This window comes from Pseudomonadota bacterium, from assembly GCA_016195085.1.
Classification (GTDB): Bacteria; Pseudomonadota; Alphaproteobacteria; order SHVZ01; family SHVZ01; genus JACQAG01.
Genome location: JACQAG010000048.1, coordinates 1 through 57,037, shown reverse-complemented (window position 1 = coordinate 57,037; position 57,037 = coordinate 1). Strand labels below are relative to the sequence as shown.

The window sequence follows — 57,037 nt, the reverse complement described above, 5'->3', positions numbered from 1 at the left end:
CGGATTGAATGGCCACGTCCCTCCGATACATTGAGCCCATACCGAGCGCATCGACCGCGCACAGAGCATTTAGGCGCACCCCGTTGAGCTCGACGCGATGACCCGTATCACGCTGAGCGAGGGGATAAGCGTGCACGATCGCGCTTTGGTTCTCGTCGACCCCGATGAGGTCGCGGCCGTGCAGCTGGTGGAGCACGGCTGCGAGCTTCTCCTCGGGCATATCCAGCTCCGAAGCTATTTCTTTCAGTCGGGGAGCCCGTCCGAGGCGGGCAAATAGCTCCAGCACCGTCCGCCACGCCAAATCCTGGCCGGGCTCCAGCTCGGTCGACCACTTTGCCATGAGGCCCGACCGCGCGACGGCACGACGCAAGAGGGCTTCCTGCGCCGCAGGCTTAGTAATCGCCGACCAATCCGGGCGCCGAACGCCCGGCCTCAGCTCAACGGATGGCAGATCCTGCAAGTGCATTTTTTGGCCTCTCCACCGGCCGTGCCGGCCGTTTTGAACGAGTTGACCATTGGCTAAAGCATGTAGCCGATATCCGAGGCGCCCGTCGGATAGGCAAACATCGTCGACTTCAGATCTTTGCTCGTCAGACCGTGGCGTATTGCGAGACCGAAGAGATTGATGACGTCTTCGGCATGCGGGCCTACGACATGGGCGCCCAAGACGTGGTCGGTATCCTCCTCGACCAGCGTCTTGAAGCCGTATACCGATTCATTTAGCCGTCGCGCCGTGTACCATTCGGATACCATCTCCGAGTTAACACGGAATTTCAGCCCCTTCGACTGCGCCTCCGCCTCGCTCAGGCCCACAGCCGCTATCGCCGGAATCGTGAACGCGACGCTAGGCACGCCTCGGTAGTCGGGCTTGTGTCGATTGCCGTCGAGCAGGTTTCGGGCGACGATCTTGCCATCATGGCTCGATACCGGCGTCAGCGGCGGACCGCTGTTTGCCGCATCGCCGGCCGCGTAGACCTTGGGGTTGGAGACGCTCTGGAGGTACTCATTGAGCTTCAGCCGGCCTTTTTCGGCAGCGATTCCGGCGGCAGCGAGATCGAGCGCGTCGAGATCGGGCGCGCGGCCGGCGGCATGTATGACCAGATCGGCGGCCACCATCTGTGTTTGGCCATCGGTCGAGGCATGCACGAGAAAGCCATCGGCCGTCTTGTCGATGCGTTGCACCGACGAGCGCGTGCGCACTTCGATGCCGAGCTCGTCGAATCTCGCCATGAGCCAGCCGACCAGATCCGGGTCGAAGGCGGGGAGCATCCGCTCGGCGCGCTGGAACACGGTTACCCGCGCGCCGGCTCGCGCGGCGAGATGGGAGAATTCCGCGGCGATGTAGCCGCCGCCCACCAGGGCGATGCGCTCGGGCAGCGCATCGAGTTCGAGGAAGCGATCGCTCGTCACGACATGCTCCTCGCCGGGCATGTCGAGCGGGACCGGACGCGCGCCGGCTGCGATTAGAATGTAACGGGATTTGAGTTCCTGGCCCTCGACGGCGACAGCATCGGTACCGCTGAACCGGGCAAGCCCGTGGAAGGTGTCGATTCCATTCTCGGCGTAGCGTTCTTCCTGCTTGTGCGGAACCGGGTCGGTGAAGCTGCGTTTGAACGCCATCAGCTGGCGCCAGTCGAGCCGCGGTTCACCCGCCACACCGTGCCCGCGCATGCGCTTGACGGCGTCGATGGCCTCGGCGCCGCTGATCAGCATCCTCTTCGGATCGCAACCCCGCAGCGCGCAGGTGCCGCCGAACGGACGGTGATCGATTACAGCAACCTTCCATCCGGCGGCGCGGATCCGCGCGCTTGCCACTTGCGCCGCCGTGCCGGAGCCGACAATCACAAGGTCGTACGTTTTGGCCATCTAGCCACCATCTAAACGAGATTTGCAGGCTGACGGAAACCGCGATCAAGGTCGACCTCGGTCCCGCCAGAAGGGTGGTGACGCCTTGGCATCATCCGGCTCGCAACTGGCGTGTCCTGAGCCAGACATTCAGAAGGCTGGCGACCACCAGGCCGGCTATGCCGACGCCGGCAAGGGCACCATTCGGCGCGATCCCGATGAACCCGAAGGTCACGGCCGCGCTAACCCCGCCCAGGATCAGAGCCCAGGGCTCATGGTGGTGGCGAATTCCGAGATACAGCCCGTAAAGGGTAACGGCCAGGAACACCAGCAACAGCGGGATCAGGACCGCATCCCTCAGGATGAACGCCAGTCCGATCGCCGATAGAACGGAGATAAGGGCCGGAAAGCCAAGGCAGCAGAGCGCCGCGAAGACTGATCCACCGACCCCGATTTTGTCGAGATTCCGCTTCGAAAATCCGCTAGTCGGATGCTCGGTCGTGCTCGCGATCATGATGCCTCTCCGTTGATGATTGCTCGCAAGCGGTACACTCCCGACTTTCCGGAGCAAGGTTGGGTTAACCGCGAACGTCCCCATCGACAGCAACCTCGGGCCCCCGGCACATAACGATGACTGACGCCAGAGCACCGAGACGCAATGGCTCAGCACGCCCAATCACCGGCGGGCGTGAACATCTCGACCGGTTGCGGAATACCCCTCAGTATCCGGTGACCCGAGAATGTCAGGCCCACCGCGCCAAAGCGCTCCACGTAAGCGCCCGTGAAGAGGTACTCGACGCCGAGCTCCTTCGCTGCCTCGACGCCACGCGCCGTAAGGTTAACCGCTTCCCCGATGATTGTGAAGTCGAGCCGCTCGGTCGAACCTATATTGCCGTACAGCACCTGACCGTAATGAACGCAGAGAGCGTGCCGAAGCAGCCTTTGTCCTGCGCTTGAGCGAACGGTGTTCAGCGCGGCAAGGCGCCGGCGAATCGCACCGACGGCGGCCAGCGGGTCGGGCGCCGCTTCGGCCGCCAGGGCAGGGAAGAATGCGAGAACCGCATCGCCCATGAACTTGAGGACGTGGCCGGCGTGCTCCCGGATTGGGCTTACGAGGCAGTCGAAATACCGGTTGAGCAGCGCTACCGTGGCTGCCGGGTCAAGGTGCGCCGCATGCTGGGTGAAGTCGTGCAGATCGGCGATCAGGATCGCGGCGTCGATCAGCTCGCCATCGCCGGCATGGATCTTCCCGCGCAGGATCTGCTCGCCGACGCCGCGTCCGAGATACGCCTCCAAGACGGCATCCAGCGCCTCGAGCGCGGTGTGACGCTCGAGGATGACGGTGAACAACGGAGCGCTTTCGCGGAGCCAATCGAGGTCGTGGTCCCGAAAGCCGGCCGGCTCTCTCGTGGCAATCGACAGGGTGTTGATCGTGCCGTCGCCTAGGAGAAGCGGGACGATCAGGTAGTCGGTGTAGCCCTGTGCTCGCAACGTCCCGTAAAGGTCGCATGTGTGTTCACCGCTCATGCCCGGACGGCGGACACGGAGCTCCGAGCCAGTCCGATGAACCAGGTGATCAGGCGAATCGTAATAGCCTGGGCGATTTTCAAGACCGTGTGGCCATTCCACCGTGCGGACGTATCCGGTGTCCTGCTCCCAGAGGTAAGTGCGGGCGCGGAAGGCCGGGTGGAGCGCGCGCATGCTGACGAACAATCGTGCCGCCCGAAGAGGCGAATCGGACAACGTGCGTCCCGCCGCGCTAACAAAGGCTTCCGTCTGCTGTGACTTGAGGGCGGCTTGCGTAAGCGCCAGCGCGAGGTCGGCCGAGCCGCAGGTTTCCCGATAGCTATCGAAACCAGCGCTGGATACCTCTGCTCCCAGAGGCACACTCATAGCGCCGGCCCACGAGACCGGACGAGCGCGATGTCCAAGGGCGGTATTTGCGCCATGTTGGCCATCGGCCCTGCAGCGACGGCGATTGAGCACAGCGCGATCGCGATGAGAAGAGCCCCAACCGCGGCACCGATCCATACGTGGCCGCTTCCGGTCAGCCAAGCGCCGAAGCCGGAAAGTGTCCCGGTCGCGGCGAGGCAGAGACCACCACAGCAGACGACCTTGGCGGCGATCATGGGGGCCAGTCCGATTCCGGAGCCTCGCGCCATAACGCTGCCCTTTCAGGCGCAGCAGGACAGCTTGGTGACATCCTTGTTGAAGGTCTGAGCCGCAAGCTTCAGTCCTTCGACCGTCGTTAGGTAGGGGAATATCGTCTCCGCGAGCTGCCCGACCGTGAGCCCGCATTTGATCGCAAGCGCCGCCGTCTGGATGCTGTCGGCGCCTTCGGGCGCCAGGATGTGGGCACCGAGCAGCTTGCCGCTCTTGGCCTCGGCGACGAGCTTGATGAGGCCGCGCGTGTCGCGCGCGGCGAGCGCCCGAGGGACGTATTCAAGCGGCAGCGCGGAGGTCTTCACCTCAAAGCCTTGTCGGCGCGCCTTGGCTTCCGTCAGGCCGACGCTGGCAACCTGCGGGTCGGTGAACACGACCGCCGGCATGGCCGCGGCGTCGTAGCGCTGGCTGTCGCCATTGAGCGCGTTCGCTGCCGCGATCCTGGCGCCATAGGCCGCCATGTAGACGAACTGATCGCGCCCCGTGACATCGCCGGCGGCGTAGACGCCGGGCTTGGAGGTTCGCATCCGGTCGTCCACCTTGATGCCGCCGTTCGCCAGAAGCTCCACGCCGGCCGCCGCGAGACCCAGGCTCTTCGTGTTGGGCTGGCGTCCGGTCGTGACAAGGACCTGCTCGGCCTCGATGCTTTCCGCAGCGCCGCCCGCCAGAACGGAAAGCGTCACCCCGTCCGGCCCCTGCCGGATGTCCCGATAGGTGAGCCCACCGCGGACGACGATGCTCTCATCCCGAAAGTAGCGGGTCAGCGCTTCGCCGATTTCCGGCTCGGCTTCGGGCAGCAGACGCGTGCGGAACGCGATGGTCACCTTCACGCCCGCACGGGCAAACATCTGGCCGAGCTCGCAACCGATGTAGCCGCCGCCGATGACGAGCAGGGACTTCGGCAACCGCTCGAGCTCGAGCGCCGTGGTGCTGGTCAGATAAGGTACTGCCTCGATGCCTGGGATGGGCGGAAGCGCGGGCGCAGCACCGGTCGCCACAACAATCTTCGCGGCCTTGACCAAGCGACCGTCAATGGCAACGCCGCCATCCACCAGGCGCGCCTGACCCTCCAGATAGGCGAGGGTGTTGTAGCTGGGCAGCAGGTCGACGTACTTCGCCTGGCGGAGCGAGGATACCAGCTCGTCCTTCTGCCGGACCACGGCGCGCCAGTCCGCGATCCGGCCCTCCGCCCGGATGCCCGCGAAGCGCGCGGCCGTCTCCGCATGGTGGAGCGTCTCCGTCGCCCGGATCAGGGTCTTCGACGGCACGCACCCGATATTGACGCAGGTGCCGCCAATGGTGCCGTGCCCGATGAGGGCGACATGGGCGCCAAGCTCGGCCGCCGTAATGGCCGCCGAGAAGCCGGCCGAGCCCGCGCCGATGACGGCCAGATCGTATCGGCCGTTCGGCTTATTGGTTTCGATTGCGCAACAGTCGTGCATGGTCATGTAAAGTCCCATTCCCTCAAATTCAGAGCGCTCCGTCCGACGCTTCCAGTGGCTTGAGGTGGGTTACTGCGTCGCCAAGTTCGCCGGGCGCGACGGATAGCCGGCTTTGGTCGTCGCGGCGATGAGAGCGGCCACGGTGGTGACCGTATCCTCGAAGGTGACCGTCGCTACGGCACCCGAGCTGAACCATCCCTCGTTCAATTCGACCGCCTTGACGCCAGACACCCGCGAGAGCGTCTTCTTCACGATCGGCCCGCAGAGTCCGCAGGTCGCATTGTCGACATTCAGGACGACGATCTTTTCGGCCGCCTGGGCCGCCAAGGGCGAAAGTATCACGGCAAGGGCAGCAGCAGCGGCGATGTGTCGAAGCATGGGGTCTCTCCTTCGGGCTAGAAGATCGATCAGAGGAACAGCGGTGCGAGCTTAGGGAAGCCGAGGGCGACGATGACGAGGAGCGCCGCCGTCCACAGCCCGATCTTCGCGATGCGGCCTGAGCTCGGCTTGGCGCAGTGGGAGCCCTCGACGCAGGCGGCCTTGGGTTTGAGGTAGACGAGGTAAAATCCATAGCCGAGGAAGCCAAGCGTGACGGCGGCGAAGATCGGCTGATAGGGCTCGAGGGCCGTCAGGTTGCTGATCCAGGCGCCGCTGATCCCGAGCGTGAACAGCGCGAAAGGCACCACGCAGCACGAAGCTGCGCCAAGGGCCGCCAGAATGCCGCCCAACGACATCAATCCCGCCTTGTGGGTCGAGGAATCGGCCTGGCTTCGGTCACGCAATGCCGAGGTCGTGCCCCCCAGTGTGTGCTGCACGGTGCTGTCCATCGCGTTTCGGTTCCTGGCAACGGCTGAGAACGATATAGGTCCTGTAGGAGCTACAGGTTCAACAAGAAAATTCGTGACGGCGAACACAGATTTGTGAGGAGGGTTTGCTGCCAGCCTCGTCACCTGCCGCAAATGGCTCAGGGCCGCGCGACGTTATCGCTTCGGGCCGAGCGTCGGGAGCGCATGCCGGCCCTGCCCGGACGTATGTGTTTGCGCACCATCTTGCCGGAGCCGCGCCCTTCGCCAACGGAGAATCCCGTAAGCGACAAGGCCGACCGCGAGAGCGCCGGCTGCCGCCTCGGCGAGTCCCCACCCGGCAAACCAGGTGACTGCACCGCCAAGAACGGAAACGAGGACAACCGGACCCAGGCAGCATAAAACAACGAGCGGCGCGACCACTGCGGCGGTCGCAAAACCGGCGACAGGTTTATCGTTCATGGCGACCTCATCATGCTTGTGGCGATCACGTCCCGGTGGCCGCGTCGCCGCAACCGCCGCTTAGCAGCTGAATAGCAGGGTCATGCCAAGCGCACGGCCACCCGACAGTGACGCATGCTTAGGAAGCACGGCTCAGATATGCCCAGCCTACGGCGCCGAGGGTCGCACCGAAGGCGGCGTGACCTGCAGCCTCCCACACGAAGCTGGCGGTCGTGTCCGCTCCCATGGCAAAGACCATTCCCGGATAAATGAAGAGAACCATATATGGGATCGGCATCCACCAGTGGCGCGCGCTGAACAGAATGAGGAAGGCCAAACTGAACATCACGCCAGCCCAAATGTGCCATGCATAGCCGATCAAAATGGTCTTTACCGAATTAGGTTGGCCGGCGGACTTTCCTTCATGATCCATACTGTCGGTTGCGTGCTCGCCGCCTGACCCCTGCATCGCCTGTGATCCGCCTGGCTCGCTCTGGGCATGCATGCCGGCGCCGGCATGCTGAGTTGCCGTGTCATGAGCCGCCTCTGAGGGCCCCGGACCGCTTCCGACATGAGTACTCTTGCCCATGTGATCACTGCCGCTTCCATGATGCATTGGCCCGGGTGCGATCTGCCCTGTCAGTCGGCCGCCGAAATCGCCAGCCTCGTCCATCGCGATAACACCCCCGCTGAAGCCGGAGAATCGGAAGGTGTCATAGGTGTTGGTGGCAAGCGTGCCGCCCAACAGGGCGACAAAAAGCGTACGCAACAGTCCGCGGTCGTTGTTGCGGTGCGCGAGCAACCCGGCTGCGACGACCAGAGCGACAGAGAGGGCCCACAGGACCGGCCCTGTGCTTGCCATTGAGACGTTCCACCGTAAATCGAGGACAAGCGGCAGTGGGCCAATGGCCGTCGCCAACAACGCACAGCACCGCGGCAGCCAGAAGTCGATAGAAGGTGGAGCGCCACGCAGCGCTTGGAAGACGGATGGCGGCGCCATGCTGTTACCCATTTTGCTATTCCTCCCTTGCAGATGAGTTTCATGCGGTCCTTCCGACCTGACTCATCAGCCAACGGTCGGCTCGATCCGACCATTCAATGCGCATCGGCGAACCCAGACCTTCCGCCAGCGAATGATCGCGTAGACGGCAACTCCAATGGCGAGAGCACTCGCGACGGCGGCTGCCGGATTGAGCCCGCCCAGCAAGCTCACTATTCCACCAATAACCGAGCCAAGGACGACCGGCCCGAGGCAGCACAGGAGGAGCGGCACAGAGGCGATGACGGTGAAAAGACCGGCAACAGGCTTCTCATTCATGGCGGCCTCCCGTTGAACTTATTGAGCGCCTTCCAGCGAGGATCGCTCCGGATTTCTTGGGAACGGCAGGATCGCAAGCACGGGGAGCGCAAGGTACGTAAGCGCGAGATACCCCAGATGTACGTTCGGCACGCCGGGAATCATGGCGCTGGCGTATGACGGGTCATGCATGAAATGCCCGGCATGAATGACGCCGTGATTGAGCCACTCAAGAAATACGAAGCTCAGCGCCATCATCACCAGCCCCATAAAGCCGCTCCATAGCGCGGCGCGGCGCAAGCTGCTGCAATCACAGTTCGCGTGCCCGGCCAGAAGGCTCACGGCTCTATGTCGGTAATAAAGCCAGTTCAAAAGCAGGATCAGGACAGCACTGCCGGCCAGCGCCTCGGGTATGTACCGCGCTATCTGGAGCGCGCTGTAGAAAGCGCCCAACCCGATCGCTCCGAAAACCAAACCACCGCCGCAACACAAGGAGCCGAGGAATCCCACGAACAGACTGCCGATAACCGGGGTCTTGTCGGGGGCAGAAGCTGCCGCATTTGGCATCGAATTACCGAGGAAGCTGAGCCCACCGTTCACATTCATGGTTCACTCCTCCGTTTACCGGTGTCATTGCCTCGGCAGACCGAAGACCGGTCACGCCGGTCTTGTTCGTACCAGCATTTCCGCACGATGATGCCGCCCAACGCCTGCAACATGGGTTCTGTAGTAGGTACAGGTTCAAGGAGAATTTTCGGTGCGGAACGCACATGTTTGTGAGTTTGATCGAACCTTCTGCGAAGGGGAGGGCGAGGCAAGGTTGATCGGACGCCAATGCGATCCGGGTGGCCGCACGGCGACGTCGGCCCGGTCGTTGCGGGGCCAGCGCCAGGAGACTATGGTCTGTATCGACTACAGGATTTCGGAGCGAGAAGAATGGCGAGCAGCAAGGCCGAGGCCGAGAAACTTCTAACCAGGGGCGCGCTCGCCGTCCGGACCGGCTGCAATATCGAGACGATCCGGTACTACGAGCAAATCGGCATTCTGCCTCCGCCACCCCGCAGCCAGAGCGGCCATCGCCTCTACGACCAAGCTCTTCTCAAGCGGCTGAACTTCGTCCGGCGGAGCCGGGACCTAGGGTTCACGCTCGAGGAAATTCGTGAGCTGCTCCGCCTCGTCGACGGCGGCAAGTACACCTGCGCGCAGGTCGAAGCCCTGGTGCTCGAGCACGTGCGCGAGATCCAGCGGAAGATTTCGGACCTAAGAAAGCTCAAGAACGTGCTCGAGACGATGGCGTCGCATTGCAGCAGAGGCAAGGTGCCTGAATGCCCGATCATCGACGTATTGTTCGATCCGCGGACGCGCCTGCCGTTGCCGAACGCCTCTCCGCGTTCGGCTGCATCGTCGCGCGCACGCTGAGGAGTCCCTAGTCCATCCCGGGGACCCAGTCTGCCGAGTATGACGTCGGCCATATGTGGAACGCCGGGGAAACATCAGCCAACCGACGACGGATGATGCGGCGCCGACCGCTCCCATCCGCATTCAGGCCTTAACGTCGAGCGCGGTCTTCAGCACCTGGTCTCCGGCGCGGATGGTGATCAGGTTCGCCTGGAGCTGGCGGACAGCATCGAGCTGGTCGACCGCCGTGCGCGCCGGATCGATGTTGGGCCGGTTGACCAGGCCGTTCGGGCCCGCATCGGCCCCATCTGGGTTGAACTCCGGCACCGATGGCGGCACGACCGGAGCAGCGAAGGCGCTGACACCGCCGGTCGCGAGGTTGGTCTGCACGGTCTGGGCCGGCCTGAACAGCCGGGCGGTGTTGGCCGGCGATGCCACTTGCGGTGCTAGCGGCTGGTTCGGCACCGAGGGCGTGCGGATGTTGGCCACGTTGCTTGCCGTCGTCTCCAACCGCTGTCCCGCGGCGACGGCGCCGCTGAGCCCGATCTGAATACTGTTCACCATCCCCTCCATCTAGGCCGAAGACCTGCCTTCGTCCATTCGTGGCGTCACCGTCGCCAGCCTCGCATCACGGGCTCCCGCCCAGCCGCCAGTACGGCAAACGTGGTTGCCTTACACGCCCACCCGCGCGGCAACTCAACTATGGTGCCGGGCGCCAGATGGTCCACCCCGCCGAGTCGCACGGCTCGTGCCGCCGTTGCGATTCCTCGATTGCATCATGGCGCTCTGCTCTTGGCTCTTGCCTCTAAGAGAGATATCACCTGTAGCCCCTACAGGAACAAGAAGTAGAATTATCGCAGAAAACAGCGGTGCGCTGTTCTGATGGCACGCCGCACGATTGCCAAATGATCGAGGCTTCTACTACCCCACCATCGGTCGGTTGCGGCACGCGGCCCAGCCCGAGGGGCAAGCCCCGGGGACGCGCAAGGTCGGCTCGGGTCGCGGAGGCCGACTCAAGGTTTCAGCTGCCAGCCGATCATGATCAGGTGCCTCGAGGCGCCGGCGAGCGCGATGTTGGCGACGATCATCACCATAAGACCGATCGCAAGCGGACCGTCCGCGTGACCGGCGATGCCGTAGCGGAAACCATCGACCATGTAGAAGAACGGATCGAGGTAGGCCACGGCCCGGAACGCCGACGGGAGGTCGCCGATCGAATAGAAGGTGCCGGAGAGGAAGGTCAGCGGCGCGATGACGAAGTTCGTCACCGCGGCAAGCTGGTCCATCTTCTGCGACCAGAGACCAGCCAGAATGCCGAGCAGCGCCAGGAGAAGCGACGCGGCGAGGGCGTGGAACATGAGATAGCCCGGATGCGTGAAGCCGAACCGCACGAAGGGCCACGTGGCGAGGCCGACGACGATGCCGACCAAGAGACCGCGGGTGACCCCGCCGAGAGCGAACCCGCAGACGAGCTCGCCTGCGCTCAGCGGCGCCATCAAGAGGTCGCCGATGGTGCCCTGCACCTTGGCGATGAGAAGCGACGAGGACGTATTGGCGAAGGCGTTCTGCGCCATCGTCATCATGATCAGGCCGGGTGCCAGGAACTCCAGGTAGGCGATGCCGTCGGCGGGTGCGGCTCTGCGGCCCAGCGCCACGGAGAACACCACGAGGAACAACAAAGTCGTCACCACCGGCCCGATGACGGTCTGGGCGGCAACCTTGAGGAAGCGCCTCACCTCGCGCTCGGATAACGTCCGCAGGCCGATCCAGTTGACGCCACCAAAACTGCGCGGGCCGGGGTGCATCGCCATTGCCGGTGCGACCGTACCCGTCTGGCTAAGCGACGGTCATGGCGAGGCGGGGAAAGCGACCGCGCGTCGCTCGCGTACCGCCCGTGCGACGGCGACCTCTTCATTTCCGGCAATGCGTTGTCGTGGCATCGAATTCCTCGAAGATCGCGCATTTCGCCCGCTCGGCGCTTCGGCACTCACAAATTTCATTCACAAGATCGTGAATGTAGTATCAAAATACGGGGCCGGCACGAAGTGCTGGCAACAAGGACAGAATACTTCATAGGGGCACAGTCAGCATGAAATCCGTTCGAACATGACCGCCCCGGCTCCTATTGTTTCACGCCAAGGCGCTGTTGCCGCGGCCATCGCCGCCGGCTTCCTTGCCACTCTGGTGTTCACCCTTCTCATGCATTACGGGGCGCCTCTCCTCACGGGCTTCCCGATGGACGTCACCGAGCTCCTGACCGCTTTCTTTGGCGACAACGCCGTGCTCGGCACCATGGCCCACTACGTCACCGGCTCGATCGCTTATCCCGTTGCCTATCTATTGGTCCGGCCGTACCTGCCGGCGAGCCCGATAGTGCGCGGACTCTTGTGCGGCGCGGTCCTCTGGCTCGCCGCCAATTTGCTGCTGCTGCCGATCATCGGCGCCGGAGTGTTCATGAGTCACCTGTTCCAGGGGAACGAAGCCGTGATGCCGGAGGCTGCCTCCCTGATCGGACACGTTGCATTCGGCCTCGTGCTCGCGAACCTGGTCGAATGGGCTCTATCCGAGAGGGGCGGTACCTGACGATCGAGCGGCTGGCTAAACCCAACCTGCACCGCCTCGGCATTCCAACTTTTGATCCGTACGACTGTACCCGCGGTCGCCCGAGCGAACCTCAGTACGACGCCGGCCGGCAATGGCCGGCAAGGTCGAGCAGGAACCAAGCAAGGAAAAAACCCCGTTCGCAGGCCGTATTGGGAATCCGACCGCTCGCTTCCGCCAAGCTGCCGACGATCGGTAAGAGGTGTTGCATGTCCATCGACGACGTCAGTAGCCGAAGGTCTGCATCGAAGTCCGCGTCAGGCGACCGTGCATTGCAATTGTGACGGCCGGCGGGCCTCATGGGTCTGAATTCTGGCCGCAGGTGTTGTCAACATTATCGGGGAGGAAAAGATGCGGTTGAGATGGATCGCCGTAGCGGCCTTGATCGTGATGGCCTGGATCGCGGCGCCGGTCGGAGCGCAGGCGCAGACCGCGCCTGTCAAGTTGGAGTGGTTCTCCTGGTCGATCTTCCGTCTGACCTCACCGACCGGGAAGGTCGTCCTCATCAACCCCTTCGTCACCAACCCGGACAGCCCGGTCAAGGTTGATGATTTCCCGAAGGTCGACGTCATCGTGGTAGCCGACGGGCATGGCGACGAGGTCGGCTCGACAGATGAGATTGCGATCAAGACCGGCGCGAAAATTGTCACCAGCTTCGAGATGTATTCGGTCTATTTCGAGCCGCGCAAAGTACCGCTCTCCCAGGTCCTGCGCTCGAGCCCCGGCGATTGGAACAAAATCGACGGCATCACCATCCGCAATGTCGGATCGGTACATGGCTCGGGCACGCCAGACAAGCTCTACGGCGGCGCGGCGATGGGCTTCGTTATGACGTTCGAGAACGGCACGACGGTATATTTCGGCGGCAGCACGGCGCTCACCCTCGACATGCAGCTCTGGGGCCGACTCTACAAGCCGGATGTCGCCATCCTCCACATGTCGGCGAACAAGGACCCGCAGGAACTCGTCGAGGTCGTCCGATTGCTGCGAACCGACAACCCGAACCTAAAAACCATCATCCCCCATCACCACCGACTGGTCGTGCCGCCGGGCGGTACGACCATCGCCGACTACGAAAAGGCGATCAAGGATTCCGGCCTGCCTGTGACCTTGCTCAATCCCGAACTTAAGAAGGTCTATGACCTGACGAGATAGCAGGCGCTCGGCGTTGCGGCCGTGACAAACCGCCGGCGAGCATAGCGACCTCGACGCCATGCGCGCTGAGCGCCTCGATCACGGACGACCGCGCGATCAGCAGGGCTGTGAAAGGCAGGCGTGACTGCACCATTGCACAAGCTGGCGTAGCTCCATCGGCATCTGCACGGCTGATCCGCAATATTGGGATCAGCCGGCCGGACTGGTCCGTTCCGGGTTTTCGCGTCCCCGGTTTTCGAGCTTTATGCCTTCAGGTCCGTGATCCGCATGATAGCGACCACGTTCCCGACGTTGGACGCCTGCTCCTTTGTGCCCTTGTCGCAGGTCCAAACGAAATTCTTTTTGGCCGTAAAAGTCTTGTCATCTTGCTCCACCCGAAGCTCACCTTCGGTGACGTGGCAGACCATGGCATTCGCCATGGGCGGACCCATGGTTTTCGCACCTGGCTGCACGATTACGTCACGCATCGAAACGGTCTTAAAACCGGGGATCATGGCCGGGCTGTCGCCATAGGTCCGAACCACAACTCCTGGATATGGCGCGGAGTCCTTGCCGGCGAGCGGGTCCGTGGTTTGCGAAGCGGCGGGCTGCATCACGGCAGCAGAAGCAGCTGCCAATCCGATCGCCAATGCTGACCTTCGGCTAACCTTTTCCATCGACCTTCTCCTCGTGTTTGGGAGCGGGGGCAGGCTACACTTTTCTCGCGCTGAGGTCGATGGAGCCTGCACAGACGCTGCCCCGCGCGGGCCGGTCGGCTCCGGACTCTAGCGAGCCTTGCCGCAATGCCATGATTGCGGCAATGTGACCTTCTCCTGAGCCTGATCGGTTTCGCGTCGTCAGCCTTGGAGAACGACGATGGCCGCAAGACGATGCACCTTGGCCGACGACGTATCCGCTGCGTTCGCCAGGGCATGCCGTGAGCGGGACCTCGGGGTAGCCGATCATCTGCTCCGCGCCCTGGAAATCATGGCGTGCCGTGGCGATGACCCCACCCAGATCGAGCGCGCCTATCTGCAGATTCCCCAGGCCAAGCCGGATCGGCGTGAGACTTCGCGGTCCGATCGTCATCACCGTTCCGATTGACGATTCTGCGAAATTTACCCACGAGCGCCGACATATCGGCGATGTTCCGCTCTCACGTCTTGGCACTACGGCCGATCGGCGCTATATGTTAGCGTGATGACGTTCCCCCTGCTCGCTCGCATCGTGCGGATTTCCCTGGTCGCGGTCCTTGTGCTTGGGCCGGCGCTGGCGTTTGCAGCACCCATGGCGGCAGGGATGCAGGATGCATCCGGGAAGACGGGGACGGTCGTCAGCATCGGTCATGCCAGCGAGTCTGGTTGCGCGGGTTGCCCAACGGACAGCAAGGGCAACGGCATGGCGGTCGCCGGTTGCGATGCGACGTGTCCGTCGTTCGTCGCTCTTCCGGCCGTCCTTGCTGCCGTCGAGCGGCAAGGCGTGGTGATTTGGACGGCACAATCCGTTCCTCAGGATCTCGGCGTCCCGCGCCAGGTCGACCCCCACCCTCCCAAAGCGTCCTCACGGGCCTAAGACCCTGATCCGCCTGTCGGCGGATCGCGGTCTCGTTCGTCGCCTGAGACGCCTGACGGCGCCTGTCGTCTTGCGTCGACATCCTACGCGCATCTGGACCCGATACGCCGTGCGCGAGGTCGTGAGGACTACCGATGACCACGACTCCAGCTCTGTGCCGCAGAGATTTCATCATCGCGGCGGGTAGTGTCGCGCTCGCGGCCGCCGTGCCGCACCCGGCGATCGCCGCTGCCGATCCGATCGGCTTGCGCCTCATCGCCAAGCCCGGACGCGTGCCCATCGTCGGATCGCCCCATCCCGAGACCGCGGTGTGGGGCTATGGCGGCACCGTTCCGGGGCCCGAGATCCGCCTCAGCCAGGGCGAGCGGCTGCGCGCCGTCGTCGAGAACCGTCTCAAGGAGGGCACGACCGTTCATTGGCACGGCATCCGCGTGCCCAACGCCATGGACGGCGTGCCCCGTTTGACCCAGGACACGATCCAGCCCGGCGCCAGCTTCACCTACGAATTCGACCTGCCGGACGCCGGCACCTACTGGTACCACACGCACGACAACAGCCCCGAGCAGATCGGACGCGGCCTCTACGGCCCGCTCATCGTCGAGGAGCCGGAGCCGCCGAAGGTCGACCGCGACGTGGTCTGGGTGCTCGGCGATTTTCGTCTCTTGCGCGACGCCTCCATCGCCGGCGGTTTCGAGAACCGGATGGAGATGGCGATGGCCGGCCGGATCGGCAACACCGTCACCGTCAACGGCAAAGTCGCGAAGGATTTCACCGTGCGTGCCGGCGAGCGGATCCGGCTCAGGCTGATCAACGCCGCGGCGGCCCGCGTCTTCGCTCTGGAGTTCCGCGGGCATCGGCCGTTTGTCATCGCCTATGACGGACAGCCGGTCGAGCCGCACGAGCCCGAAGACGAGCAAGTCGTGCTCGGCCCCGCGATGCGGACGGATTTGATCCTGGATTTGACCGGGAAGCCGAGGGACCGATTGCCGATCATCGACCCGTTTTATGACAACCTCACCTATCGGCTCGTCACCATTGCGTACAGCGACGAGACGCCGCTGCCGCGCCGCACGGCGGAGGATATTGCGCGCCTCCCGCCGAACACCATGCCGGAACCGGATCTTGCGGCCGCGGAACGGCACGAGATCGTGCTGGAAGGCGGAATGATGGGCGGCGGCTCCCAGGGTGGAATGATGGGGGGCGGCATGATGGGCATGATGCGGGGCAGCGCCATGTGGTCGATCAACGGTGTCGCCGCCATGGCCCACGACCTCATGCCCTCGATCAAGCTCCGGCGCGGCGCCACGGCGCTCCTCGCCATCCGCAACGAGACTGCCTGGTATCACCCGGTCCATCTGCATGGCCATTCCTTCCGCGTGGTCACCCGGAACGGCAAGCCGACCCGGTACCGGGAGTGGCGCGACACCGTGCTGGTGCCGCCGCGCGAGCAGGCCGAGATCGCCTTCGTCGCCGACAATCCCGGCGACTGGATGATCCACTGCCACATCCCGGACCACCAGGAGGGCGGGATGATGACGGTCATCCGCGTGGCTTGAGCGCGCATCCGAGACGACATTGAAAGGAGAGAAACCATGAGAACGCTCATCGTCGCAGCGCTGCTGGCGGGATTGCTGGCGCCGCTGCAGGCGTTGGCCCAAGCGACGCCGGCAGCGGCGCCGGCAAGCTCGAAGGACGTGACGCTCTACAAAAATCCGCAATGCACCTGCTGCGAGGACTACGCCACCTATCTCAGGCAAAACGGCTTCAAGGTGAAGGTTGTCTACACCCAGGATCTGTCGCTCATCAGCAAGGAGCGCGGCGTGCCTACGAGCCTCGAAGGCTGCCATCTGTCGATGATCGACGGCTATGTGGTCGAGGGCCACGTGACCGTCGACCTCATCCACCGGCTGCTCCGTGAACGCCCGAAGATCACCGGCATCTCGCTCCCCGGCATGCCCATGGGCACGCCCGGCATGGACGGTCCCAAGAGCGGCCCGCTCACGGTCTATCAGATCGCGCCGGGTGCGCCGGCGTTCGGGACGCAATGACCGTGGCGACGGAGCTGCATCGAGACCGGCCGATGGTCGATGCGTCTTTGGGCGCGACGGAGCGAGGCTCCAGCCGGCTTTGGCTCGCCCTGCCGCTGGTCGCGTTCGCCGGGATCGCCGTCGTGCTCGCTGTCGGCCTCACCGGGAATCCGCAAGACCTGCCCTCGGCCCTCATCGGCAAGCCGGCGCCGACATTCAAGCTGCCGCCGGTGCAGGGACGATCTCTCGGATTGTCCAGCGACGATCTCAAGGGCCGGGTCTCGCTCGTCAACGTCTTCGCCTCCTGGTGCGTCGCCTGCCGTGAGGAGCATCCGCTGCTGATGCGGCTCGCCCATGATGGACCGGTCCCCGTCTATGGCATCGACTACAAGGATCCGCCGGCCGACGCCGCGCGCTGGCTCGACACCATGGGCGATCCCTATGCCCGGACCGGAGCCGACCGCGACGGTCGCGTCGCCATCGATTGGGGCGTCTACGGCGTGCCCGAGACCTATGTCATCGACCGGGACGGGCGCATCGCCTTCAAGCAGATCGGCGCGCTGACGCCGCGGGACCTCCGGGAGAAAATCCTGCCGCTCATTGCGAGGCTGCAGCAATGACCCATCTTCGGCCGAACGATCTCTTGGCCTCTCCTTGGGCGGCCATCGCCGTGCTGATGCTGGCGCTCGTGCTGTCGACGGGTGCGAGGATGGCTGAGGCACGGAGCCTCGTCTTGCAGCTGCACGAGATCCCACAGCCGGTCCCGGCCATTCGCTTCACCGATGGCGAGGGACACGGCCTCGGCCTCGAGGACTTCCGGGGCAAGGTGGTCCTCCTGAACCTATGGGCCACCTGGTGCGTCCCCTGCCGCCAGGAGATGCCGACGCTCGACCGGCTGCAGACGAAGCTCGGCGGGCCGGATTTCGAGGTGGTGGCACTCTCCATCGACCGCGCCGGCATGGACCCGGTGCGCCGGTTCTATGCGGAGATCGGCATCGTCAAGCTTGCCCTCTATCTCGACAGCTCGGGCAAGGCGGCGCGGGATCTCGGCGTCTACGGGTTGCCGACGTCGCTGCTCATCGGCCGCGACGGCACCGAGCTCGGACGTCTCATCGGCCAGTCGGAATGGGACAGCGCCGAAATCGTCGCGCTGATCGCCCGCGCCATCGCTGCCCCCGCAACCTCGAATTCGAAGGAAAAGACTCCATGAGATCCGTCAATCCTACAATCGGCCAAGACGTGTTTGCCGTGGCTCGCACCTGGCTCACCGGCCGGCGCGGACTGATCGTGGCCGCCATCGTCCTCTCGACGGTCGGCCTATCGCTCGGCTGGGGCTGGCTCGCCGCCATCGGCGTCGCCCCGATCCTGCTGTCGGTGCTCCCCTGCCTCGCCATGTGCGCGCTCGGCATCTGCATGCAGAGCATGGGCGGCAAGTCGTGCTCGACCCAAGCGGGCCAGGCGCCGAGCATGCCGGAGACGAGCTCAGTCGTGAACCCGCCGATCGGCCCGCTTGCATCGGCCGCGCGGCCGGAGCCGATCACCATCGAGGGGACCTTCGAGGAGATCCCCTTGGAGCCGGCGGTCGGCGGCGACAGGTCCGCACCTCGAACCTCCGAGCCGCTGATTTCCAAGGTAAGGACCTAAGGTGCCAGGCGTCCTCGTGACCCTGCGACCGCTCGGCCTCCTGGTCCCGCCGATCCTCTGGCTCGCCTTGCAGCCGGCTTCGGCCCACTCGCTGAAGGAGCTCGAGGACCAGCTCTTCAAGCGCGAGCCCTTCGTCGAATTCGTGAACCGCCCGGCAGCCGGCTTCACGCTCACGGACGCCGGCGGCCGCGCCGTCAGCCTCTCCGACTACCGCCGCAAGGTGGTGGTCCTGTGGTTCATCTACACGAACTGCCCGGATATCTGCCCGCTGCAGAGCGAGAAGCTGGCCTCGATCCAGACCAAGGTGAACCGGACGCCGATGCGCGACATCGTCGAGTTCATGACCGTCACCACCGATCCGGCGCGGGACACGCCCGACGCGCTCAAGGCTTACGGACCGGCGCACGGGCTCGAACCGGCGAACTGGGTCTTCCTCACCAGCGGGGCCGACAAGCCTGCGGCGACGCGAGGGATCGCCAAGCGCTACGGGCTGGAGTTCACGCCGGGAGAAGACGGCATGCTGATGCACGGCGCGGTGACCCACGTGATCGACAAGAGCGGCAATCTCAGGGCGCGCTTCCATGGCCTCGACTTCGGCGAGACCAATTTGATCCTCTACGTCAACGCGCTCTCCAATGACGACCATTGAACGCGAGGAAACGAAGGTCGTGCGCCGGATCGGCGGACCGGTTCATGGATCCGCTGGCCTCGCGACGTGTAACCTCTCGGCCTCATCGGCCGAACTCCTATAGAGCAATCCTTCATGGAGGACTCCCGATGCTCAAGCCCATGACCGGCCTCCGCCGCGCCCTTGCCATGCTCGGCACTGCTGTCCTCACGGCCGCACTCGCCTCGGCTGCCGTCGCTCACAATCCCGCGACGAAATCCTCCGCGGCGGACGCCGCGGGAGAGATCGGCGGACCCTTCACCCTTCTCGACCATAACGGCCGGACGGTGTCGGACGCCCAATTCCGCGGCAGGCTCATGCTGATCTATTTCGGCTACACGAACTGCCCCGACATCTGCCCTCTCGACGCCCAGAACATCGCGGCCGCGATGGATCTGCTGGGCAGCCGGGCGGCGGGCGTGCAGCCGCTCTTCATCACCATCGATCCGGAACGGGATACCCCGGAGCGCCTGGCCGATTGGCTGGGCCCGCTTCATCCACGCTTCCTCGGGCTGACGGGCACACCCGAGCAGATCGCCATGGTGACGAAGGCTTACAAGGTGGAGTTCGAGCGCATGGCGCCGACGGCGGCCGGTTCCTACGAGTTCACCTTCGGTCATCCAGGCCTGCTGTATCTCGTGGACACGGACGGACACTTCCTCGCCATGCTCCCCTCCGGCACCGAGCCCGAGGCGATCGTGGCGGAGGTCGAGCGGTACCTGCCGCAGAAGAAGCCGGTCGCGCCGGCCAGGACCGACGCCGCGGCCCCAAAGGAGATCGGCAATCTTGAGATCTTCAAACGCGCCGATCTCAGCAACCTGCAGCGGCTCGACAATGGCGACTTCCTGTTCCGGCTGGCTCGGGACAACGACACCGGCGTCACCTACTGGGCCTACAATGGCAATACCAAGAACATCCTCGCCGTCGCTGCCGACGCCCGGATCGCTCGCGACGACGAAACCGCCAAGAACCTGCTGCTGACGATCACGAAACTGCCGAGCCGCACCGCATGCGGCGTCGGCGCTTTCCATGAGTCGAGCGTTTGGGTCGTGCCGGAGACCTATCGCATCGGTCCCAAAGGCCCGCGTCTCTCAATCACGCCGGTGCTGGTCGAGGGCGACGTGCAGAACGACAAGACGGGCACCACGCCGCCGCGTCTCCTGCGCTACCGGAACCACCTTTCGGGCAGATGAGGCTTGGCAGAGCCCTCGGCCGCCCAGGCGCGTGCTCCGAATTGCCATGTTGATCGATCTTTCGGCAGTCGGTCTGGCGACGGCGTTCTTTGCGGGAACGGTTTCGTTTCTGTCGCCATGCGTCCTCCCGCTCGTACCCGGCTATCTCTCTTTCATTGCCGGGCGACCGTTGAGCGGACCCTCGCCAGAAGAGCGAACCCGATCGAGGCTGCCGGTTCTCGGCCTCAGCCTCTGTTTCGTTCTCGGCTTCTCGACCGTGTTCGTCCTGTTCGGAGCCAGCGCCACCGCGATCGGCCACCTGCTGCTGCGGCATCGCTACGAAACGAACCTCATCGGCGGGGTCATCGTCATTCTGTTCGGCATCGCTATGACCGGAGCGCTCCGGCTCCAATGGCTGCAGCGCGAATGGCGCCTCGGCGAAAACCTGGGTGGCGGCACGCCGATCGCCGCCTTCGTCCTCGGCCTCGCCTTCGCCTTCGGCTGGACGCCCTGCATCGGGCCGGTGCTGGGGGCGATTCTGACCGTGAGCGCCACCACCGCAACGGTGCAGCAAGGCATTATCCTGCTTGCGATCTACTCGCTCGGCCTAGGCCTGCCCTTCCTCGTCGCGGCGGCGTGCACCGATACGGTCGCGACGCGTCTTCGCCCGCTCCGCCGCCTCGGCCGGTCTCTGCAGGTGCTGGCCGGCGGGGTCATGGTGGTCATGGGAATAGCCATGATCACCGGCACCATGTCGACCTTCGCCTATTGGCTGCTCGAAACGATTCCGGGATTCGCGAGCATCGGATGATCCGGCCCGGAGATCAGCGACCCAATCGATTTCGCCGCGTTCCCGCCATCGTCGGCGCCGGGATGATGGGCGATCGGGCGTCAGTGATCTTCGCCGATCCCGGCGAGATCACCGCGGCGATCAAGCATGAATGCTGATCGCTTCGTGGGTCCCGCCAAGAAAATGCTCGCCTATGGTCTCAGCGCCGCGGCGGTTGCAGCGGCCGCGGGGACCGTCGCGGTCTGGCTACAGTGGCGAGGCCAGAGTGCTGCCAATGCCGACGACCCGCGCCTCGTCGCCGAAGGACGCGCGGTCTACGCCGTGCACTGCGCAAGCTGCCACGGCAAGGACCTCGAAGGGCAACCGAACTGGCGCGAGCGCTTGGCCAATGGCCGCCTGCCGGCGCCGCCGCACGACGCAGACGGTCACACCTGGCACCACCCGGATCGCCAACTGTTCACGATCACCAAGGACGGATTGTCGGCCGTGGTGCCCGGCTACGAGAGCGACATGCCGGCCTTCGGACCGACACTCTCCGACCGGCAGATCTGGGCGGTCCTCGCCTTCATCAAGAATAGCTGGCCGCAAGAGATTCGATTGCGTCAGGAGCAGATGAACCAAACCACGAGGTGAGCATTTCCATCAGAGACTCCGGAGGAAAGATCCGATGATGGACCACATGACGAAAGGCCGCGGCGACGGCGACCTCAACGGCCATCGCGATCGGCGCGGATCATGCGGACGGACGCGACCGGCGTCCGCAGGCCGATCCGGCGGACTTCCGCCAGGACTTGATCGGGCGTCGAGAGCTGCGGCGCGCGCACCGCCTCCTCGATGATCGCCATGAGCTCTCCCTGGAGCGAGCGGTGGTGACGGGCGGCGCGCTGCCGGAGCCGCGCGACGATGTCGCCAGGAACATTCTTGATGGACAGGTTGATCGGCACCGTCGGCTCCAAATTGCCTCCATTCCGGACCAAAATAGCCATCGACCCCCTCGATGCAACCATCTCCGATGGCGCCGCTGAGGCTGGCGCGAGTTGCAGGCCTCCGCGCTTCGGCACTACTCTGGGCGCATCCGCCTCGATCTCGCGGCTCACCGTACCCTTCCAGAGAGACCCATGTTCACCACCCGACCGGAACTCCTCGGCACCTTCGGCATGGTTGCCTCGACTCATTGGCTCGCCAGCGCCGCCGGCATGGCGATCCTGGAGAAGGGCGGCAACGCCTTCGATGCCGCGGTGGCGACCGCGTTTGCCCTCCAGATCGTCGAGCCACATCTGAATGGGCCCGGCGGCGAGGTGCCGGCGATCGTGCATGACGCGAAGTCGGGCAAGACCAAGGTGCTGTGCGGCCAGGGTGTGGCGCCGGCGAAGGCGACCGAGGCCTATTACCGCTCTCTCGGTCTCGATCTCGTGCCCGGAACCGGGTTTCTGGCGGCGACCGTGCCCGGCTCCTTCGATGCCTGGATGCTCTTGTTGCGCGACCATGGCACGCTCGGACCCCGCGCCGTGCTCGAGACGGCCATCGGCTTTGCCGGCCAGGGCTATCCCCTGGTGCCGCGCATCCCGCAGGCGATCGAATCCGTGGCCGATCTGCATCGGACCTATTGGCCGAGCTCGGCCGCGGTCTATCAGCCCGGCGGCAAGATCCCGGAAGCCGGCACGCTCTTCCGCAATCCCGATCTCGCCGCCACCTACACACGCGTGGTCAAGGAAGCCGAGGCGGCAGGCGGCGACCGGGTGAGGCAGATCGAGGCGGCGCGCAATGCCTGGTATCGCGGCTTCGTCGCCGAGGCGATCGACCGCTTCTGCCGCAGCAAGCTCATGGACACCTCGGGCGAGCCCCATGCCGGCCAGCTGACGGCCGACGACATGGCGCGCTGGCAGGCGAGCTTCGAAGAGCCGCTCTCCTACCAATACGGGCGCTACACCGTGCTGAAATGCGGTCCGTGGAGCCAGGGTCCGGTCTTCCTGCAGCAATTGGCTTTGCTCAAGTCTCTCGGCCTGGAGGGCAGCGATCCCTTGTCGCCGGAATTCGTCCACACCGTGGTCGAATGCGCCAAGCTCGCCTTCGCCGACCGCGAGGCCTATTACGGCGATCCGAAATTCGTCAAGGTGCCGATGGAGACCTTGCTCTCGGATGCCTACAATGACGCGCGGCGCCGGCGTCTCGGCAAGGACGCCTCGATGGAGCTCGTCGCCGGTCCGGTGCCGGGCTACAACCCGCGCACCGACTGGGCGAAGCCGACGGCGTCCACCCGCGTCTACGACCAGAGCGGCGCCGGCGAGCCGACGATGGCGCGCACCGGAACCCACGGCAACGACACCTGCCATCTCGATGTGATCGACCGCCACGGCAACATGGTCTCGGCGACGCCGTCGGGCGGCTGGCTGCAGAGCTCGCCGGTGGTGCCGGGCTTGGGCTTCTGCCTCGGCACCCGCGGGCAGCTGTTTTCGCTGGACGAGACCGGGCCCAACGGCATCAAGCCCGGCAAGCGGCCGCGCACCACCTTGACGCCCTCCTTCGCCTATCGCGACGGCGAGCCCTACCTCGCCTTCGGCACGCCCGGCGGCGACCAGCAGGACCAGTGGTCGGTCCTGTTTTTCCTGCATGTCGCCCATCACGGCATGAATCTGCAGGAATCGATCGAGTGCCCGGCCTTCCACACCGAGCACTTCCCCAGCTCGTTCTATCCCCGGGACGCGAAGCCCGGCCGGGTCGTGGTCGAGGGCCGCTTCCACCCCCAGACCGTGGAAGAGCTGAAGCGGCGCGGCCACGCAGCCGAGGCCGGTGGCGATTGGAGCGAGGGCCGCTTGTCGGCCGTCGCCAAGGACGGGACGCTGTTCAAAGCCGGCGCCAACCCGCGCGGCATGCAGGGCTACGCCCTCGGGCGCTGAGCGCGTTCCCGCTAGGTAGAATCGATGGTCCTCTCTTGCTCCCTCTCCCTTGGGAGAGGGAGCAAGAGAGGTCGTGCAAAGCCTGCAACCGCCGCGTCCCCTCACCCGCTCGCTACCGCTCGCAACCTCTCCCCAAGGAGAGGTGACGATGCCTTCCGTCTTGCCCATTACGCTCAAGGATAGGGCGGACGTGACGGGTGATCACATCTAAGCTGAACGTGCACGAGCGCGCAGCCTCACGCCTTGGCGGCGATCGCCTCGACCTCCGCCAGGAATTGCGGGCTCGCGAGCGCAGCGATGATCGCCAGGGTCGAGGCCGGCTTGTGGCCGCCCAGGTGCTTGTCGCGCACTTTGCGCGCGGCCGCGATGTCCTCCGGTTTCAACAGATAGACGGTGAGCTTGACCAGGTCGGGCACGTCCATGCCGCCGGCTTTCAGGACCGCGGCGATGTTGGTGTAGATCTGCTCGAGCTGGGCTTCGATGCCGGCGGCCACCTTGCCGTCCGGGGCGACACCCACCTGTCCGGAAATGACCAGCCAGCGGGCATTTGCCGGGACTTCCACCGCCTGGCTGTAGGAGGAGGCCGGAGCCGGTGCGGTGGGTGGGGAAAATGCACGATTCATAGGCAATCTCCGTGCGTTAGAGGCAAAGAATGCATTTAGAGTGGATTTGATTCAAACCGGATTAGCCTCCGCGGGAAATCCATGTAAGGTGCCGCCGGCGCCTCCCTGCAACGGTCCCAGTCACGCCTTCCTGTCGCCCATGTCCCGCCTCAGCCAAAGCGCGGCGCTCGCGCTCATCGCCCGCAGCATCGCCGAGATCGTCGGCCCAGCGAGCGAAGCATATCGCGACATACTGAAGGCTGCCCAGAGCGGCCAGCTCGTGGATGTGCTGCTGGCCCAGGCCGCCTTCGATGCGCTGCCGGGCGCGCTCCGGCACCGGATCGCCGACCGGGTGGCCGAACTTTCCGCCGAGCGGGACGAGAAGAGCTGAGGGAAGCTCGGCTTTGCCTCATTCGAATTCGAAGGGCAGCATCGCCCTGACACGCTGGTACTTGGCGACCAGCTCGGCCTCGCTGTCGGCGCCGACATTCACCAGCCCGTAGCGGTAGCTATAGCTGTCCTGATGCGGGGAGGTGGAGAGGCGGTCGCCGGTATCGGCCAGCACGCGCACCAGCGCATCGGGCACGGCCTCGACCACGCGCGCCAGGTCGTCCGCTTCGGGCACGCGGCGCACCAGCTTGTCCTCGAAGCTGCGCAGCACGAAGCTCGCCGCCATGCGGAACTGGCCCTGGCGGCCGCCGCCGGCGGGCGGCACGCCGGTCGCCAGCTCGACCAGGGTCTGCAGCGTGTTGACGCCGTCCACCTTCTCGAAGAGATCGGCGAATTGCGGCGACAAGCGGCTGTTCGCCTCGATGATGAGCGGGCGACCGCTGGAGCGCTCGACGAAGAACTCGACGTTGAACTGCGCGTTGTCGTAGCCGATGGCGGTGAAGAAGCGCTCGACCACCTCGGCCATGCGCTCTTGCACCCTACGCGGCAGGCGCGAGGGATAGTCGAAGCGCTTGAAGCTCACCCGGTTCGGGAAGCGGATCGAGTCGACCACACCCAAACTCACCACGCGGCCGCGGTCGACGAAGCCTTCAAGCGTGCATTGATGCCCGGACATGAGGCCCTCGGCCAAGAGGTGGGTGCCGTCCACGTCATCGTGCTTCGCCCGCTTAGGCGCGAGCGAGAGGATCTCATCGAAGCTGGAGACGAAGGAAGGCAGCTTGGCGCCGGCCTCTTCCATGGCGGCGCGGAGCTCCGTCTCGCCCGTGATCTTGAAGCCGAACATCGACATGTAGGCCTTGACCGGCTTCAGCCAGAACGGAAAGCCGATCGCGAGCGCCGAGGCTTCAAGCGGACGACGCGGATCGATCAGCTGGAATGGCGGCACCGCATCCGGAACCGCGCGGGCCTGCCAGAGGCGGCTCCACCATTTGTGCTCACAGCGGAGCACGGCGGCGAGATCGTTGGCCGGCAGGCCGAGCCTGCGGCACAGCATCGGCACCAAGAGGCTCGGCGGAAAATCATCGAGGCCGATGATACCGGCGACCGGCGTGGGCGAGGCCCGCACCTCGGCCGTGGCGCGCGCCAGGAACTCCCTCGGCTTGCAGCGCCACGGATCGGTGTCGGCGTCGTCGCCCAGCTTGGCGAACCGGTAGGGCAGGTGGCCGAGTGCGCGGCCGAGGCGGCTCGCCATGTCCTCGTCCATGCCCATGACCAGCACGGTCTTGGGCGTGCTTGCGGCGCTGGCCATTACGAGCCTGACCTTGGAGTCGAGGCGTAGCGCCTGCGCCGCTAGGCCATGCGCTCGAACAGGAGATCGCGGCTGCGATTGGCCGAGAGCTCCAGCGCCACCACGGTGCCGTCCTTGCCGCGGCGAAAGCGGAGCGCCGGCCGCGCCGTCCACTGCATATGCTTGGAGACGAAGCGGAAGACGTCGGCGATGATCGCCTCGCAGGGGGCCCAAGGCGTCGGATGCGGCCCCAAGCCCATGCGGATCGCAAGATGGCCGTCGCGGATGGCGATCTGGTGCACCGCCCCGGTCTCCGGGCTCACATAGCGCCCGAGATAGGCGACGAGCTCGTTCGCCGCCGGCTGAAACGCCTCGACCGGGGTCCATTCGACGGCCAAGCCCCAGCCGATGGTGCCGCGCCAACGCTGCGGACGACCGGTAGCGGCGGGCGGTGTCAGCACGATCCCCATATGGCCGCCGGTCTGCTTGAAGCCGCCATCCGGCGTCGGCTCCAAGGCCTCGTCGGCGCCGAGGAAGCTCGCCTTCAGCGTTCCCTCGGCGAGCTTGAGATCGAGGGTGTAGCCGGTGGCCTTGTCGATATAGGTGCCGGCGAGACGCTCGCTGCCGGCGGGCACCGCCAGCGTCGGTCGCATATGCTCGGCCAGCACTGCATCGCCGATCTGGCGGGCGAGCGCGTAGGGCACGGCGTCTTCGCGATTGGCGAGGATGATGACGCCGAGATCGTGCTCGGGAAAGCGCATGAGCTGCGTCTTGAAGCCGGGAAGGCTGCCGCCATGACCGACGGTGCGGAGCCCTCGGTAGCTAGTGACGGTGAGGCCCAAGGCATAGTCGAGGCTGCGGCCGTCGCCGAGCCGGCCGAGGCGCTCCAGCTCGCCCATGAGCCCGCGGCGGAACGGGCCGCCGTCGCGGAACGCCTGATGCCAGAGCAGCATGTCGGCCAGGCAGGAGACGATGCCGCCGGAGCCGGAATAGTGCATGCCGGAGCGGCCAAGCCGGATCCGGCCCTCATCGAACCAGTAGCCGCCGGCCATCTCCGGGAACATCTCGCCCTGGTCTTCGGAGAGCTGGGTCATGGTCATGCCCATGGGTGCGAAGATGCGCTGGCGCAGCAGCTCGGCCAGGCTCTGCCCCGTGAGGCGCTCGACCACCGCCTGCACCAGGCGATAATTGGTGTTGGAGTAGGAGATCTGGGTCGCCGGCGGGAAGTTGAGCGTCGTCAGCCGGCAGGCGAACTCATGCAGCGCTGCGGCATCGATGGTGGTGGTGGTCATCACGCCTGAGAGCGTCAGGGTCTCGCCCAGATCGCGGATGCCGCTCGACATCGTCAGCATCTGCCGGAGCGTCACCGTGTAGCGATAGTCCGGCAGCTCGGGCAGGTATTTGCGCACCGAGTCATCGAGGCTGAGCTTGCCCTCGTCCTGTAAGAGGAGCGCCACCACCGACAGGAAGTGCTTGGTGACCGAGGCGATCCGAAAGCGGGTGGTGGGCGTGTGGCGGAGCCCGTGCTCGACTACGGCCAAGCCATAGCCTTGCTGATGGACGACGGCACCGTCCTTGATCACGGCAAGGATGGCGCCGGGCGAGCCCGGCTTGTCCCAGGCGCGAAACAGACCATCGATCGCTTCCGACCAGCGTCCGCGCACGGGATGCACCGCCATCGCCGCCGCCGGCACAAGTCTCGCTGCCTGGGTCATGGGTTCCCTCCCACGGTTTCGAGGATCGATGGTGCCGCGAGGAGCGCGTGCCTGGCAAGAGCGAGCCGGACGCGTCGGATGATGCCCCCACCCCGCCCTCCCCCGCTTTCGGCGAGGGAGGGAGTCGAGATGCGCCTCCTGCTCCCTCCCCCATGCGTCAGCGTGGGGGAGGGTCGGGGTGGGGGCATCTCGCCGCTACAGCCCCAGCGTCTTCTTGATCGTCTCGGCCACCGCATCGGGCGGCGGGGCAATGTCGATGGCGGGCACGCCGGCGGGCTCCTCGAGCTGCGCGAACTGGCTCGGCAAGAGCGCGGCCGGCATGAAATGGTCGCGCCGGCGGGCAAGCCGCTCGGCGATCAGCTGCTGATCGCCCTTGAGATAGACGAGGCTGACGCCGGCGCGGCCCTGGGTCAGCACCTCGCGGTAGGACTCGCGGAGCGCCGAGCAGGTGAGCACGGTGCGTTGCCGGGCGGCGACCCAGCCTTCGATCGCCCGGGCGAGGGCATCGAGCCAGGGCCAGCGATCGGCATCCTCCAGCGGCACCCCCTTCGTCATCTTGGCGATGTTCTCAGGCGGGTGCCACCGGTCGCCCTCGGCGAAGTCGGCGCCGATCTTGCGTGCCAGCGCCTGGCCCACGGTCGACTTGCCGGAGCCGCACACGCCCATGAGCACGATCACGATAGGGTCTTTCACTCGGGCCCGCTCCATGGTCCGTGATGGTTGCCGGGCCGGTCGATGCGCTGGAAGCCATGCCCGCCGAAGCGATCGCGCTGGGCCTGGATGAGTGCGGCGGCGCCGCGCTTTGTGCGGTAGCCCTGGGCATAGGCGAGTGCGGAGGCCAGAACCGGCACCGGTGCGCCGCCGACGAGAGCTGCCGCGACCATCGCCCGCCAATCCGCCTCGCGCTCCGCCATCGCCGCGGCAAGGGCGGAATCGAGCATGAGATTGGCAAGTCCGGGCGCGCCGCGAAACGCAGCCGCGATCGGGTCCAAGAGCGCCGCCCGCAAGATGCAGCCGCCCCGCCAAACCTCCGCCACCGCGGCCGGATCGATGTTCCAGCCATGCTGGCTGGAGCCGGCCGCCAAGAGCTGGAAACCCTGGGCGTAGCAGGCAAGCGTGGCGGCGAAGAGCGCGCGGGGGAGCTGCCGGCGCAGCGCGTCGCGCTGGCTGGGGTCGACGTGCAAGGGCGAGCCCAGACGCAATTCGGCTGCGACCCGCTCCTCCTTTGCCGAAGAGAGCGTGCGCGCGAACACCGCCTCGGCGAGGCTCGGCGCCGCCACGCCGAGAGCGAGCGAGGCTTCCACCGCCCAGGCGCCGGTGCCCTTCTGCTCGGCCCGGTCGAGGACCATCTCGACCAGCGGTTGGCCGCTGGCACCATCGATGCGCCCGAGCACGTCGGCGGTGATCTCCAGGAGATAGCTCTGAGCCTCCCCACGATTCCAGCCGGCGATCGCTTCGGCCGCTTCGCCGTGGGCGAGGCCGGCGAGATGACGCAGCGCGAACCAGGCCTCGGCAATCGCCGCCATGACTGCATATTCGATGGCGTTGTGCACCATCTTGACGAAATGTCCGGCGCCGTCGCCGCCGAAATAGCCGAGGCAGGCGCGACCGCCGGCCTTGGCCGCGATCGCGTCCAGGATCGGCTCGAGCTCCCGGAAGGCGCCGGCATCGCCCCCCGCCATCAGCGCCGGGCCGAGGCGCGCGCCCTCGGCACCGCCGGAGACGCCGAGGCCGAGGAAGCGCACCCCGGATTTCCCGAGCGCGCGGGCGCGTCCGATGGTGTCGGTGTAATGCGCATTGCCGCCATCGGCGAGGATGTCGCCGGCGCTAAGACCCGGCTCCAGGGATTCGATCGCCCGATCCGTCGCCGCGCCGGCATTGACCATGACCAGAATTGCCCGCGGCCGCTCGAGCCCAGCGAGCAGCGCTGCGGGCGAGCGGGAAAGACGGATGGATTCGAGGCCGGCAAGACCGGTGCGGGCGGCTTCATCCAGGTCGTAGGCGTGGACGGCGATGCCGTGTCCGGCGAGGTTGAGCGCCAGATTGCGCCCCATCACCCCCAGCCCGATCAGCCCGATTGCCCTCATCACCCACCGCTCTCGGCACCGGCCACACCTAGGTATGCGGCCCTTCCCGGCGCCCTCGCGCCAGGCCAGCCGGCGTGAGAAATGCCAGCTCCGTCATATAGATGAAATAGGCACGTGTCCCGCCCCTGAGAATCGGCCGCGAATTTCAGGGAAAAGCGGGCCACTAATCCATTGGAACGAGTGTGATTCAGATTCCGAAGTTCGGCAACGACCTTCAGAATCATCGCACCGGGCGCTATTGCATTGCGATATCGGCGCATCGCAGTGCGAGACGGCGCCATTGCGCCCATGGCGGCTGCGAGAGGATAATGCCGCCAGAGCCAATCAAGGCCACCACCTCGTCGAGGAAAGCGGGGACACCCGCAATGACCGGCAAACTCAAAATCCACACACAACGCGCCGACGGCGTGCCGATGGAGCTGTTCTTCCAGCTCGATCAGCGCGTGCGTGCGCCCGCCGAGGTGGAAAAAACCCTGGGGCAGATATTGGCAAGCTTGGCGAAGGCTGGGGGGCCGGGCGATGCCGAGGCGGTGCAGGCGCTGGCTTTGGCGCTGGTGGTGCGCACGCTCTCGGCAAAACCGTCCTCACGACTGAACCTCGATCTGGCCCAGGAGATGGCCGGCGCAGCCATTGCGGCCGCGCGGGAAATGGAGACCGGCATGAATCGCAAGATCGCCGATATCATCAAGAATCAGAAGATCGCCAGCCTACCGCCGACGGCCACGGTCCGCCAGGCAGCGAAGACCATGGCCAAGCGCAACATCGGCGCGATCATGGTCATGGACGCCAAGGACGTCCTGGTGGGCGTGTTCACCGAACGCGACATGGTGAAGCGCGTGGTGGCCGAAGGTCTCAATGTGGAGACGACGACGCTCGAGAAAGTGATGACCAAGAACCCCTACACCATGCCTTCCTCGGAGAGCACGCTGGTGGCGCTGCGGCATATGCGCGAGTCCGGCTACCGGCACATGCCGATCGTGGACAACGGCAAGCTCAAGGGCGTGGTCTCCACCCGCGACTTCGTCGGCGCCGAGCTGAAGCAGCTCGAGATCGAGACCGCCTTCCGCGGCGCGGTCATGGCCGAGGGCTTCCAGCCCCGGGCTTGAGCATCGCTCTTTCCTCCTGTCTTTCTTCCCCCTCTCCCTCCGGGAGAGGGGCGGGGTGAGGGGCCCCGCCCGCACATCACCCACCGATCTTGGCAGCAGGCGCCTCCCCTCACCCGCGCGCCAGCGGCGCGCGACCTCTCCCCCAGGGAGGGACGGGGAGGGGGTGATCCTCACCCCCTCCCGAAACCCACCCCCAGGGAGAGGTGAGAAAGGAGTAGTGCGCCCTAGCTCTTCGCCAAGAGATCGCGCATCTGCTCCAGGAGGCGGATGGTGTGCTCCTCCCCGGCGCGGTTGCGCCGGCGCGATCCGACCGCCCGGCTCGAACGCCGGTCCTCGATCGCCGCCTCGCGCCAGAGCATCAGCACCCGCTCGCGCGTCGCCGGCTCCTGCAGCTTGCCACGCAAACGCTCGATCGCGGTCACACCTGCCTGCTTGTAGCGGTTGACCGGCTGCACGGGATTGGTGGCAAGCCCGGGCCAAGTGAGTGCTGCCTCTTCGAAATGCTGGTCGCAGAACACCAGCAGGGTCTCGCGGTGGCCATAGGCGTAGTAGGTACGCTTGGCCTGCTTGTAGCGTTGGGCTGCCGCCTTCGTGACTCCGAAGCTGACGATCGCGTTCGCCTCGCACATGCAGCACTTCATCGTGGCGGTAGTTTACACGGGGTGGCCCGAGGCTTGCCAGGCAATGATGGCTGTGATGTGCTGGCCCTCATGTCCGCCGAGCGCGAAAAGGCGATGATGCGGATCCGGGAGCTCCGGCAGCGCGTGGACCCGGAGGTTCTCGACATGGCCGAGCGCATGGCCCGCCACCAGATGGGGTTTCCGCCGAAGGAAAGCCTGGCGGTGCGCCTGTTGGAGAAGGCCCGGGCCGAAGGCGGCCGCTTCCGCTCCCAGGTGCTGGCGGAGCTCGAGCGGCGCCTGAAGGAGTGAATGCCGCGGCCGCCCGGCGCCAGCGATTCGATCGCTGGGCCACCCTTAGGCGCGTGAGCCGGCTCTTGGCTGAACGCCGCCGGCCTTGAGGCGGGCTTTCAGCCGCTCGGTGGCACCGGTCAACGCCTCCGCCATCGGCCGTTCGGTGCCGCTATGGCTCGCCTCGGTCACCACTTGCAGCTCGGCCTCGGGCCAGGCTTGCTTCAGCTCATAGGCGATGCGCATGCGGGTGACCACGTCGTAGCGGCCCTGCACGATGATTCCCGGAAGGCTGCGGATGCGACCGATGTTCGCCAAGATCGTGCCCTCCGGCATGAAGAAGCCGTTGACGCCGAAATGCGTGAAGAACCGTGCCAGCGGCACGCAGGCCTGGGGCTCCAGGAGCTTGGCCACGTGCATGGGATCCTCGCGGAAGGTCTGGGTCCACCCCGAATAGGTGCGAAGCGCCACCGCCGCCGGCAGGTGCACCGCCGGATCGGGATCGGTCACCCGGCGATGGAAGGCATCGAGCAGATTGCCGCGCTCGACCTCCGGCAGGAACTCGATGAAGGCCTGCCAGCGCTCGGGGAAGGTGTTGCGGATGCCGGTGTACCACCAGTCGACCTCTTCGCGGCTGCCGAGAAAGATCCCGTGCACGCGCAAGCCAAGGCAGCGCTCCGGGTGCGCTTCGGCATAGGCGAGCGAGAGGAAGCTGCCCCAGGAGCCGCCGGTCACCAGCCAACGCTCGATGCTGAGATGCTGGCGGAGGCTCTCGATGTCGGCGATGAGGTGCTGGGTGTCGTTGTTGGCGAGTTCGCCATTGGGGACCGAGCGGCCGCAGCCGCGCTGATCGAAGAGGATGATGTCGAAGAAGTCCGGATCGTAGTAGCGGCGATTGGCCGGACGCGTGCCGCCGCCGGGACCGCCGTGGAGAAAGAGCGCGGGCACGCCCTGGGGGTTGCCTGAGCGCTCCCAGTAGAGCGCGTGGCGATTGTCGACCGGCAACATGCCGGAGCTGTAGGGCTCGATCTCGGGATAGAGCGATCGGCTGTCCATGGCCTCAGGTCTTTCTCGAGGAGGATGCGGGCGGCCGGCGATGCTGCCAGTGGGACCGAGCCGGGGTCAACGGCGCGTCGGTCTACCCCCACGCAATCATGGTGGCGCCGCCATCGACGATGATGACCTGGCCGGTCATGAAGGCGCCGGCGCGGCTGGCCAGGAAGACCGCCGCGCCGGCGATGTCGTCGGGCTCGCCGATGCGCCTGAGCGGGCTGCCGAGAACCGCTTTCTCGTAAAGCACCGGATCTTCCCAGAGGGCGCGGGCGAAGTCGGTCTTTACCAAGCCCGGCGCGATGCAGTTGACCCGCACATTGGACGGCCCCCACTCGACCGCGAGCGAGCGGGCGAGCTGGAAGTCGGCGGCCTTGGAGATGGCGTAGGCGCCGAGCGTGGTGGCGCCGCGCAGGCCGGCGATGGAGGAGACGATGATCATCGATCCGTCCTTGCGCTCCGCCATCTCCGGCAGCACCAGCTGAGCCAGCCACAAATTGCTCTTGACGTTGGTCGCCATGATCTTGTCGAAGGCCTCGTCGGTGATGGCGAGAAGCGGCCCGAAATGCGGGTTGACGGCGGCATTGGCGACCATGACGTCGATCCGCCCATAAGCCTTGCGCGCACCGGCGACGAGCGCCTCCAGCTCCGGCTTGCGGCCGACATTGCAGGCAATGGCGATGGCCTTGCCGCCGAAGGCGGCGATTTCGGCCGCGACCCCTTGGCAGGGTTCGAGCTTGCGGCTGGAGATCACCACCGAGGCTCCGGCCCGCGCCATCGCATGGGCGATCGCCCGGCCGATGCCCCGACTGGACCCGGTCACCACCGCCACCTTGCCTTGCATGTCGAACAGCATGGTCCCTCCCTGGTGCCCCCTAGTATGTGACGGTTGCCAGTTTTGCGCATCCAACCGAGACTGCGTGCTCATGTCCGCCTATCCCCTTCCGCCATCCCTCTGGGCGAAAACCGCGCCGGCCGCCCCGGCGACGAGCCCGCTCGCCGGTGCCGCCGAGACCGACATCGCCGTCATCGGCGGCGGCTATACCGGGCTCGCCGCGGCACTCGCCTTGGCCGAGGCGGGAGCCAGGGTGACACTCCTCGAAGCCGGCCCCATCGGCTGGGGCGCTTCGGGACGCAACAACGGCCAGGTGATCCCGAGCCTGGCCAGGGGCGATCCCGACGATCTCGTTCGCCGCCTGGGCGAGAAGCAGGGCGAGGCCTTGGCCGGCCTGGTCAGGGATGCGGCCGACGGGGTCTTCCAGCTCATCGCCAAGCACCGGATCGACTGCGAGGCGGTGCAGGCCGGCTGGATCCAGCCGGCGCATCGGGAAAGCCGTCTGGCACAGAGCCGCGCCCGCTTCGAGCAATGGCGCCGGCGTGGCGCACCGGTCGAGCTCCTGGACCGGACCCGCATGGCTCGGCTCACCGGATCCGAGGCTTGGTATGGCGGCTGGCTCAACCGGACCGGCGGGCACATCAACCCCTTGGGATATGCCCGCGGGCTGGCGCGTGCCGCGCTCGCCGCCGGCGCCTGCATCCACACCGATAGCAAGGTGGAGGCGCTCACCCCTGAGCATGAGCGCTGGCGGTTGGCGAGCCCGGGCGGCACGCTGGTGGCAAAGCAAGTGATCCTCGCCACCAACGCCTATACCGGCGATCTCAACCCCGCGCAGGCACGAAGCGCGGTGCCGGTGCAGATCTATCAAGTGGCGACCGCACCGATCTCGGAGAATGTCCGCCGCACCATCATGCCCGAAGGCCACGGCCTGTCGGACACCAGAGGCGACCTCCTCGCCTTCCATCTCGACGGCGCCGGGCGGCTGGTGACCGGCGGACGCATGGTCGTCGCCTACAATCATGGCCCCCGGCTCAGGCGACGGATCACCCTGCGCCTGCAAGCGGCATTCCCGCAGCTGGATCGGCCGGAGTTCGAGCATGTGTGGCATGGATTGATGGGGGTGACACCGGACCGGCTGCCGCATCTCTACGCGCTCGGTCCCGGGCTTTGGGGCTGGACCGGATGCAATGGCCGCGGCGTGGCGTTGTCGACGGCGATCGGCCGTGTGCTCGCCGAGGCGGCGCTTGGGCGGCCGGCCGACGAGCTGCCCCTGCCCTTCACCGCCCCCCGACCAATTCCCTTCCACGGCCTGGTCCGACATCTCGCACCTTCGATGCTGCTCTATTATCGCTGGCTCGATCGGCGCGACTGACAAAGAGGAACGACCCATGCCGATGCCAACCGGCATCACCGGAATCGATCACGTGGTGATCCTGGCGCAGAGCCTCGAGGCGGCGCGCAAGACCTATCAGAGATTGGGCTTCACGTTGACCCCGCTCGGCCGTCACAGCAAGCTCGATACCGTCAACCACTGCGTCATGCTGCAGGAGGCCAATTACTTCGAGCTCCTGAGCGTGGCGAAGCCGCAGCCGCTCAATGCCGATTTCGCGGCGATCCTCGAGGAGCGCGAGGGGCTGGCGGCGCTGGCGCTCAAGACCGAGGATGCGCGCGCTTCCGTGCGCAAGCTGGAGGCGGCCGGGCTCGGGCCGAAGCCGGCCGTCGATTTCGGCCGCCCGGTCGAGCTACCGCCAGGGAGGGCTTTGGGAGGGGGTAATCCTCACCCCCTCCCAACCTCCCCCGCGGTCCGCAAGGACGCGCGCTTCACCGTGGTGCATCTCGACGGCGCCATGACCCCGGGCGGGCGCGCATTCCTCTGCCAGCACCACACAAGGGATCTCGTTTGGCTGCCGGAGTATCTCGAGCATGCCAACGGTGCTTTGGGTCTTGCCCAGATCACCTTGGTTGCGGCCGACCCGGAGGCGGCGGGCCGCGCCTATGGCGCCGTCTTCGGAGCGGCAGCGAAGCGGATTCCCGGCGGCTGCGAGGTCGCAACCGGCAACGCCCCGATCCGGGTACTCTCCGCCGGCGGCTTTGCCGAGCAATACCCGGGCGAGAGCGGCTTTGCCCGGCACGCCCCGGTCTTCGCCGTGCTGTCCTTGAAGGTGCGGAGCGCGGCGGCGACCGCCCGGCTTCTCCAGACGGCGGGGGTCCGGTTCGATGCGATCCAAGGTGGCGTTCGGGTCCCTTCTTCTGCAGCCACTGGTACGGTCTTGGAATTCCTGGGTTAACGCCGCTAGACCGGCGGGCGTTTGACATTTTGAGGCAATCTCAACGTATTGCCGGACACCGCCGCTCGCCGTTTCAATGAAAAATTAACCGGCCGCCGCTAGCTTTGCGGCAAGCAAGGCGGAACTGCCGAGGCGATCAAATCGCCGGGACGACAGGGCCTTCGCCGGCAGGCACTAGTGTGATGATTCCGAAGTTCGCAGGCGAACTTCGGAATCATCACACTAGACTTAATAGATTAGTGGCCCGCTCATCCCTGAAATTCGCGGACGAATTTCAGGGGCGGGACACTAGAGAGCGAGGCGGATATGCTCATGTCCTACAGCGCGCTCACGATCATGGCGGCGTTGATCGCGATCGCTTCGGCGGCGTGGTGGAGCGGCCGCTGGACGGCACTCAGCCAGACCACACCGCTCTTGCGCACGGTGCATCGCCTGGCGGGCGGGGAGAGCGGCAAGCTGCCCCAGCAAAGCCGTCTCGGCGTGTCGATGCCGCAGCTGGTGACGGCGCTCGAAACCGTGATCGAGCGGCAGCTCAAACGCGAAGCCGAGCTCAGCCAGCGCGAGGCCTCCTACCGGCTGATGGTGGAGAGTGCGACCGACACGATCTCGCGCCACACTGCCGACGGCATCTTCCTCTACGCCTCCGCCTCGGCCTTCCGGCTTCTCGGCCATCATCCCGATGCGCTGGTCGGCCGCTCGGTCTACGACCTCGTGCATCCCGACGACCTCGGCGTCCTGCAGGCCTGCCACGAACAGACGCTGGCCGAGGGAAGCGGGGTCGCCACCTGCCGGCTTCGATCCGAGCGCGACGGCTACCGCCATGTCGAGATGCAGCTCGCCCAGCAGAACGAGGCCGATCGCGCCGTGGAGATGGTGTGCATCACCCGCGATATCGGCGCGCGCTGGGAGCATGAGCGCATGCTCTCCGAGGAGCGCGAGAAGGCGGAAGCCGCGAGCAAGGCGAAGTCCGCCTTTCTCGCCAATATGAGCCACGAGCTCCGCACGCCGTTGAATGCCATCATCGGCATGTCGCAGATCCTCCGCGACGAGATGTTCGGGCCGATGGGCTCGGCGCGCTACATCGAATACGCCCGGGACATCGAATCCTCCGGCCAGCACCTGCTCGACCTCATCAACGACGTGGTCGATCTCTCCAAGATCGAGGCGGGCCACTGGCAGCTGGACGAGCGGGCGATCCACCTGCCGCGCACCGTGGACACGGTCTCGACCATGATCGGCGACCGGGCGCGGGCGGCTGAGGTGAAGCTGGAGGCGGACCTGCCGGAGAATCTGCCGCTGCTCATCGGCGACGAGCGCGCGGTGCGCCAGATCCTGCTCAACCTGCTTTCGAACGCGATCAAATACACGCCTGCCGGCGGATCGATCACGGTCTCGGCCTGGACCGAGCCGGAAGGCATCCAGGTGCGGGTGGCCGACACCGGCATCGGGATTGCGCCGGAGGACATCCCGAGGGCGCTGGCGCGCTTCGGCCAGGTGGACAACACGGTAACCAAACGCACCCGCGGCGCCGGGCTCGGCCTCACCTTGGCCAGCGACCTCATGGGCCTGCATGGCGGCCAGCTCAAGCTCGAGAGCACGCCCGATCGCGGCACCATGATCACGCTGGCGTTCCCCGCCGATCGCACCGTCGCCTCGATCGCCGAGCTGGCGCCCCGCCGCGTCGCGGGCTAGACCCTACGGCGTCGCCAGCGATCCTCGCGGTCGCGTCCCAGCTCCCGCATGAGCTCGCTGAAGCTCATGACGGGCTTGCGCGGCGGCGGGCCTCCCTCCAGCACCGGCGGCGTGACCCAACCTTCGCGCGCCGCCTCAATCAGCTGCGCATCGGCAAAGGGCGGGCTTCGCCCTAACCGTGGCGGCACAATCTCGGCGACGACGCGGCCGCGGACGGTCACCAGTACGGTCTCGCCGCTCGCGGCCAGACGCACATACTCGCTCAGTTTGTTCTTGAGGACTTTCAAACCGACTGCCCGCATGCGGCGAATAGTAGCTTCCAGAAGCTGCGTCCATCAATCGGGGTTTAAGCACCAATTCGCGCGCTCTACCCTGGCGTCCTGACCGAGAAGTTTCTCAGTCACGATGAAATCTCGGACTGCTGCCGTGCGTCCTTCGACGAGCTCAGGATGAGGCTTTTCTTTCTGCCACGCCGGTCCTTCTGCGACGCACAATTCCGCTCATCCTGAGCTCGTCGAAGGACGCACGATCGACGTGCAGGTGTTGCATTGTCCGACGAACTTCTCAATCTGGGCCCTACAGCTTGAACAGCTTGATCGCGTTGCCGCCGCGCGCTGCCTTGGCTTGGGCCGCGGGCAGAGCATCGACGCGGGCGAGGCAGCCCTTCATGTCGCCGATGTTGTGCGGATAGTCGGAACCATAGAGGAGGTTCTCGGCGCCGCCGACCGACACGCACAGCTCGAGCGCCTCCTTGCGATAGGTGACGCTGTCGTATGCGATGCGGCGAAGATAGGCCTCCGGCCGCTCTTTGATATTGATGCGGCAGGCGTTCATGTTGTCGAAGCAGACATCGAAGCGGCCGGCGAGATAGGGCAAGGTTGCCCCGGCATGGGAAGCGATGAGACGCAGATTGGGAAAGCGATCGAGAAAGCCATCGAAGATGATGCGCGCAAACGCCAAGGTCGTGTCGAACATGAATCCGACCGATGCGATGAGGTTGTAGTCGCGCATATCCATCTCCGGCGTGCCGGGCGGTGCGGTCGGATGCACGAGCACCGGCAATCCCTTTTTGTCGATCGCCCGCCAGATCGGCTCGAACAGGGGATCGGTCAGGGATTTGCCGGCGATGTTGGCGAGCACCATGACGCCGACGGCACCTTTGGCCAGCGACCGCTCGAGCTCGGCCACGGCGAGGGTCGGATATTCCCAAGGCAAGGACGCGATCCAGCGGATGCGGTCGGGATAGCGCTTCTCAGCCGCCGCCATGTCGTCGTTCATCACTTGGGCGGCTTTAAGGCTGATGTCGGGCCCGCCCCAATAGACGTTGGGGCAGGTGAGCGAGACGATGGCGATGTCGACCTTGGCCTCGTCCATGGCTTTGAGGCGAACGCCGTAGTCCATATGGCCGCCTTGCGGGGTCATGAACGGCGCGCCGTCCCAGAAGATCGCCCTGGGCCCGTCCTGGCTCGCCTTGACCGCGTAGCGGGGCGCGCCATGGGACTTGATGAGCTCGACCCAGGCTTCGCTCAGCATGTGGGTGTGGACGTCGACGACGGTCATGGGCGTTTCCTCGGGGATTGGTCTTATTGCGAGCGCGGCGCGCTGAAGCCCCCGCTCGATCGGGCGCGCCAGCATGTTGCAGCCGCCAAGGCCGCGCAAGCGCCGGACGGAGGCCCGCCGGGGACGTACCTTCGATCTACGTCGATGAATTCGCTCGCTATCTAACGTAGGTCCGCGCCATTGCGGAAATGCTCATTCCGCATGAAATAGCTCACGGAGAGTATTAGTATGGGATTGCGCAACAATTTCTATTGCCTAATATCTTTTGCAACCACGGCTTTGGTTCACGGATAGCTGCCTCCGGTGCAGAAGACGGTGGATTCTACCAAAGCGTGAAATACATCCGGGTTCCAAGGGACGAGACCGATGGGGCGCGCGCGCGGGGCCATCCGCGACCAGGAAGCCGTCGCGGATGCGAAAAAGAAAGAGCCTCGACGGGTCTTGTCTCCGGCGCAATGCCGCGCCGCGCGCGCGATCCTGGGCTGGACGCAGGCGGACTTGGCGGAGCGCTCGGAGCTCGCGCGCAAGACCATCGCCGATTTCGAGATGAATGTTCGCTCGCTGCAGTTCCGCACGCGCCGCGACATCACCGCGGCCTTCGAAGGCGTGGGCATCGAGTTCATCTGGGGCAGCGAGCCGGATGAGCACAAGGTAGACACCCACCACGGCAAAGCCAACGAGCTGATCGAAGGCCTTCGCTTCTCCCACAAGATCGCCGCGAAGAAATAGCGGTATCGGCGGCGCGCCTGCTAGTGACCCGCGGCAGACATTCGTCTACTTCGCACGCTGGCTCTTGCAGATTTTGATGACCAACTCGCGCAGCCAACGATGCGCGGCCTGATTATCAAGCCGTCGCGGCCAAATCATCGCTGTCTCAATTGTTGGTGACGAATGAGCCAGGGAGCGAATGGCGAGTGGACGATGACGCACCAGCTCTTCGGCGATGCGTCGCGGGAAGATGGACACCATGTCCGACCCGACCAAAATGCCCACAGCAGACAGCAAGGGCGCGCGCAGTGCTATCCGGCGCGTCAGCTTCCGCAGTCCGAGAGCCTGATCAATGAAATCGGTAGTGTGGCGAACTGATGAGATCTCAAGATGCGGCAGGGCAGCAAACGTTTCGATTGACAGTTCTCTGGTGGTTGTCGCGGAATGGTTTTTTCGCAATACCGCGACGAATTCGTCTTTCAGCAGGGCTTGGTGTGAAAATCGTTCGCCTGATTTGGCGAAAGGCCCGATCGCGAGATCAATCTCACCGTTATCGAGCAGGTCGAGGATATTGAGCGTGCCACTCGGGCGAAACTCAGCCGTCACTCCCGGAGCAATTTTGCCCATGCGCGAGGCCAGTAACCCGACCAAAACGAGCGCCGCATAATTGTCAACTGCAACGCTGAAGGTTCGCGTCGCTTTCGAAGGGTCGAATTGGGTCGGTTCAAGCGAATGCTGCAATCCGTCCAGTGCCTGCCTGACGGGCAAAGCCAATTGCTCGGCCCGTGGCGTGGGCACCATGCCCTTGGGGCTGCGGATGAACAACTCATCCTTCAGCATATGGCGCAGCCTGGCCAGGGCGTGACTCATCGCGGGCTGACTAAGGCCGAGGCGGTTGCCGGCCCGTGTCACGCTTCGTTCCTGCATGACGGCGTCGAAGACGACCAGCAGATTAAGGTCGATGGCAGCCATATTTACGCTGGATTTGGCCATGGGGAATACCTCCACCGCTTGCACATTCTCCATGGACATGTACCAATGAAGAGAATGCATTTCCAGCATGCTGAGACCCACCCTATGTTCCACGACGGAACCTCAGTAAGGGCAAATCGATGCGCGTTGCTGCATCGCGCTGCAAGCGCAGCGGTAGATCCACCCAATCCCTCCTCGGCTGGACTCTGGCGACAATTATCGTGCTCGCGGCGGTCTTCGGCCCGCCGCTAACAGGCCAGGGCATTCCCACTATGGTTGAACTCAGGCATGACGTTCTGATGATCGATCGCGAGCTTGAGCGGTGGCCCACACTAACCAGAAGATCTTCTCCACGAACAAGCATACGGGCTCGCGGAGGCATCGCGTGACAGGTAGTTTGGCAAACATCGGGCCGGTTATGACGGCCGCATTCTTGGCCTCGTTGGTCGAGGCGGTGGAAGCGTTGACGATCGTCCTCGCCGTCGCCACGGTTCGCGGCTGGCGGCCCGCGGGGCTTGGCGCCCTCGCTGGCTTTTTGTTGCTGGCCCTCATCGTGGCGGTGCTTGGCCCTGTCCTCGATCATGTCCCTCTGCATCTTCTGCAGCTCGCGATCGGGGTCCTGCTGTTGATGTTCGGCATGCGCTGGCTGCGAAAGGCGATCCTCCGCGCAGCCGGTGTCATTCCGCTACATGATGAAGCTATGGCCTTCGCGGCCGAAACGGCGGAACTGCGCGAGCAAGCACGCCGCCACGTGGCAAAGCTCGATTGGCTTGCGGCGCTAGCCAGCTTTAAGGCCGTCTTTCTCGAAGGCCTCGAAGTGGTGTTCACCGTGATTGCGGTGAGCGCGGGCCGCGGGCTGCTTGTTCCTGCGAGCGCTGGTGCACTTGCGGCATGTCTGCTGGTTGCCGGTGCGGGTTTTGTCGTTCATCGCCCGCTGGCGCGGGTTCCCGAAAACACGCTCAAGTTCGCCGTCGGCGTGATGCTGTCCGCGTTCGGCATGTTTTGGACCGGAGAAGGTCTCGGCGTGGCTTGGCCGGGCGCGGATCTCGCGATCGTCGGATTTGCAGCGCTGTTCCTGACCGTTGGACTCACCGCAGTCGTCCTGGCGCGGCGAGCGAGCCCGGAGGCGGTGAGATGAATACGCTGGTCGCCGTCTTTCGCGAGCTGACCGGATTGATCATTGATGACGGCTCGCTGGCGCTGGCGGTCCTTACGGTCATCGTACTTGCCGGTATTTCTGCATCTCTGATGCCGGATGTTCCTATAGCGGGAGGCGTCATTCTGTTGTTTGGTTGCCTCGGCGTGCTCATTGCGAACGTGCTGGGAGCGGGTAAGCACTGAAATATCACGGCAGCTATCGGGGGGAAAGCGGACGCGTCGCCGTGATGAATAATCCGGGCTAAACGTATTGATGTCTCCGGCATGGGTTCTACATACGTCTCATGAAATTGGACCTTGCGGTCCTGGTGAAGGTTTGGACGTTTCTGGCTCATGAATTAAGGCGCGCTTTGTCGCGACGATGTTCTCTCTAATCGCCGTTCATGGATCATGGCAATGCCGGCTTCCCATCACATTGACCGAGTAAGCCTGTCCGTCGAGGGGCCGCCCGACTCTGCTGCCCTTGGCAGATTGGCAGAGTCCTGGCGGCGAAGTCTGAAGGATCATCATATCGATCCTGGAAATGTTGCGCCGGCACAAATCGTAACTCAGCACGAACTGAATGGACTCCGCGAGCCACTTGAATATCAAATCGAGATCGGCCGTGTCGAACTCGACCAGCTGTATTCCGTCATGCGTAACGCCGGCTATGTCGTCCTTCTCTGCGACGCCAATGGAATTGCGATCGACCACCGCGGCGACGAAGCCAAAGCCGATCGATTCAAGCATTGGGGTATATGGTTAGGCGGCGTTTGGTCCGAGAGCGTTGAGGGCACGAATGGGATCGGGACGTGCATCAGGGAACTCCGACCATTGACCGTGCATACGCATCAGCACTTCCGTGCGCGGAACATCAGCCTCAGTTGCTCCGGAGCTCCGATCTTCGCTCCCGACGGTAGGCTATGCTCCGTGCTCGACGTATCCTCGATGAACCCTGACGTGTCGGAGGGAGCCCATGCACTTTCCCTTCCGATCACCCTCAATGCCGCGCGCGCCATACAAGAGCGCCTCTTCCGCGCACGCTTCAGCCGCGACCGGATTCTCGCATTGTCTCGGGACAATGGAGGTTCGAGCGCACTATTACTGGCCGTGGATACCGATCAGCGGATCGTGGGCGCCGATCGCAATGCGCGTGACTCGCTTGATCTCAACGACGAGTCTCTGCACGGCGGCGTCAGTTTGTGGAAATTCTTCGCACGCGATCTTTCCCTGTTCCGGGGAAATTCGGGGGGCGATCTTCCTGGTCGACTCACGAGCATCCGTGACGAGGCCGGTTGGCGCACAATCGTGACCGCACCGATTGCCAGGTCGGGAATTGCCAAGAACAGCGGTGCGAGCATCTTCCATGCGCGACCTCGGATCGGCCAATTGGCGGACATGAGGGATACCATCGTCGACCGGCAACATCGTGGTGGTCTCTCGCCGATCGTGCTGCGCCGAGTGCTCGAGTATATTGATGTTTCTCTACGCGAAAATGTCGGCCTTGCGGCGCTGGCGAAAATCGCGGGCCTATCGATATGGCATTTCGCGCGCGCGTTTAAGCGGGCGGTTGGCATGCCGCCGCATGGCTATTTACTCCAGCGGCGCATTGAGCGTGCGAGAGAGCTGCTCGAGTCGACAAATCTGCCGATAGCGGAAATCGCTCTCTCGGTCGGATTCTCCGATCAAAGCCACTTTGCCAGGCACTTCCGGCGACTGACGGGCCAAACTCCGACCCTGGCTCGTCGCCGTAGCATTCTGCAGAGCTCCTAGTGCACCGAATGGGAGGTTCGTAGGATAAACCGCCCGGTACTTCCGAGGTGCGTCCCCCGAGCTAGGCGAGAAGCGACACGCTCGGGATAAGCGGGCCGCTAATCCATTGAAGCCGGTGTGATTCAGATTCCGAAGTTCGCCCACGAACTTCGGAATCATCACATTGGCACCCCATCCGGCACGCAACGTTGGTCTCCCAGATGTCGCCAATCAAGGGACTTCGCCACGCTGAGGTCGAGAAGACCCTGGAAAAGCGCAAGAACGTTCTGAGCCCCGCAAGGCCGTCCAAGAAATACCGATCCATGCCGCCTAGATTCACTCCAATCTGCCGGATCGCCGACATGCGCCCGAACACCGGTCGATCATACGAAAGCCGACCGTGGCCGCTTCTAGGCGAAATATCGGAGCTGGAGTCATGGACTTGGCCGATGTCTTATTGATCGCCGATGACCCTGATCTAAGGGAAACCCTCCGGGCAATCCTGGTCGACGCCGGTCATAAGGTCGTTTGCGCGGAGGGCAGGCAAGCCGGCATCGATGCCTTCAGGCGAAAACGGCCCGATTTGGTGATGATTGACATCGCCATGCCTGAGGCCGAGGTCGTGCAGTCCATGCGTGCGCTCCGCGCCAACGATCCGAGCGTGCCGATGCTCGCCATTGCCGGCGGCGGCCGACCGCTCGACCGAGCGAGCCATCTCCGCATGGCAAAGCAGCTCGGCGCGACCTCGATCCGCTCGACGCGGTTTCGCGGCGGTGAGCTGTCCCGCTTGGTCGGTCGGGTGCAGGGGCGGGGCTGCGCCGACGGTGAACATTGATCCGCTCATCCAGTCGCAAGACACCTTTGCTCAAGTGCCAGTAACATACGCGAATGCACCGTCCCACGACTGGTGGGACCGGTGCGACCGGTGGAAGTGCAGTCGCCGCGAAATACCACCACAAGGGCATGTATTATCAAAATGCGATAAACCTATGTTCGATTGCCGCCAGCGGATTGCTGCCAAGATCAAATTGGTTAACAATATTAACTATTTCGTCTTGAATAATTCTTTTTCAAGTCCAGTATTATTAAGTGATATCGAAGCATACCACAATATTCAACTCGATTTGTTATCAACGAATTCAATTTCAAGATATAGGATCTCTTTCCCTCATCTCGGACAGGGGCCATGACCGTCCCATTCTTTCCAACGACCACCATCCCGGAAGGCGAGGCGCCGCTCGATTTCGCCTTCGGCCTGCTGCAGTCCTCGACCGAATACTCGATGATCGGCAAGGACTTGGACGGCCGCATCCTGTTGTGGAACGAGGGCGCCAGGCGGATTTACGGCTACACGCCCGAGGAGATCGTCGGCAAATCCGCCAACCTGCTGCACGTCCCGGAGGACGTCGCGACCGGCGTGCCCAAGGAGATGCTGAAGACGGCCCTTGCCGCCGGCAAATGGGAGGGCTCGCTCGAACGGCTGCGCAAGGACGGCCGCCGCTTCCCGGCCCGCGTGGTGGTGACGCCGCGCCACGACACCAAGGGAAAGCCCACTGGCTTCCTCCTCATGTCGCGCGACCTCTCGCACGAGCTCCGCTATTTCGACGACCGGCACCGCAGCCGCATGTTCGACAGCGCCATTGTCGGCAGCCCGCTGGCCGCCGTCGACTTCATCACCAACATCCTGCAATCCTCGACCGAATATTCGGTCATCGGCAAGGATCTCGACGGCAAGATCCTGTTGTGGAACGAGGGTGCCAGGCGGATCTACGGCTATGAGCCGGAGGAGGTCGTCGGCAAGGCCAATGCCGAGATCCTGCACATTCCCGAGGACGTCGCCTCCGGCAAGGCGCGCCAGATCCTCGACCTGGCGCTGCGCGAAGGCAAATGGGAAGGCACGCTGGAGCGCCTGCGCAAGGACCAGACCCGCTTCACCGCGCGCGTCGTCATCACCCCCCGACGCGACACCTCCGGCAAGCCCGTCGGCTATCTGCTCATCTCCAAGGACATCTCCGATGAGATACGCCTCACCGAGGAGCTGAAGGCAAGCCAGTACTACACCCGCTCGCTCATCGAATCGAACATCGACGCGCTGATGACCACCGACCCCCTCGGCCTCATCACCGACGTCAACCAGCAGATGGAGGCCTTGACCGGTCGCAAGCGCGACGAGCTCATCGGCACGCCGTTCAAGGGCTATTTCACCGACCCGCAGCGCGCCGAGGATGGCATCCGGCTGGTGCTGCGCGACGGCAAGGTCACCAACTACGAGCTGACCGCGCGCCGCCAAGACCGCCACGAGGTGGTGGTTTCCTACAACGCCTCCACCTTCCGCGATGCGAACGGCAAGCTGCAGGGCGTGTTCGCCGCGGCGCGGGACATCACCCAGCAGAAGCAGCTCGAAGGTCAGCTCCGCGATTCTCAAGCCTATAACCGCGGCTTGATCGAGGCCTCCGTCGACGGGCTCGTCACCGTCGATCCCAAAGGCGTCATATCCGACGTCAACGAGCAGATGTGCCGCATGTCCGGCTATGAGCGGGCCGAGCTGACCGGCACGCCGTTCGCCGACTATTTCGCCGATCCGGACTTCGCGACCGCGGGGGTCAATCAGACCTTCGAGAAGGGCCAGGTGACCGACTATGCGCTCACGCTCGCCACCAAGACCGGCAAGCGTCTGCGTGTATCCTTCAATGCCTCGGTGTTCAAAGACCCGTCCGGTAATGTGCGCGGCATCTTCGCTTCGGCCCGCGACATCACCGAGCAGGCCGGCCTGCAGGAGCAGCTCGGCCAGGAGCGCACCTACAATCGCGGCCTGATCGAGGCCTCCCTCGACGGCTTGGTCACGGTCGATTCGATGCTGGCGGTGACCGACGTCAACGCCACCATGTGCCGCATCGCCGGCTACAGCCGCGAGGAACTGATCGGCAGCCAGTTCCCGCAATACTTCACCGATGCCAAGCGCGCCGCCGACGGCGTGCGCCTCAGCTTCGACAAGGGCGCCGTCACCAACTATGAGCTGACCCTGCAACGCAAGGATGGCGGCACCATCCTTGTTTCGTTCAATGCCGCGGTGTTCAAGGACGAGGCCAGCGGCAAGCAGGGCATCTTCGCCTCGGCCCGCGACATCACCGACCAGGCGCGCCTGCAGGAGCAGCTCGGACAGGAGCGAACCTACAACCGCGGCCTCATCGAGGCCTCGGTCGACGGGCTGGTGACCGTCGACCAGACGATGCACATCACCGACGTCAACGCCACCATGTGCCGCCTGCTCGGCCGGCAGCGCACCGCCGTCATCGACGCCTCGTTCAAAGACTACTTCGTCGAGCGCGACCGCGCCGAAGAGGGCGTCAAGCTCACCTTCGAGAAAGGTGCCGTCACCGACTATGTGCTGACCCTCGAGGCCGCGGACGGCAGGCGCACGCCGGTCTCCTTCAACGCCGCCATCTTCCGCGACGACAGCGGGACCGTGCGCGGCATCTTCGCCTCCGCCCGCGACATCAGCGCGCAAAAGCGCCTGGAAGAGCAGATCCAGGCATCCCAGGCCTATACGCGCTCGCTCATCGAATCCAACATCGACGCGCTTATGACCACTGACCCTCTCGGCATCATCACCGACGTCAACCAGCAGATGGAGGCCTTGACCGGGCTGAAGCGGGCCGAGCTGGTCGGCACGCCCTTCAAGAGCTACTTCACCGACCCTGAGCGCGCCGAGGAAGGCATCCGCCAGGTGCTGCATGACGGCAAGGTCACCAACTACGAGCTGACCGCGCGCCGCCAGGACGGCCACGAGATGGTCGTCTCCTACAACGCCACCATCTTCCATGACCGCGACGGCAAGCTGCAGGGCGTGTTCGCCGCGGCGCGCGACATCACCCAGCAGAAGGGCCTCGAGGAGCGGCTCCGCGAGCAGCAGAACTACCTGCGCGGCCTCATCGAGTCCTCGGTCGACGGCCTGATCACCGTCGATCCCGATTTGACCATCACCGACGTCAACGACCGCATCTGCCAGATGTCGGGCTACAGCCGCGAGGAGCTGCTGGGCTCGCGTTTCATCGAATACTTCACCGAGCCCGAGCGCGCCAAGGCCGGCGTCGAAAAGACCTTCAAGGACGGCTTCGTCACCGAATACGCGCTCACCATCGTCTCGCGCACGCGGCGCTTGCTGCAGGTTTCGTTCAACGCCTCGGTGTTCAAGGATCCCGTTGGCAAGGTGCGCGGCATCTTCGCCTCCGCCCGCGACATCACCGACCGCGTGCGCCTGGAGGAGCAGCTCCGCGAGCAGCAGACCTATCTGCGAGGGCTGATCGAGTCCTCGGTCGACGGCCTCGTCACCGTCGACCCCGAGGGCTTCATCACCGACGTCAACGAGCAGTTCTGCCGGATGACCGGCTACGCCCGCGACCAGCTCATCGGCTCGCCTTTCAAGCAATACTTCACCGATCCGGCGCGCGCCGACATCGGCGTCAGGCGGACGCTCGCGGACGGCGTGGTGCAGAACTACGATCTGGTGATCCGCACGCTGTCGGGCCGCAAGTCCACCGTCTCCTTCAACGCTTCGGTGTTCCGCGGCGGCGACGAGCGGGTGCAGGGCATCTTCGCCTCGGCCCGCGACATCTCCGAGCAGGCCCGCCTGCAGGGCCAGCTCGCCGAGCAGCAGGCCTACAACCGCTCGCTGATCGAGGCATCGGCCGACGCGCTCTTCGCCATCGCCTCCGACGGAGCGATCACCGACGTCAATGAGGAGGCGACGCGCCTTGCCGGCTATTCGCGCAAGCATCTAGTCAACTCAGGCTTCGCCGGCTACTTCACCGATCCCAAGCTCGCCGCCGCCGGCGTCGAGAAGACCCTCGAAGCCGGAAGGGTGATCGGCTACGAGCTGGTGCTGGTGACTCGCCACGGAAGACGGCTGCCGGTCTCCTTCAACGCCGGCGTGTTCACCGACAGCGACGGCAAGCCCATGGGCATCCTCGCTGGCGCCCGCGACATCACCGCGCAGAAGAAGCTCGAGGAGGAGCTGCGCTCCCAGCAGTTCTACACGCGCTCACTGATCGAATCGAACATCGACGCTTTGATGACCACCGATCCGCTGGGCATCATCACCGACGTCAACCAGCAGATGGAGGCCTTGACCGGCCGCAGCCGCGACGAGCTCATCAGCACGCCCTTCAAGGACTATTTCACCGACCCCGCCGCCGCCGAGCGCGGCATCCGCCAAGTGCTGAGCGAGAGCAGCGTCACCAACTACGAGCTGACCGCCCGCGACAAGGGTGGACGCGAGACGGTGGTCTCCTACAACGCCGCCATCTTCCACGACCGGGACGGCAAGCTGCAGGGCGTGTTCGCCGCCGCCCGCGACATCACCGACCGCAAGCGCTTCGAGCAGACACTGCAGGAAAAAAACGTCGAGCTGGAGAATGCCAGCTTGGGCAAGGACCGCTTCCTTGCCAGCATGAGCCACGAGCTGCGCACGCCGTTGAACTCCATCATCGGCTTCACCGGCACGCTGATCATGAAGCTGCCCGGGCCCCTGACCAAGGACCAGGATAAGCAGCTCAAAACCATCCAAAGCAGCGCCCGCCACCTGCTGTCGCTCATCAATGATCTCCTCGACCTCGCCAAGATCGAGAGCGGCAAGGTCGAGCTAAACATCGAACCGGTGTCCTGCAACTTGGTGGTCCAGGAGATCGCCGCCAGTCTGAAGCAGATGGCGGAAGCCAAGGGACTGGACTTCACGATCACCATGCCGAAGAACGACGTCGTCGCCTTGGTCGACCGCCGAGCGCTCAGCCAGATCGTCATCAACCTCGTCAACAACGCGATCAAGTTCACCGAGAGAGGCGAGGTCCGGGTCGAGCTCAGGCCGCGGGGAAATGGCCGCGACCGGCCGATCATCGCCGTGATCGATACTGGCGTCGGCATTCGCCCGGAGGATCGGCCGAAGCTGTTCGAAGCCTTCTCCCAGGTGCACGAGGTGGGCGCGCGGCGCGCCGAAGGCACCGGTCTCGGGCTCCATCTCAGCCGCAAGCTCGCGAAGATGATGGCCGCCCGGATCCGCTTCCAGAGCGAATACGGCAAGGGCAGCGAATTTTCCATCGAGCTGCCGGACTAGCGGGGTATCGCCATGGTGCCCAGGGTGCTGGTCATCGAGGACAACCAGAACAACACCGACCTCATGGTCTATCTCATCCAGTCGGCAGGCTGGCGGGCATCGACCGCCGCCGATGGCGAGGCAGGTCTGGCCGCGATCGCCCGCGAGCGGCCGGACCTAGTGCTATGCGACGTGCAGCTCCCGAAGATCGACGGCTTCGGTGTCGTCGCCCGGCTCAAGGCCGACGCGGCGCTGCGCTCGATCCCGGTGGTGGCGGTGACTGCGCTTGCCATGGTCGGCGACCGCGAGCGCGCCTTCGCTGCCGGCTTCGACGGCTACATGGCGAAGCCGATCGAGCCGGAGAAATTCCTCGGCAGCCTGCAGGAATACCTGCCGCAGGCAACGATGCGGACGACAGACCGCACTAGCTCATCGGTGGCGTCGATGAAGGCGACCGCCTCGGAGCGGGGCCGAGGCCGCATCCTTGCGGTGGACGACCGCGCGGACAATCTCGACTTCTTCGGAAACCTGTTGTCCCCGCACGGATTCGAGGTGTCCTGCGCCCAAGACGGGCAGGAGGCGCTGCGCATGGCGCTGGCCGCCCCCCCGGATCTATTCCTCTCCGATATGTCGATGCCGGGGCTGGACGGGCTCGACCTGCTTGCAGCCTTGCGAGCCGAGTCGACGCTGGGCGCCATTCCCTTCCTGCTGGTCTCCTCAGTGCCGCCGCGGGAGCTCGAATCGATGCTGCGCACCAGAACCAAGCCCGACTCCGTTCTCTACCAGCCCCTCGATCCGAACCAGCTCCTTGCCGAGATCGATCGGCTTCTCGCTCGACGTCCGAGGGGAGACCGCACCCCGTGACCACAGTCCTCATCGTCGACGATCGTCCCGAGAACCGCGACTATCTCGCGACCCTGCTCTCCTATCGGCACTACCGGGTGGTCGAGGCCGGTGACGGTCTAGAGGGGCTGGAGGTCGCTCGCCGGGAGTGTCCCGACCTCATCATCAGCGACATCCTGATGCCGACCATGGACGGCTACGATTTCGTGCGCGCGCTCCGAGCCGATCCCAGCCTCGCGGCCACGCCGGTCATCTTCTCGACCGCCCACTATCTCCGCCCCGAAGCCTTGGCGCTGGCCAAGCAGTGCGGGGTCGGGGCTTTCCTCTTCAAGCCCTGCGAGCCGGCGCTGGTGCTGTCGACCGTGGAGCAAGCGCTCGGAATTATCACGCCTCCCAAGGTGGAGGTGGAAGCGTTCGATCGCGAACATTCCAGGCTCTTGGCCGACGAACTTCTCGAAAAGGCGGACGCCCTGAGGACCGTCAACGAGAAGTTATCGACCGTCATCGAATTGGGGTTGCGTCTCGACCAGGAGCGGGATCCGGCGAAGCTGTTCGGAAAATTCTGTGCGGGGGTGCGCGCTGCCGTCGCGGCGAAATACGCCATCGTCGGCGTTCTCGGCTTGAGCACGACCGAGCTGTTGCATTTCAGCGTCAGCGGCGTCAATCCCGCCCTCGCCGCCAGTTTGAGCCGCCTTCCGACTCGCTGGGGCCAGATCGAGGAGGTGCTTTCGAAGCGCTCCATCATCCGGCTCGACGGTCTCGACGGCGATCCCGCCTCAGTCGGGCTGCCCCGGGATTTTCCGCCGATCCACAATCTGCTGGTGGCGCCGATCGCATCGCCCAGCGTCGTCTATGGTTGGATATGCCTGATCAACAAGATCGGGCTCGATCGGTTTTCCGACGGGGACGAGAACGTCGTGGTCAATCTCGGCGCCCAGGCCGGCCGGATCTACGAGAACGTGAAGCTCTATCGCGAGTTGCAGGACCGCGCCGAGGCCCTCGAGAAGGAGGTGGCAGTCCGAGCCGCCGCCGAACGAGCCGCGCACGAAAGCGAGCAACGCTTCCGCGTCGTCTTCGACACCGCCGTCGACGGGATGATCCTGATCGACTCCCGCGGCACGATTTCGATGTTCAACCCAGCGGCCGAGCGTCTCTTCGGTTATCGCGCCGATGTGGTGATCGGCCAGAACCTCAAGATGCTGATGCCCTCGCCTTACCAGGAAGAGCATGACCGTTACCTCGAGACCTACAATCGAACCCGCAAGCCGAAGATCATCGGCATCGGCCGCGAGGTCATGGGTCTGCGCAAGGACGGCACGACCTTTCCCATGGAACTGTCGGTGGGCGAGGCGCAGCGGGAAGGACGCTCCTTCTTCGTCGGCATCGTCCACGACATAACCGCTCGACGGAAGACCGAGGGCCAGCTTCGCCAATCGCAGCGGATGGAAGCAATCGGCCAGCTCACCGGCGGGGTCGCCCATGACTTCAACAATCTCTTGACCATCGTCATGGCAAATCTGGACCTTCTGGAAGCCACCATCGAGGACCGGGCCGAGGGTAAGGCAATGATCACGGCTGCGCTCGGGGCGGCCTCGCGCGGGGCAGAATTGACACACCAGCTACTGGCATTCTCCAGGCGACAGACGCTCGAACCGAACGTGATCGAGATCAACAATCTGGTCGAAGGCATGGTTCGCCTTCTGTCTCGCACCCTTGGCGAAAACGTGGAGATCGATCTACAGCTCGGCGCCGATCTCTGGCCGGTGCTGGCCGACCCGACACAGCTCGAGTCGGCCTTGACCAACCTTGCGGTCAATGCCCGCGATGCCATGCCCGACGGCGGCAAGCTCATCATCGAGACGAAGGACGTGTCCTTGGACGAAGCCTATGCGGCGCAAAATCCCGAGGTCGTCGCGGGCGATTATGTTGCGCTGGTCGTGTCGGATACCGGCATCGGCATGCCGCCGGAGGTGGCGGCAAGGGCGTTCGAGCCCTTCTTCACCACCAAGGCGCCGGGAAAAGGCACCGGGCTCGGCCTCAGCATGGTCTTCGGCTTCGTCAAGCAGTCCGGCGGCCACATCAAGGTCTATAGCGAGATCGGGCAAGGCACTACCATTCGCCTCTATCTGCCGCGGGCGGATGCCGAGGCGACGACGATCGGAGCGCCAAAGGCGGCGGAGACCATCGCTTCGGCGAAGGCCGGAGAGGTCGTCCTCCTGGTGGAGGATGACGGCGGCGTCCGTAACGTCGTAGCGAAGCATCTGTCGCGCTTCGGCTATCGCGTGCTGGAAGCGCCGAATGGGCCTGCGGCGCTCGCTCTCCTCGACCGCAACCTGGGGATCAATCTGTTGTTCACCGATCTCGTCATGCCTGGCGGCATGAATGGGGTCGATCTCGCCGAGCAGGCCCGCGCCAAGCGGCCGGAGATCAAGCTGCTGTTCACCTCCGGCTACAGCGAACCCGCACTGCTGAGCAAGCTGACAAAGATCAAGGGAGCTACGTTGCTGGGCAAACCCTACAAAGTTGCGGACCTGGCGCGGAAGATCCGTCAGGTCATCGATGGCGGGCAGAAGCTTTAGAGCGCCGAAGCCGCGGCTATGGGCTCTTGGGACGGAGGTGTGCAATAGCAATGCGGATGCGCTTGGATCGTTGGTTGGTGGAAGGCCGCGCTTCAGAGACGGCGGGCCCGTTTCCCGGGTGCCCGCGCTGTTCGGCTTGGTCGGTCGGATGCGGGGGCAGGCTTCCCAGAATGCAATAAATAACCCGCCTAGGTTTAAAGGCGCCAAGTAGTGTCACCGAGAACTTGCAACAATACCGCTTAAATTGAAGATTTATCGGCCTCCACCGAGCCTGCGGAGCCGCCGTCGGCGATTATCCCATTCCACAAAATGGAACTAAGCCGTCAACGCCAGAAACATTCACAATGCGAATACAGGCACATTGCCGGCGATATCTTATTAGTTAACAAACATTAACCAATTGAATTTCAATATATCATAGAAGCGAATTGGTAATTATCTGAAAAGAACAAATATATATAAATTGAAGATCGTCTTTATTCTTTAGAATCTATCCGCCAGTGCTGTATATTGCCCCTGAAAGTTTGGAGCTTGGCTTGCCGTGATCGTCTGGTCCTTCCGGAGAGTTGTGCGCCAAGCCGGCAATCGATCCCGGATAGGGGGCGAAATAGGGGATATGTCTCGCTCTCGCGGAAGCCGTCCGTTCCCGCTCTGGCTGTGGAGCGGCATCGAGCGGGCAGGCTCGATCGGCGTGCGCGCGCTGCGGCCGATCGGCGGCCTGCTGCAGCGCGTTCCACCGGTCCGGTTCGTCGCGATCGCCACCGCAACCTTGGTGCTGGCGCTGTCGGGGTTCGTCGCCGAGATGCTGGTGCGCGGCTATCAGGTTGAGATCGCCGAAGCCGAGCATCGCATTCAGGACTTCACCGACGTCCTGGCCGAGCATGCGACCCTGGTCTTCGAGGACGTCGATCGCACGCTGGAGGCGGCCAACAGAGAACGAGAGCGGTTGATGCGCGATGGTCACTGGGGGCCGTCGGCAGGCGATCGTCCCTACCAGGCCTTGGTCGAATTTCGGCTGAGCACCGCGGCGGCCTTGAACCTGTCCTGGACCGACGAGCACGGCGACCGGCTGTACAGCGCCGTTTCGCGCTCGCCATGGCCGCTCAACACCGAGGCGCTCCCGGAATTTCGCGTGCATCGCGACAGCGCCTCGGTCGGGATGTACATCGGCAGGCCGGCCTTGTCCGTCCAGTCCGGCACGTATCGCCTCCCGGTGACGCGCCGGTTCAACCTCGCGGACGGAACCTTCGGCGGCGTCACCTCCACCTTGGTCGATCCCTCCTCTTTGGCCACCTTCTACCAGTCGATGACACGCCGCCAGCGGTTGTTCATTACGCTCGCCTTGCTGGACGGCACCGTCGTCGTGCGTGAGCCTTCGCTGCCGATTTTCATGGGAATGTCGGTTGCGGCGGGGCCCCTCTTCACATTGCACTTGCCGAAAGCGCCGGTCGGCACGTTTTCCGCCGTCAGCAGCATCGACGGTGTCGAGCGCATCATCAGCTACAGGACCCTCGACAAGCTGCCGCTGGTGATCAGCGTATCGATCAACCGCGCCGACGCCCTCGCCGGCTGGTACCAGGATCGCGTCGTGGTGCTTGGCTTCTATGCCGCGCTGGTCGGCTTGATCGTCGGTGGATCGTGGCTCATCGTCCTGCAGCTTCGCCGGCGCGCGCACCGCCAACGCGAGCAGGAAGCGGCAAAGGAGCGACTGCGGCAAGCACAGAAGCTGCAGGCTTTGGGCACCCTCGTGGGCGGCATCGCCCACGAGATCAACAATGCGCTCGTGCCGATCATGACCTTGGGGGAGATGGCGGAGGAGGCCTTGCCTGAGGGCAGCTTCGAGCGCGACAGCGTCGCCCAGATGCGGCAATCCGCCCAGCAGATCGCCAATCTGATCAAGCGGGTCCTGGCATTCAGCCGCGAGGAGCAGGCCTCGGGCTCGCAGCTCGACCTCGCCGGCTTCGTGGCACGGCTTCGCCAATCCTTGCGCGGCGGGCTTCCCGGGAACATCGAGCTGGTGGAGCGGGTCGAGCCCGATATCGGCGCTGTCCAAGCCGGCGAGGAGAAGCTGAAGCAGGTCTTCACCGATCTGGTGACGAATGCCGCCCATGCGATCGGAACGGAGCCCGGCCGCATCGAGATCTCGGCCAGCGCCGGCTTCGATGCGGTTGGATCGCATACCGGCGGCGGAAGCGCCCCGGTCGACTATGTGCGGCTTGCCGTCAAGGACGACGGTCCGGGTATTCCGCCCGTGGTGCGAGAGCGGCTGTTCGAGCCGTTCTTCACCACCAAAGCTGCGGGCAGCGGCGTCGGCCTCGGCCTCTACACCGCGCGCCGGGTGGTGACCGAGCTCGGCGGCTATCTCGACGTCGAAAGCGTGCCCGGAAAAGGCGCCTGCTTTTCTGTCTATTTGCCGCGGGCAGCCGCACCCGGCCACCGACTGCAACCTGCCTAGAGGGAGCGGAGCGCAATGTCTCGCATCTTGGTGATCGATGATGAAAGCGGGATCAGGGCGGTGATCCAGACCGTGCTCACGCGCGAAGGGCATTCCGTTCGCTGCGCCAATGACGGCAAGGCGGGGCTTGCCGCCTTCCAGCAGGACAAGCCGGATCTGGTGATCACCGACATCATCATGCCGGAGAAAGAGGGCATCGAGACGATCCAGACGATCCGCAAGCTCGACCCGCGGACCCCGATCATCGCCATTTCGGGTGGAGGACGCGCGGCGAATGCCGACTTCCTGCCGCTCGCCGCCAAGTTCGGCGCCACCGCGACCCTGGCGAAGCCGTTCGGGGCGGCGGCTCTGCTGGACGTCGTTCGCAGCGTGTTGTCGGCATCGGGTCACTGAAAGCTCCGGTTCGGCGCGCGTCTGCGCATGACCGGGATCAAATGACGGGAGATGAGCATGTCAGCCATGACTGCCGACAATGGAGCGACGCTCCGCTACGAGATCCGGCTTTCGCTCAGGAGCCAGAGCGAGCTCGATCCGATCGAAGCCTGGCTCAAGCTCAATGCCAAAGCTCCGTGGAAGATGGAATTTCAGGGCATGTCGAAGCCGGCCGTCGGCGGCGGCGCGGCGCAGCGGGTTTTGGTCATGTTCCGCTTTGCCGACCAGGCGGACGCCGCCCGCTTTCAGGGAGAGCGGACGCGCACGCCCGTAGCGCCAAAGCCGACGCCGACGCCGAAGGATGCCTCCACCGTCGCCAAGGTGTCCCGCAGCATCTCCGAGATCTTCTCTCCGGCGAAGAAGGCCGCACCCTCGCGAACGTCTCCTCGCCCGGCCGTGCCATCGCCCGGCCTTGATCGCGGCGATCCCGAGGACTTCCTGAAATGCGCCAGCGATCTCGTGCGCAATGTCGACCAGGTGATGGTGAGCAAGGTGCAACTGATCGGCCTCGATCGGGTGAAGGAGCATTTCGGCGATGCCTGGAGCCGGGTCGCCGCCCGTGCCGACCAGGTCGCCGAGCGGGTGATCCAGAAGCGCCTCACCCAGCAGGACATGATGACCAAGGTGCATGATCTCAACTATCTCATCTTGTTC

General features: G+C 64.8%; 57 protein-coding genes and 1 pseudogene (1 of these 58 cut by a window edge). 32 read left to right on the top strand and 26 right to left on the bottom strand.

What is annotated here, in order from left to right; genetic code table 11:
* The 11 genes from HY058_14955 to HY058_14905 all read right to left on the bottom strand — a co-directional run.
* On the bottom strand, positions 1–466 hold the 5' portion of the coding sequence (locus tag HY058_14955) for a hypothetical protein (GenBank protein MBI3498595.1). It extends 293 nt beyond the left edge of the window; only the first 466 of its 759 coding nucleotides appear in the window; its start codon is at positions 464–466; the stop codon falls past the left edge of the window.
* A 53-nt stretch (positions 467–519) separates the two neighbouring features.
* A complete protein-coding gene (locus tag HY058_14950; protein ID MBI3498594.1) occupies positions 520–1,866 on the bottom strand; it encodes an NAD(P)/FAD-dependent oxidoreductase in 1,347 nt (448 codons plus the stop codon).
* A 91-nt stretch (positions 1,867–1,957) separates the two neighbouring features.
* Positions 1,958–2,359 (bottom strand): MerC domain-containing protein, encoded by a 402-nt coding sequence (locus tag HY058_14945; GenBank protein MBI3498593.1) that lies wholly within the window; start codon positions 2,357–2,359, stop codon positions 1,958–1,960.
* Positions 2,360–2,508: 149 nt separating this feature from the next.
* Positions 2,509–3,738 carry an adenylate/guanylate cyclase domain-containing protein gene (locus tag HY058_14940; GenBank protein MBI3498592.1) on the bottom strand — a complete coding sequence of 410 codons (1,230 nt, stop codon included), beginning with the start codon at positions 3,736–3,738 and terminating at the stop codon, positions 2,509–2,511.
* Entirely contained in the window at positions 3,735–3,974 is a 240-nt protein-coding gene (locus tag HY058_14935; GenBank protein MBI3498591.1) for a hypothetical protein, read from the bottom strand. Before HY058_14935 ends, HY058_14940 begins: the two co-directional genes overlap by 4 nt.
* 45 nt (positions 3,975–4,019) lie before the next feature.
* The gene (gene merA, locus HY058_14930) at positions 4,020–5,468 is read right to left on the bottom strand and encodes a mercury(II) reductase (GenBank protein MBI3498590.1); all 1,449 of its coding nucleotides are present in this window, start codon (positions 5,466–5,468) and stop codon (positions 4,020–4,022) included.
* A 51-nt stretch (positions 5,469–5,519) separates the two neighbouring features.
* The gene (locus HY058_14925) at positions 5,520–5,828 is read right to left on the bottom strand and encodes a cation transporter (GenBank protein ID MBI3498589.1); all 309 of its coding nucleotides are present in this window, start codon (positions 5,826–5,828) and stop codon (positions 5,520–5,522) included.
* Positions 5,829–5,857: 29 nt separating this feature from the next.
* Complete coding sequence (locus tag HY058_14920) at positions 5,858–6,277, bottom strand: mercury transporter MerT (GenBank protein ID MBI3498588.1); 420 nt, start codon at positions 6,275–6,277, stop codon at positions 5,858–5,860.
* A gap of 556 nt (positions 6,278–6,833) precedes the next feature.
* Positions 6,834–7,706, bottom strand: a complete 873-nt coding sequence (locus tag HY058_14915; protein MBI3498587.1) for a hypothetical protein — start codon at positions 7,704–7,706, stop codon at positions 6,834–6,836.
* A 54-nt stretch (positions 7,707–7,760) separates the two neighbouring features.
* Positions 7,761–8,012, bottom strand: coding sequence for a hypothetical protein (locus HY058_14910; GenBank protein MBI3498586.1), 252 nt, complete (start codon positions 8,010–8,012; stop codon positions 7,761–7,763).
* Between the two features lie 18 nt (positions 8,013–8,030).
* Positions 8,031–8,597, bottom strand: a complete 567-nt coding sequence (locus HY058_14905) for a hypothetical protein (GenBank protein ID MBI3498585.1) — start codon at positions 8,595–8,597, stop codon at positions 8,031–8,033.
* Between the two features lie 330 nt (positions 8,598–8,927).
* On the opposite strand from HY058_14905, the gene HY058_14900 reads away from it, so the two are divergent.
* Entirely contained in the window at positions 8,928–9,410 is a 483-nt protein-coding gene (locus tag HY058_14900) for a helix-turn-helix domain-containing protein (protein ID MBI3498584.1), read from the top strand.
* Between the two features lie 123 nt (positions 9,411–9,533).
* Here HY058_14900 and HY058_14895 read toward each other — a convergent pair whose 3' ends face one another.
* Complete coding sequence (locus tag HY058_14895; GenBank protein MBI3498583.1) at positions 9,534–9,950, bottom strand: hypothetical protein; 417 nt, start codon at positions 9,948–9,950, stop codon at positions 9,534–9,536.
* A 452-nt stretch (positions 9,951–10,402) separates the two neighbouring features.
* The gene (locus tag HY058_14890) at positions 10,403–11,200 is read right to left on the bottom strand and encodes an ABC transporter permease (protein ID MBI3498582.1); all 798 of its coding nucleotides are present in this window, start codon (positions 11,198–11,200) and stop codon (positions 10,403–10,405) included.
* 295 nt (positions 11,201–11,495) lie between these two features.
* Here HY058_14890 and HY058_14885 point away from each other — a divergent pair, with 295 nt between their 5' ends.
* Positions 11,496–11,972: a hypothetical protein gene (locus HY058_14885; GenBank protein ID MBI3498581.1), complete on the top strand. Its 477-nt coding sequence runs from the start codon at positions 11,496–11,498 to the stop codon at positions 11,970–11,972.
* 369 nt (positions 11,973–12,341) lie between these two features.
* The gene (locus HY058_14880; GenBank protein MBI3498580.1) at positions 12,342–13,145 is read left to right on the top strand and encodes an MBL fold metallo-hydrolase; all 804 of its coding nucleotides are present in this window, start codon (positions 12,342–12,344) and stop codon (positions 13,143–13,145) included.
* 242 nt (positions 13,146–13,387) lie between these two features.
* On the opposite strand, the gene HY058_14875 is transcribed toward HY058_14880, so the two are convergent.
* Positions 13,388–13,801, bottom strand: a complete 414-nt coding sequence (locus tag HY058_14875; protein ID MBI3498579.1) for a hypothetical protein — start codon at positions 13,799–13,801, stop codon at positions 13,388–13,390.
* Between the two features lie 220 nt (positions 13,802–14,021).
* On the opposite strand from HY058_14875, the gene HY058_14870 reads away from it, so the two are divergent.
* The 11 genes and pseudogenes from HY058_14870 to HY058_14820 all read left to right on the top strand — a co-directional run bounded on the left by HY058_14870 (position 14,022) and on the right by HY058_14820 (position 21,629).
* Positions 14,022–14,228 (top strand): hypothetical protein, encoded by a 207-nt coding sequence (locus HY058_14870; GenBank protein ID MBI3498578.1) that lies wholly within the window; start codon positions 14,022–14,024, stop codon positions 14,226–14,228.
* Between the two features lie 602 nt (positions 14,229–14,830).
* Complete coding sequence (locus HY058_14865; protein MBI3498577.1) at positions 14,831–16,252, top strand: multicopper oxidase family protein; 1,422 nt, start codon at positions 14,831–14,833, stop codon at positions 16,250–16,252.
* Between the two features lie 36 nt (positions 16,253–16,288).
* Positions 16,289–16,744, top strand: coding sequence for a DUF411 domain-containing protein (locus HY058_14860; protein ID MBI3498576.1), 456 nt, complete (start codon positions 16,289–16,291; stop codon positions 16,742–16,744).
* Between the two features lie 32 nt (positions 16,745–16,776).
* Positions 16,777–17,343, top strand: a complete 567-nt coding sequence (locus tag HY058_14855) for a DsbE family thiol:disulfide interchange protein (GenBank protein MBI3498575.1) — start codon at positions 16,777–16,779, stop codon at positions 17,341–17,343.
* A gap of 56 nt (positions 17,344–17,399) precedes the next feature.
* A complete protein-coding gene (locus HY058_14850) occupies positions 17,400–17,933 on the top strand; it encodes a TlpA family protein disulfide reductase (protein MBI3498574.1) in 534 nt (177 codons plus the stop codon).
* On the top strand, positions 17,930–18,367 hold the full coding sequence (locus HY058_14845) for a hypothetical protein (GenBank protein MBI3498573.1): 438 nt from the start codon (positions 17,930–17,932) through the stop codon (positions 18,365–18,367). The genes HY058_14850 and HY058_14845 overlap by 4 nt, the downstream gene beginning before the upstream one ends.
* A 16-nt stretch (positions 18,368–18,383) precedes the next feature.
* The gene (locus tag HY058_14840) at positions 18,384–19,016 is read left to right on the top strand and encodes an SCO family protein (GenBank protein MBI3498572.1); all 633 of its coding nucleotides are present in this window, start codon (positions 18,384–18,386) and stop codon (positions 19,014–19,016) included.
* A 128-nt stretch (positions 19,017–19,144) separates the two neighbouring features.
* On the top strand, positions 19,145–20,227 hold the full coding sequence (locus tag HY058_14835) for an SCO family protein (GenBank protein ID MBI3498571.1): 1,083 nt from the start codon (positions 19,145–19,147) through the stop codon (positions 20,225–20,227).
* A gap of 49 nt (positions 20,228–20,276) precedes the next feature.
* A complete protein-coding gene (locus tag HY058_14830; protein ID MBI3498570.1) occupies positions 20,277–21,017 on the top strand; it encodes a cytochrome c biogenesis protein CcdA in 741 nt (246 codons plus the stop codon).
* A 41-nt stretch (positions 21,018–21,058) separates the two neighbouring features.
* Positions 21,059–21,154, top strand: a pseudogene (locus HY058_14825) (cytochrome c family protein).
* 25 nt (positions 21,155–21,179) lie between these two features.
* Positions 21,180–21,629 carry a c-type cytochrome gene (locus tag HY058_14820; GenBank protein MBI3498569.1) on the top strand — a complete coding sequence of 150 codons (450 nt, stop codon included), beginning with the start codon at positions 21,180–21,182 and terminating at the stop codon, positions 21,627–21,629.
* 74 nt (positions 21,630–21,703) lie between these two features.
* Here the strand turns inward: HY058_14820 and HY058_14815 are convergent, their stop codons facing one another.
* Positions 21,704–21,934, bottom strand: a complete 231-nt coding sequence (locus tag HY058_14815) for an Arc family DNA-binding protein (GenBank protein MBI3498568.1) — start codon at positions 21,932–21,934, stop codon at positions 21,704–21,706.
* 180 nt (positions 21,935–22,114) lie between these two features.
* Here HY058_14815 and HY058_14810 point away from each other — a divergent pair, with 180 nt between their 5' ends.
* On the top strand, positions 22,115–23,893 hold the full coding sequence (locus tag HY058_14810; GenBank protein MBI3498567.1) for a gamma-glutamyltransferase family protein: 1,779 nt from the start codon (positions 22,115–22,117) through the stop codon (positions 23,891–23,893).
* Between the two features lie 236 nt (positions 23,894–24,129).
* Here the strand turns inward: HY058_14810 and HY058_14805 are convergent, their stop codons facing one another.
* Positions 24,130–24,516 carry a RidA family protein gene (locus HY058_14805; protein MBI3498566.1) on the bottom strand — a complete coding sequence of 129 codons (387 nt, stop codon included), beginning with the start codon at positions 24,514–24,516 and terminating at the stop codon, positions 24,130–24,132.
* 139 nt (positions 24,517–24,655) lie between these two features.
* Here HY058_14805 and HY058_14800 point away from each other — a divergent pair, with 139 nt between their 5' ends.
* On the top strand, positions 24,656–24,886 hold the full coding sequence (locus HY058_14800) for a hypothetical protein (protein MBI3498565.1): 231 nt from the start codon (positions 24,656–24,658) through the stop codon (positions 24,884–24,886).
* 18 nt (positions 24,887–24,904) lie between these two features.
* Here the strand turns inward: HY058_14800 and HY058_14795 are convergent, their stop codons facing one another.
* From HY058_14795 to gndA, 4 genes are all read right to left on the bottom strand, one after another.
* Positions 24,905–26,194 carry an ATP-grasp domain-containing protein gene (locus HY058_14795; GenBank protein ID MBI3498564.1) on the bottom strand — a complete coding sequence of 430 codons (1,290 nt, stop codon included), beginning with the start codon at positions 26,192–26,194 and terminating at the stop codon, positions 24,905–24,907.
* Positions 26,195–26,235: 41 nt separating this feature from the next.
* Positions 26,236–27,888 (bottom strand): serine hydrolase, encoded by a 1,653-nt coding sequence (locus HY058_14790; protein ID MBI3498563.1) that lies wholly within the window; start codon positions 27,886–27,888, stop codon positions 26,236–26,238.
* Positions 27,889–28,083: 195 nt separating this feature from the next.
* Positions 28,084–28,554 (bottom strand): gluconokinase, encoded by a 471-nt coding sequence (locus HY058_14785; GenBank protein MBI3498562.1) that lies wholly within the window; start codon positions 28,552–28,554, stop codon positions 28,084–28,086.
* Between the two features lie 23 nt (positions 28,555–28,577).
* The gene (gndA, locus tag HY058_14780) at positions 28,578–29,975 is read right to left on the bottom strand and encodes an NADP-dependent phosphogluconate dehydrogenase (protein MBI3498561.1); all 1,398 of its coding nucleotides are present in this window, start codon (positions 29,973–29,975) and stop codon (positions 28,578–28,580) included.
* A 365-nt stretch (positions 29,976–30,340) separates the two neighbouring features.
* On the opposite strand from gndA, the gene HY058_14775 reads away from it, so the two are divergent.
* Positions 30,341–31,081 carry a CBS domain-containing protein gene (locus HY058_14775; protein ID MBI3498560.1) on the top strand — a complete coding sequence of 247 codons (741 nt, stop codon included), beginning with the start codon at positions 30,341–30,343 and terminating at the stop codon, positions 31,079–31,081.
* Between the two features lie 224 nt (positions 31,082–31,305).
* Here HY058_14775 and HY058_14770 read toward each other — a convergent pair whose 3' ends face one another.
* Positions 31,306–31,710 (bottom strand): hypothetical protein, encoded by a 405-nt coding sequence (locus HY058_14770; protein ID MBI3498559.1) that lies wholly within the window; start codon positions 31,708–31,710, stop codon positions 31,306–31,308.
* 69 nt (positions 31,711–31,779) lie between these two features.
* Between HY058_14770 and HY058_14765 the strand changes: the two genes are divergently transcribed.
* A complete protein-coding gene (locus HY058_14765) occupies positions 31,780–32,010 on the top strand; it encodes a hypothetical protein (GenBank protein MBI3498558.1) in 231 nt (76 codons plus the stop codon).
* Positions 32,011–32,055: 45 nt separating this feature from the next.
* Here the strand turns inward: HY058_14765 and pip are convergent, their stop codons facing one another.
* Entirely contained in the window at positions 32,056–33,045 is a 990-nt protein-coding gene (gene pip, locus HY058_14760; protein MBI3498557.1) for a prolyl aminopeptidase, read from the bottom strand.
* An 82-nt stretch (positions 33,046–33,127) separates the two neighbouring features.
* Positions 33,128–33,895 (bottom strand): SDR family oxidoreductase, encoded by a 768-nt coding sequence (locus HY058_14755; GenBank protein ID MBI3498556.1) that lies wholly within the window; start codon positions 33,893–33,895, stop codon positions 33,128–33,130.
* A gap of 70 nt (positions 33,896–33,965) precedes the next feature.
* Between HY058_14755 and HY058_14750 the strand changes: the two genes are divergently transcribed.
* The 3 genes from HY058_14750 (at position 33,966) to HY058_14740 (ending at position 37,857) form a co-directional block, all read left to right on the top strand.
* Positions 33,966–35,249, top strand: a complete 1,284-nt coding sequence (locus HY058_14750) for an FAD-binding oxidoreductase (GenBank protein MBI3498555.1) — start codon at positions 33,966–33,968, stop codon at positions 35,247–35,249.
* A gap of 16 nt (positions 35,250–35,265) precedes the next feature.
* The gene (locus tag HY058_14745; protein ID MBI3498554.1) at positions 35,266–36,165 is read left to right on the top strand and encodes a VOC family protein; all 900 of its coding nucleotides are present in this window, start codon (positions 35,266–35,268) and stop codon (positions 36,163–36,165) included.
* 312 nt (positions 36,166–36,477) lie between these two features.
* The gene (locus HY058_14740; protein ID MBI3498553.1) at positions 36,478–37,857 is read left to right on the top strand and encodes a PAS domain-containing sensor histidine kinase; all 1,380 of its coding nucleotides are present in this window, start codon (positions 36,478–36,480) and stop codon (positions 37,855–37,857) included.
* Here HY058_14740 and HY058_14735 read toward each other — a convergent pair.
* Positions 37,854–38,159: a type II toxin-antitoxin system prevent-host-death family antitoxin gene (locus HY058_14735; GenBank protein MBI3498552.1), complete on the bottom strand. Its 306-nt coding sequence runs from the start codon at positions 38,157–38,159 to the stop codon at positions 37,854–37,856. The two genes, HY058_14740 and HY058_14735, sit on opposite strands and share 4 nt — an antisense overlap.
* A 274-nt stretch (positions 38,160–38,433) precedes the next feature.
* Positions 38,434–39,417 carry an amidohydrolase family protein gene (locus HY058_14730; protein MBI3498551.1) on the bottom strand — a complete coding sequence of 328 codons (984 nt, stop codon included), beginning with the start codon at positions 39,415–39,417 and terminating at the stop codon, positions 38,434–38,436.
* A gap of 366 nt (positions 39,418–39,783) precedes the next feature.
* On the opposite strand from HY058_14730, the gene HY058_14725 reads away from it, so the two are divergent.
* A complete protein-coding gene (locus HY058_14725; GenBank protein MBI3498550.1) occupies positions 39,784–40,146 on the top strand; it encodes a helix-turn-helix transcriptional regulator in 363 nt (120 codons plus the stop codon).
* A 45-nt stretch (positions 40,147–40,191) separates the two neighbouring features.
* On the opposite strand, the gene HY058_14720 is transcribed toward HY058_14725, so the two are convergent.
* Positions 40,192–41,118 (bottom strand): LysR family transcriptional regulator, encoded by a 927-nt coding sequence (locus HY058_14720; GenBank protein MBI3498549.1) that lies wholly within the window; start codon positions 41,116–41,118, stop codon positions 40,192–40,194.
* A 397-nt stretch (positions 41,119–41,515) separates the two neighbouring features.
* Here HY058_14720 and HY058_14715 point away from each other — a divergent pair, with 397 nt between their 5' ends.
* The 10 genes from HY058_14715 to HY058_14670 form a co-directional block, all read left to right on the top strand.
* The gene (locus HY058_14715; GenBank protein ID MBI3498548.1) at positions 41,516–42,235 is read left to right on the top strand and encodes a TMEM165/GDT1 family protein; all 720 of its coding nucleotides are present in this window, start codon (positions 41,516–41,518) and stop codon (positions 42,233–42,235) included.
* A complete protein-coding gene (locus HY058_14710) occupies positions 42,232–42,438 on the top strand; it encodes a hypothetical protein (protein MBI3498547.1) in 207 nt (68 codons plus the stop codon). The genes HY058_14715 and HY058_14710 overlap by 4 nt, the downstream gene beginning before the upstream one ends.
* A 213-nt stretch (positions 42,439–42,651) precedes the next feature.
* Positions 42,652–44,007 (top strand): helix-turn-helix domain-containing protein, encoded by a 1,356-nt coding sequence (locus HY058_14705; protein ID MBI3498546.1) that lies wholly within the window; start codon positions 42,652–42,654, stop codon positions 44,005–44,007.
* A gap of 415 nt (positions 44,008–44,422) precedes the next feature.
* Positions 44,423–44,821 carry a response regulator gene (locus HY058_14700; protein ID MBI3498545.1) on the top strand — a complete coding sequence of 133 codons (399 nt, stop codon included), beginning with the start codon at positions 44,423–44,425 and terminating at the stop codon, positions 44,819–44,821.
* Between the two features lie 351 nt (positions 44,822–45,172).
* Entirely contained in the window at positions 45,173–50,095 is a 4,923-nt protein-coding gene (locus tag HY058_14695) for a PAS domain S-box protein (protein MBI3498544.1), read from the top strand.
* Positions 50,096–50,107: 12 nt separating this feature from the next.
* On the top strand, positions 50,108–50,938 hold the full coding sequence (locus tag HY058_14690; protein ID MBI3498543.1) for a response regulator: 831 nt from the start codon (positions 50,108–50,110) through the stop codon (positions 50,936–50,938).
* Complete coding sequence (locus HY058_14685) at positions 50,935–53,496, top strand: response regulator (protein ID MBI3498542.1); 2,562 nt, start codon at positions 50,935–50,937, stop codon at positions 53,494–53,496. Before HY058_14690 ends, HY058_14685 begins: the two co-directional genes overlap by 4 nt.
* A 616-nt stretch (positions 53,497–54,112) precedes the next feature.
* Positions 54,113–55,951, top strand: coding sequence for a hypothetical protein (locus HY058_14680; protein ID MBI3498541.1), 1,839 nt, complete (start codon positions 54,113–54,115; stop codon positions 55,949–55,951).
* A gap of 15 nt (positions 55,952–55,966) precedes the next feature.
* Positions 55,967–56,344 (top strand): response regulator, encoded by a 378-nt coding sequence (locus HY058_14675; GenBank protein MBI3498540.1) that lies wholly within the window; start codon positions 55,967–55,969, stop codon positions 56,342–56,344.
* Between the two features lie 57 nt (positions 56,345–56,401).
* Positions 56,402–57,037: hypothetical protein (locus HY058_14670; GenBank protein MBI3498539.1), on the top strand; the 636-nt coding region annotated here is incomplete at its 3' end.

Coding starts and splice junctions, on each gene's coding strand:
- HY058_14880 (MBI3498580.1), top strand. CDS start 12,342: ATGCGGTTGAGATGGATCGCCGTAGCGGCCTTGATCGTGATGGCCTGG.
- HY058_14675 (MBI3498540.1), top strand. CDS start 55,967: ATGTCTCGCATCTTGGTGATCGATGATGAAAGCGGGATCAGGGCGGTG.
- HY058_14710 (MBI3498547.1), top strand. CDS start 42,232: ATGAATACGCTGGTCGCCGTCTTTCGCGAGCTGACCGGATTGATCATT.
- HY058_14800 (MBI3498565.1), top strand. CDS start 24,656: ATGTCCCGCCTCAGCCAAAGCGCGGCGCTCGCGCTCATCGCCCGCAGC.
- HY058_14680 (MBI3498541.1), top strand. CDS start 54,113: ATGTCTCGCTCTCGCGGAAGCCGTCCGTTCCCGCTCTGGCTGTGGAGC.
- HY058_14820 (MBI3498569.1), top strand. CDS start 21,180: ATGCTCGCCTATGGTCTCAGCGCCGCGGCGGTTGCAGCGGCCGCGGGG.
- HY058_14720 (MBI3498549.1), bottom strand. CDS start 41,118: ATGGCCAAATCCAGCGTAAATATGGCTGCCATCGACCTTAATCTGCTG.
- HY058_14775 (MBI3498560.1), top strand. CDS start 30,341: ATGACCGGCAAACTCAAAATCCACACACAACGCGCCGACGGCGTGCCG.
- HY058_14945 (MBI3498593.1), bottom strand. CDS start 2,359: ATGATCGCGAGCACGACCGAGCATCCGACTAGCGGATTTTCGAAGCGG.
- gndA (MBI3498561.1), bottom strand. CDS start 29,975: ATGAGGGCAATCGGGCTGATCGGGCTGGGGGTGATGGGGCGCAATCTG.
- HY058_14850 (MBI3498574.1), top strand. CDS start 17,400: ATGCTGGCGCTCGTGCTGTCGACGGGTGCGAGGATGGCTGAGGCACGG.
- HY058_14730 (MBI3498551.1), bottom strand. CDS start 39,417: ATGACCGTCGTCGACGTCCACACCCACATGCTGAGCGAAGCCTGGGTC.
- HY058_14740 (MBI3498553.1), top strand. CDS start 36,478: ATGTCCTACAGCGCGCTCACGATCATGGCGGCGTTGATCGCGATCGCT.
- HY058_14885 (MBI3498581.1), top strand. CDS start 11,496: ATGACCGCCCCGGCTCCTATTGTTTCACGCCAAGGCGCTGTTGCCGCG.
- HY058_14940 (MBI3498592.1), bottom strand. CDS start 3,738: ATGAGTGTGCCTCTGGGAGCAGAGGTATCCAGCGCTGGTTTCGATAGC.
- HY058_14700 (MBI3498545.1), top strand. CDS start 44,423: ATGGACTTGGCCGATGTCTTATTGATCGCCGATGACCCTGATCTAAGG.
- HY058_14860 (MBI3498576.1), top strand. CDS start 16,289: ATGAGAACGCTCATCGTCGCAGCGCTGCTGGCGGGATTGCTGGCGCCG.
- HY058_14910 (MBI3498586.1), bottom strand. CDS start 8,012: ATGAATGAGAAGCCTGTTGCCGGTCTTTTCACCGTCATCGCCTCTGTG.
- HY058_14795 (MBI3498564.1), bottom strand. CDS start 26,194: ATGGCCAGCGCCGCAAGCACGCCCAAGACCGTGCTGGTCATGGGCATG.
- HY058_14785 (MBI3498562.1), bottom strand. CDS start 28,554: ATGGGCGTGTGCGGCTCCGGCAAGTCGACCGTGGGCCAGGCGCTGGCA.
- HY058_14875 (MBI3498579.1), bottom strand. CDS start 13,801: ATGGAAAAGGTTAGCCGAAGGTCAGCATTGGCGATCGGATTGGCAGCT.
- HY058_14835 (MBI3498571.1), top strand. CDS start 19,145: ATGCTCAAGCCCATGACCGGCCTCCGCCGCGCCCTTGCCATGCTCGGC.
- HY058_14920 (MBI3498588.1), bottom strand. CDS start 6,277: ATGGACAGCACCGTGCAGCACACACTGGGGGGCACGACCTCGGCATTG.
- HY058_14890 (MBI3498582.1), bottom strand. CDS start 11,200: ATGGCGATGCACCCCGGCCCGCGCAGTTTTGGTGGCGTCAACTGGATC.
- HY058_14745 (MBI3498554.1), top strand. CDS start 35,266: ATGCCGATGCCAACCGGCATCACCGGAATCGATCACGTGGTGATCCTG.
- HY058_14900 (MBI3498584.1), top strand. CDS start 8,928: ATGGCGAGCAGCAAGGCCGAGGCCGAGAAACTTCTAACCAGGGGCGCG.
- HY058_14855 (MBI3498575.1), top strand. CDS start 16,777: ATGGTCGATGCGTCTTTGGGCGCGACGGAGCGAGGCTCCAGCCGGCTT.
- HY058_14925 (MBI3498589.1), bottom strand. CDS start 5,828: ATGCTTCGACACATCGCCGCTGCTGCTGCCCTTGCCGTGATACTTTCG.
- HY058_14865 (MBI3498577.1), top strand. CDS start 14,831: ATGACCACGACTCCAGCTCTGTGCCGCAGAGATTTCATCATCGCGGCG.
- HY058_14755 (MBI3498556.1), bottom strand. CDS start 33,895: ATGCTGTTCGACATGCAAGGCAAGGTGGCGGTGGTGACCGGGTCCAGT.
- HY058_14770 (MBI3498559.1), bottom strand. CDS start 31,710: ATGTGCGAGGCGAACGCGATCGTCAGCTTCGGAGTCACGAAGGCGGCA.
- merA (MBI3498590.1), bottom strand. CDS start 5,468: ATGGGACTTTACATGACCATGCACGACTGTTGCGCAATCGAAACCAAT.
- HY058_14810 (MBI3498567.1), top strand. CDS start 22,115: ATGTTCACCACCCGACCGGAACTCCTCGGCACCTTCGGCATGGTTGCC.
- HY058_14695 (MBI3498544.1), top strand. CDS start 45,173: ATGACCGTCCCATTCTTTCCAACGACCACCATCCCGGAAGGCGAGGCG.
- HY058_14715 (MBI3498548.1), top strand. CDS start 41,516: ATGACGGCCGCATTCTTGGCCTCGTTGGTCGAGGCGGTGGAAGCGTTG.
- HY058_14845 (MBI3498573.1), top strand. CDS start 17,930: ATGAGATCCGTCAATCCTACAATCGGCCAAGACGTGTTTGCCGTGGCT.
- HY058_14705 (MBI3498546.1), top strand. CDS start 42,652: ATGCCGGCTTCCCATCACATTGACCGAGTAAGCCTGTCCGTCGAGGGG.
- pip (MBI3498557.1), bottom strand. CDS start 33,045: ATGGACAGCCGATCGCTCTATCCCGAGATCGAGCCCTACAGCTCCGGC.
- HY058_14915 (MBI3498587.1), bottom strand. CDS start 7,706: ATGGGTAACAGCATGGCGCCGCCATCCGTCTTCCAAGCGCTGCGTGGC.
- HY058_14790 (MBI3498563.1), bottom strand. CDS start 27,888: ATGACCCAGGCAGCGAGACTTGTGCCGGCGGCGGCGATGGCGGTGCAT.
- HY058_14725 (MBI3498550.1), top strand. CDS start 39,784: ATGGGGCGCGCGCGCGGGGCCATCCGCGACCAGGAAGCCGTCGCGGAT.
- HY058_14950 (MBI3498594.1), bottom strand. CDS start 1,866: ATGGCCAAAACGTACGACCTTGTGATTGTCGGCTCCGGCACGGCGGCG.
- HY058_14750 (MBI3498555.1), top strand. CDS start 33,966: ATGTCCGCCTATCCCCTTCCGCCATCCCTCTGGGCGAAAACCGCGCCG.
- HY058_14690 (MBI3498543.1), top strand. CDS start 50,108: ATGGTGCCCAGGGTGCTGGTCATCGAGGACAACCAGAACAACACCGAC.
- HY058_14935 (MBI3498591.1), bottom strand. CDS start 3,974: ATGATCGCCGCCAAGGTCGTCTGCTGTGGTGGTCTCTGCCTCGCCGCG.
- HY058_14735 (MBI3498552.1), bottom strand. CDS start 38,159: ATGCGGGCAGTCGGTTTGAAAGTCCTCAAGAACAAACTGAGCGAGTAT.
- HY058_14905 (MBI3498585.1), bottom strand. CDS start 8,597: ATGAATGTGAACGGTGGGCTCAGCTTCCTCGGTAATTCGATGCCAAAT.
- HY058_14805 (MBI3498566.1), bottom strand. CDS start 24,516: ATGAATCGTGCATTTTCCCCACCCACCGCACCGGCTCCGGCCTCCTCC.